The organism is Xenorhabdus santafensis, assembly GCF_033949405.1.
Lineage (GTDB): Bacteria > Pseudomonadota > Gammaproteobacteria > Enterobacterales > Enterobacteriaceae > Xenorhabdus > Xenorhabdus santafensis.
This window is the reverse complement of sequence record NZ_VCDN01000012.1, coordinates 57,672-115,342: the sequence shown is the minus strand read 5'-3', so window position 1 is coordinate 115,342 and position 57,671 is coordinate 57,672. Positions and strand designations below refer to the sequence as shown.

Genomic DNA, 57,671 nt, shown 5'->3' with positions numbered 1-57,671 from the left:
ATGTATAAGGTTGGTTCATAGAGCACCCCATAATAATACATCCCGCATCAAATTAAATTCTGTGGGCATATTTTAATAATATCCCCACAGCTTAATCATTTAGGACAAAAAGCATATAACCTATTGTAATGAATTATGTTTAACCCAAAAGATGCATTATTCAGAATGTCATTAAACGATCGGTGGGGATAACTCCCCACCATTATGCAAAAATCACCAACTGCCTGAAGCGCCGCCACCCTCACTTTTGCCGCCGCCTCCGATAAAGCGATCGTTATCATCATCGCTGTCATCGTCATTTTTTATTTTTATACTGTCAGTCGGAGCAATCGGAGCTTGAGTTTGGGAATTTGAACCACCAAACAGGCCACCAAAAAGTTTTTTGACCATTCCTCCCACCAGCGACAATAGTGAGAAAATAACCAAAAGGGCCAAAATGACCGGCAGCAGAAAAATGAGCAGGTAATACCAAAGAGACAAAGGAGGAAAGACACCAACAAGGCTTAATACAAATGTAACAACAGCGACAGTCAGGGTGCTTTTGAGGAAACGCTTAGCCCAATGTCCTTCGCGGAAAACCACCAATGGCAGGGATATCATACCCAGCAAATAAAGCACTAATGGAGCGGTGAGATCTTTTCCGGATAAGCTGCCAGATGATGCATTATCTTCTTCAACAGCCGGAATGTTTTTTGAAATCTCACTCGGTGTTTCCATTTGTCCCGGCTGTTTCAGCAATGTTTCGATGGAATCAATCGAATTGCTGAGCCCTTCGAAATAAGCGTCTTCTTTAAATGCTGGTTTAACATCCTGACGCAAAATGCGTGCAATTTTACCATCGGTTAATTTACGCTCTAAACCAGAACCCACGGAAATACGCATTTGATGGTCAGCAGATGCAACCAAAAATAAGATGCCATCATTGTGTTCTTTACTGCCCAGCTTCCATTTGTCGAAGACACGGGAAGAGAAAGCTTCAACCGTCTCGCCACCAAGTGTCGGGATAATCAAAACAGCCATCTGCACCTTTTCTTCTAACTGCAATTTTTTCAGCTTACGGGTCAGGCGCTGTTTCTCTTCTTTGGTCAGAGCATTGGCGGTGTCTACTACGTGTTTGCTTAAGGTGGGGATCTCAACAGGGGTTGTTTCTTGGTTTAGTTCTTTGGCGGATACATTTCCTATTCCGATAAGCAGTAAAAACAGGATAGCAACGTGTTTAATCATAGAAATATAACGACTTATCGGCTGTATCATGCTGGTACTACAACCATCCTTTGGTATATGGGCAATTACTGACATCAAATATCCTTGGTTATTTCTTCTCACTATCAATTGCCAATATTATAGGGATATATCCCATTACGTCTAATAAAGCGGCATTCTTTTTACGTAATGCCGCTGCTGATAGACTTATTTCCCTTCTTTGATTTTTGCTGATTGGATTGCTGTCAACAATGCCAGTATTGGCGTAATCGCTAAGATCAGAATCAACCAGTGGGAAGAAGTGGATGCACCTTCGGCTCCTCCCGGCTGATAAAATCCGAATAAATTGACTATCATACCGCCCAGTGCCGAGCCAAATGCAGTGGCGAATAACTGCACGGTAGTGATGGATGAACCGGCAATATTCTTATCAGCGTCACTGGAAACCTGCAAAATGCGAGTCAAAAGATGAGGCCAGCCAAAGCCGATGCCGAATCCAAATATTCCCAAGCCTAAAACGATCGACAGTATAATTTGCCACTCGCCGGCCGATGGGTAAGGCAATAATGCAAGCAATAGCAACATGCCAAAAAACATGAAAACGGGGCCACTTATTATGGCAAATCTCATTTTAGCACCTTGCCAACTGGCACTGAGCATCTCTCCTATTGTCCAGCCAAGCGCTGCGGTCGCAACCATATAACCGGAAACCAGAGGAGATAGCCCGTGCAAAATTTGCAGGAAATAAGGAACAAAAACATCACATGACAGGCCAACGACCAGCAGCAATATGGTGAGAAATAAAATCAGATGGGGAGAACGCAGGCTCAGGGCGTTTTCAGGCAATAATCTTGCTGAAGTGCGACGTTCATAGATAACCAGCAATGATACCAATATCACGGCCACAACAATGCCCAAAATATTCATTCGAACATCTTGGGACAAGCTCCCTGATGAAACCGACAGCACCGCAACCGACAGTAAGATCAGCTGCACAAGCGGTAATGGCGTATTGGTTTTATCCTGTTCCTGTTTTTTCGGCAAAATCAGATAGGTAAATATGGCGTACAACAAAAGAATGGGCACCATAATGCCAAACGCATAGCGCCATGCGTTCATTTCGGCAAAAATGCCGCCTATAGCCGGCCCGATTAGGGTTGCCACGCCCCACACGCCCGAAATCAAGGCCATCGCCCGCGTCCAGAGGGATTCTTCAAATACCAGATTTATCATCGCATAGGACAAAGCAAACAAAAATCCGCCACCAAGACCCTGAATAGTTCTTCCAATCAGCATCACCTCCATCGTCGGTGCGACTGTGCAAGCAAAACTACCAACGAGGAAAATAAGGGCCGCGATCAAATAAGCATTTCTTGCGCCTGATACACTCAGTAACTTCGCAGAAAGAATAGAGCCGATGATTGATGCCATGACAAACAGTGTCGTATTCCAGGCATAGAGATTCAAACCACCAATATCGTTTACTACAGAGGGCAGAATAGTAACCGCAATTAAGGTGTTCGTTGCCATTAAACAGACACCCAATGAAAGTGCTATCGCACTTGGCGCATTTTTACTGGAAAACAGGTCTTTCCAGCGGCCTTCCTCAGCTATTATCATGATTTTGTCCTGAACACAGGTTGAGTTATGAAAAGTCTTACGTTAAATTAAACAAGCTAAATCTTGGAATAAATTAATGTTGGGATCAGGAATATGTCAAGCTCAGACTTGGAATTTAATATAATCGCTGGGCACACAGTGAGTGATAAGTTATTAATGCTGCTAAAAACTCAAGGTGCCTTACAAGCCTCTGATGCCGGCAAATTATTGGGAACAACTGGAGAAGCAGCCCGTCAACAATTTGTAAAACTGGCTAAAGACGGGCTAGTCGAGGCGAAATCAGAAGCGAGAGGGGTCGGCCGCCCAATACAACTTTGGCATCTTACGGAGAAAGGCCATGCTAGATTCCCTGATGCCCATGCTGAATTAACAACCCAATTAATTGCGATTATTCGCAACCAATTGGGCGAAACAGCTATTGATACAATTGTCAGCGCCCGTGAAAAAGAAACGTTTGCCAATTACCAAACAGCGATGGCTGGCATTACAGACCTACAGAAAAAGGTAGAACGTCTGGTTGCGATCCGTTGCCAGGAAGGTTATATGGCTCACTATTCTGTTGAAGATAACGGGGATATTCTGTTTTATGAAAATCACTGCCCAATTTGTAGTGCAGCAAAAACATGTCAGGGCTTCTGCCGGGCAGAATTAAAGATTTTTAATGAGATTTTGCAGGCTGATGTGAAAAGAATCGAATACATCCTCAGTGGTGGCAGGCGCTGTGTCTACCGCATCACACCACTTGATAGTGAATAAACGCTTTATTGCCCATACAAATGCTGCCCGATTGAAATCGTCACGAACACCTCTGCTGCCAGACTGAATTACTGGCAGCAGAGGTGTGAAAGTGATTATCTACCCGCTACACCCAGCCGCTGATAAATATAGTGTTTATAGCTCTCGACCAGCGCACCATCCGGGCAATCATTCAAGGCTCCGTCACACAAATGACGCATGGCGATGTTAGCCTGATAAAATGGTGGAGCATCCAAACGGGCACGTTCGAGAATCATTCCGCCGAGGAACGAAATATCGGTCAGTTTGCCTGTTGTGATGGGAGCGCCCTGTTGCAAGTTATCCCGCATGGTAAATTGGGTAATATGAGCGGGATCAGAGAGGGCCGTGTGATAATGCTCAAAGTGAATACTCGGCTGATGATCACCAAAATAGAGGAAAACCGTCGGCTTATCACGTTTGGCAACAAACTCGCTGAAATCCTTGATTGCGGGATCAGAAGCGCGGATTTTTTCCATATAGTGGCTAAATTTACCGACTGCCGTTGAACGTTCAACGTTACCCGCCAAACCATAATCGTCATGGTGGCTTTCTTCATAAGGGCCATGTTCATACATTGTCAGGGAAAAAATAAAAATTGGCTTGTCTGTCTCTTTCGTCAGAATAGCTTTCACGTAAGACAGCATATCCTGTGTCGGGATCGTCCACAGATTTTCATCCACGCTGGCGGGATACCCCAACTCCTGCGGCTGGATAATCCTATCAACCCCCAATGCCTTGTAAGCATATCCTGCGTGGTAAGCTGATTTATTAAATGGTGTCAGCACAACGGTGTAATAACCGTTCTCTTTCATCGCACGGAATAAGCTGTTTTGCAGATGATCAACGACAAAGTAAAACACCCCGTTTTTACGGGAACCAAAATCATCGGTATTCAATCCGGTCAAAACAGAAAATTCAGATAACCAAGTACCGCCGCCAAAGGTTTGTACCCTGAGAGGGCTTTGGGCGCTGACTCCCGCATCACGCTGGAACATATAAAACGGCGGCAATTTCACATTCGCGGGCAATTGGTACAGTTCGGGGTTAACCGTGGATTCTTGCAATAACACAACGATGTCAGGCTTCACATCAGCTTGCACGGCTGGCAAAGTAATTTGTTGCGCCTGTTGCAAGAAATAGTCAGCAGATGTACCAAATGTCGGTGGCTGATATTTTGCATCCATCGCTGACATAACCATGTTGGTCATCGTTCCCCGCCCTTTCGGCAACTCTCCCTGCCACTGGGCATGATACGCATTGACGGTCAGATTAATGCCCCAAAAACTGGCTGCCACCAGAACAATGCTGGCAATGCGCCACTTGATACCACGCGCAGAAGACGCGTGTTTCCAACCCAATACCATGTTGAATATCAACCAGACAACCATCCCGGCTACCGCAATGCCCGCCAACCAATAATGGCGCAAGGTTTCCTGATTTGAAGGATCTAACATGACATTCAAATCGGAAAACAGCAGTTGCTCTTTGTAGTAATGGACTTTTATTTGATTGAGAAATTTGAGGATAATAAACAGAGTTCCGGTCAATACCGCTGAAAATAACCAACGTGCTGAAATCAGGAAAACCAGCCCAAAGATGATGCCAAACACACCAACAGATATTAATGCAGGATAAATATCACTGCCCTTTTCAAATACCAATATCAAGGAAGCAACCAACAGCAATCCAAGATAAATCCCAGAGATTATCTTTTTCTTCATACTTTATTGAGTCCACACATGGGTTCATGTTTGACATCCCCGATGAAAATCGCTGGATTGCCAAATAAATAGCCAATAAAATTCAGCACGTTTGCTCAATGAAGACACCTTGGTTCTAAAGGAGTTCAATGGCTTGATTTAAAAAACGTCCTCATCCCGCAAAACATGTAAATCGGCCTTTCTACGGGTAAACCCTGCCCGGTCGAAAAATTCCAGGATTTGGATAGCCAATTTTCGGCCGATACCTAATTCATTTCTAAAGTCGATAGCCGTTATTCCTCCTTTATCCTGATCATATTGACGGATGCAGTCAGCAAATTGCAGTATGCGCTGACGATGGTAATAACGATCTGACACAATGGCGATAATTAACCCCAATTGGGCAGCTTTTCGCAGAAGAACACGCATGGCCTCTTCATCTTCTCCCATTTCCGTTGCCAAATCGCGCACCCACCATGCTTCATTTTCAAGGTGCAATTTATTTTTAAAATACGGTTCAGCTTTTGCCCAAAGAACAACCTGATCGGAGGTAAACGCCAAACCATGTTCAGGCAGGTGCAACAAGCCGTGGGTTTGCTTCAAGCCGTTACGTTCAAGCAATCGACTGATTAAGGTATAAACAAGAGTTTCATCCAATGAAGGTAATGCCATCCGTTTCAGGCGGGCTTTACTCACTCCCAGCTGATCTGCATGTTTTTCGTGATAATCCGCCAAAACCTGCACGATTTTTTGTTCTGCCAGCGCCGCATGATGCCGTGATAATGCCCAACCTCCCGCAATCACCATGTCCATTTCTGCCAGCAAACCGTTTAGCTGGCTTTCTGTCAATTGACGCGCCCAGGCAAAATGACTGAGAGATAACGCCCCGCGCGGCAAATATACAGAGAGACTATCCGCGTGGCTGCCCGCCCGAGCCAATTGAGACAACCAGTGCAAAAATTCCGCTTGCCGCTTGCCCCTGCGCGGGGGAGCCAAATGAATGACCCGAGCCCCCGCCAGCGTTCTCTTGGCGCTGATATCACGCAATATCAAACGGTCATTCTCCACCAGCCACAAAGGCTTATCCAACACCAACTCAGCCAATATCGTGCTATCGGTCAGTGAATTGCCCGTCAATGAATCGAGTAATGACACCCGTCCGGTGATATGGCTGGCAGCATGATGAATATGCAAGGATTGCCAATTTTGCAGCGGCACATCAGTTTCAATTTCAACCAGAACTCTGGTCACCGCGAGCGTTGATTGGAGCGGCAACGGTTTTTGCAACAATGGTTTTTGCAACAATGGTTTTTGCAACAACAGCCAATCACCACGGGAAATCTGCTCCTTGCTGATATTACCGGCGATATTCAATGCAATGCGTTGCCCAGCCTGTGCATGTTCAGTGGATTGATTCTGGGCATGCAAACCCCGAACCCTGACCGTTTGATCACACCCGCTCAGCCACAAAGTATCACCAACGCTGACACACCCTGCCAGCGCCGTTCCCGTGACCACAATCCCCGCGCCTTTAACGGTAAAAACCCGATCGATAGCCAGACGAAAACGGTGATGAACTTTTGCATGCTGTGGATTTTCAAGAAGAGAAGCATGTTGATGTGCAGGGCTTGATGAAGTTACGAGATCGGAATGGTGGATGAAACTGGATTGATGAATGGACAGTAAATGCTCTCTCAGTGGGATGATGCCTTCACCAGTAGCAGCCGTGACAAACAACGGTGCAGCAGGCCAACTTTGTGAATCCAGCAACTGTGTCACCTCTTGCCGAACCTCTTCAACCCGCGACTGTTCTACACAATCCGCTTTGGTCAGCACAACCGTGATATCAGGCCGCCCGAGTAAGCGTAAAATCGCCAGATGTTCCCGCGTTTGGGCCATCACACCATCATCACAAGCCACAACCAGCAGGATATGCTCAATTCCTCCCATTCCCGCCAGCATATTGGACAAGAATTTTTCATGCCCCGGGACATCAACAAAGCCCACTGAAGAACCATCCGGCTGCGGCCAGTAGGCGTAGCCGAGATCGATGGTCATACCCCGCTTTTTCTCTTCCGGCAAATGGGTTGTATCAACACCTGTAATAGCTTGAATTAATGTCGTTTTACCGTGATCGACATGTCCCGCAGTGGCAAAAATCATAGTCATTGCGCCTATTTTTATAGCGACGTTTTTTGATGGTGATGCTTATGATGATGACAACAATAACCGCAATAGTGCGTTCCCATCTTCAAGGCAACGTAAATCCAGCCATAACCGCCCATCATACAGTCGCCCAATCACGGGATTATGCAAATTGCGCCATTGATGGGCCAATTTTTCCAATGTGCTGCCACGCCCATCAATGGCAGTAAAAGTCAGCGCCCAACTGGGCAAACGGTCAACGGGCAAAGATCCACTGCCAATCTGGGAATGGCAAGGTTCATCACGAACAATAAATTTTTCACCATAATATGCCCGAACTTGGGGAAGCAGCTGTTGCGCCATATCATGGATTTCACTTTGCGAACGAGTCAACAAGCGGAGGGTCGGTAATTTTTGATGGAGTTGTTCTGGATGTTGATAGAGGCGCAATGTTGCCTCCAGTGCTGCCAGCGTCATTTTATCCGCCCGTAGCGCACGTTTCAGCGGATGGCGCTGGATAGCCTCAATCCACTTTTTTCTGCCGACAATGATGCCGGCTTGCGGGCCGCCCAACAGTTTATCGCCCGAGAAAGTGACTAAATCGATACCTTGTCTCAGATAATCCCCGGGCATCGGTTCAGCCGGCAAGCCGTATTGCGTCATATCAATCATGGAGCCACTGCCAAGATCAATGACTGTTGGGATTTGCGCTCCCAACCCCAGCTTAGCCAACTCCTCTCCCGAAACTTCAGCCGTAAAGCCCTCAATGCTGTAATTGCTGGTATGCACTTTCATCAGCAACCCAGTTTCCGGATTGATTGCCTGCTGATAATCTTTCAAATGCGTTCGATTGGTCGTTCCGACTTCCACCAGACGGCAGCCTGCTTGCACCATCACATCAGGAACACGGAACGCACCACCAATTTCCACCAGCTCGCCACGGGAAACAACCACCTGCTTGCCCTGCGCAACCGTTGCCAATACCAACAGCACCGCAGCCGCATTATTGTTGACGATGCAGGCATCTTCTGCACCGGTCAGAGTACACAGCAGATCCGCCAAGGCCCGGTCACGGTGCCCCCGGCCTGCACCATCAAGGGAATATTCCAGTGTAACTGGCGAACGCATCACTTGTGTCACGGCCTCAATCGCGGATTCAGCCAGCAATGCACGCCCCAGATTGGTATGAAGCACCGTCCCGCTCAGGTTCAATACCGGTTTCAAGGCTGGTGTTTGCTCTTGTCTGATCCGGTCATTCAGTGATGCAGCCCAGTTATCACTCCATTCAGGCAGGGTTTGATGATTTCGGATATTGAACCGCGCTTGCTCCTGCATTTCCCGCAACATATCCACTACCCGCGTCTGCCCATGCGTCTCAACCAGCGGGATTATCCCGGGCTCCTGCAATAATTTGTCGATGGAGGGCAACAGGCGATACAGCGAGTTTATTGCATGTGTCATCATTTTTCCCTTAGCCACTTATTCGTTGGGAAACAAAAAAGGATTCAGGCTGCTACGGGCAAAACCTTCCTCTTCCATTTTTGCATCCAGAACCAGTGACGCCAGATCATCAGCCACGGCATCCACATTTGGATCTTTTTCCTGATAAAAAATCTTCAGATAACTACCGCAATCACCGCAACTTTCTGCTTTAGTGGCTGCTTGCTCACTATCCAGTGACCAATAGTTCAGATCACCCGTTTGCTCACAATTACTGCATTTTACCCGTACAACATGCCACTCACTTTCACACAAATGACAATGCAGGTAACGCAGCCCCTGACTCGTGCCAATTTGCACGATGCTGGCCACAGGCATACTGCCGCAAACCGGGCAAAACTGGCGATGCTCGCCATATTCAGCCCGTGCTTTTCCGGGGATTAAACTGGCCATTTGCGCCCAATAGACAGACAAGGCTGCCCAGATAAAAACCGCCTGATCGGCACTGACCTTGCCAAATTCGCTATTGAGCAATGCGCTGGCCATCTCTTCCAGCTCCTGCTCTGAGTTTTTCGCCAGATTTTCCAGAGCAGGTTTCACGTGTTCAGGCATCGTTGGCAACAGTTCAGCCACCAAAGACTGTAAAATATTGTGCCAGTGGAGGGTACGGGGTAAAGTTTTGCAATCCAGAGGGATACCATTTTTTGGCGGGTAATCGCCGAGGATCTCATCCAATTCGCGATTCAGGGGATTATCATACAAAGCCTTCTGCTGAGCCTGCACAATTTCAGCAACAAAATTCAGGTAGCTTGAAAGTGGATTATCTTTCGCTGCCAACGTTTTTAAACGCTCCGCACGATGTTGATACAGGTTTTTCAGGTTGGCAAACAACAAAGGAGGGATAAAACCCGCTCCTCTTTCATTAACGCGCTCTTTGCCTAACTGCTCTTTTGGCACAATGCGAATACTCATTACCTTATCCCTCCCACTATGTTGATATCTAAATAGCAACCAATCTTACCCTGCCAAACCACAGAATGGCATGACCGTTAAGTTCAACACAAGTTTACTGACATCACATTTATCCGGATACCGGAAAAAATGCGTCAACGAACGCAGAAGAAAAAGGAGAAAACGGTCAAAGTCTGGTTAAGTTTTTATTATCTTCGATTAGGGAGGGGGAGTTTAACAGCATAATCATCAACACCTTTCTTGATTGAGTTATCCATATCTGAAGAGAATTCAAATAAAGCTCACGTTAAAAAGACCACTATTCCAGACCAATATAATGTTGGATTTAAAAAACATTCTGAATCTTGATTCAGAGTTCACCATTACTAAGTTTATCAGTCAGTTAGAAACGCAAGTTGGCTTTACCTCATTTCTCCGGCGTGGCGGGGGAAATTTTGCCAAGGATACTGCCAACCGCCTTTTGGATGGAGATGACCACAATATTTTTCATTAAAATCAATTAATTGTAACCATTCCCATTAATTATTCTAATTCCAGCGAAGCCGAAAACCATTGGTTTTTAGACACAATAGTTTTAAAATGAAACAATTACGTTAAAGTAGGATATTAAGATGTCGAACATGGTTTATTGCCGTGGTTGTGGAAAAGAAATCCACATTTCTGCTATTTCTTGCCCTGGTTGTGGTGCTGTTCAACAAGAAGAAATTAAAGGCGAAAAAAGCAGAATAACTGCGGCTCTGTTAGCCTTCTTCCTTGGTTGCATCGGAGCACATAAATTTTATCTAGGAAAAATAGGAATGGGGCTCTTGTACCTTATTTTTTGCTGGACGTTCATTCCTTATATTGTTTCTTTTATTGAATTTATTATCTACTTATGTATGTCAGATAAAGATTTCGCTAAGAAGTATGGCTAATACCCCCTTTCTAAGCTAGACAGACGGGCTAATTAGCCCGTTCATTCCATTTAAAACGCAGTGACGGCTCCCCCGCCATAAATGACACTAGCCATTAATAGCAAGCAACACAAATTAATCAAAGCACCCTGCTCAAAAATCACTCTTTCTCATTTTGTTGTTCTTGCTTCACGATTCCACGATACCAGCTCGGATGATATTTTTAATCAACTGGTTGAATAAATCCGCATGGCATGGCCGTTAAATTCAACACAAGTTTACTGGCATCACATTTATCCGAACACAGCAAAAAAACATACCTCAGAAGATGTAGTAAAATGGAAGATAAATGTTAAATTCGGGTTGAGCTGTTAGTCTTTATGTTATGACTGAAGAAGGGTGGGTTTAACAGCACCATCATCAGCACTCTTCTTAATTGAATTATCCGCATAAGAAGAGGGTTGAAATGAAACTAACATCTGAAAAATTACTTACCGCGATAGAAGAATATGATCACCTGCCGGAAAAACAGCGGATATTATCCTCAAATCAAGTACAGTGGTTTTCTGAACCAGAGAATGTATTTCTATTGATCTCTTCAGTGTTAACGCTGCCTGATGAGATGATGGACAAAATAGGGGACAGCGTTGACACTTGGGTCGATGTTGCGGTGTCAGAGCTTGCATTAACAGCAAACAAGTTGCCGCCAGAAATCAAACGGCAATTTGAAGAAGCCATTGGGTTTATTCTGAATGATGCCCAAGAAAAATCCTGGCTCAATACTGAATGCGTGCTGTTATGCCTATCAATATTAAAGAGGCATCAGTTTAATATCAGAATAGATACGGCTAAGCTGTTAGACAAACCCAAACATGCCAATGATTCCAATATCAAGCACTTTCCCAAACATCAACCCACTCTGGGCCAACTGATTGATGAATTCGGCATTAAATCCGGTATCGAATTCATTGAATTTTTCGAACACAGTTTTTCTATCGCCCCTCCCGAAACCATTCCCTATTTGCTGTCAGAAGTTACTCATTATTCATGGGGCATAGATGCATTGCTTCTGCTGACTCAATATTTTGAAGAGCCGATTGCGCTTGCCAGTGCGCAAGTAATAGACAGTTGCCCATCCTCCGTATGGAAGAATTTATCTTATCTTCAACTTTTCAATCTGTGTGTACGGTTCAACCGCCATCCGGCCATTAAACCTTGTTTTAAGCGCTGGAAAAAACACGCGATGGCACACAATAAAGTCCGGGCGACAGCGGAAATACATGAATTGTACGCCTCTCATGTCGATGGCAATGATTGCGCCAGCATGATGCTGAAAATCACGCTGGAAGAGCAGCTATACCAAATAAACATGATGTTGGATTTTAAATCCGGCATCCGGGAAAGCATGCTGAACCTTAATCCTGAGCTTTCCATTCCTGAGCTGATCGGGCATTTAGATACGGAAATTGATTTTTATTCAGTATCTCCGGCATGGCTGGGGCAAGTTTTGCCGTGGATACTGTCAGTACAACAAGAGAAAAATACACCGCTCGATCTCTATTCCCTTTATTGGTTATCCCATTTGCCTTTTGAGTGGACACAACCAGAGGCATTTGAACTTGAACACTGGAGCCAGAAATTGGGTTATCAGGAAGATCTAAAACGACGGGAGCGGAATCGTCTGGAACTTGCGATGGGATCGCAATTAATCCTGAGTTGGTTGGCACCGGAAGAATGTTTATTAAAAGCGAAAAAACCCAGGGACTTATTGAAGCTTTATTATTATGCAAACCGGGAATTGTTTGCCGAGCGCCTGACTTATTCTGCTGCCGTAGAGCGGTATAAACAGTCACCCAACTCACAGTGTTTCACCAATGATTATTTAGATTTGGCTCATACGCTCAGTGACCCTTCGTTAAATCGCAAGAAATTTGCGTTATTCGATACATTGGCAGAAGCCAGTTTTGAATTATTTAACGCAGAACTTGATTCCACTTCTGTGGACATGCCAGAGCAAGGGTTGGTGATTAAAGTCAGTTTATTAGAAGCCAGCCCTCCGGTATGGCGCCGGATACGGCTCAGCAACCAGATAACCTTGTCAGGCTTGCATTATGTGATACAAGGCGCGATGGGTTGGGAAAGTGCTCACTTGTTCCGTTTTGAAATCAATGGGATGGATATTCCGGAAGAGCATTATGATCAATTGCCTATCGGCATATTTTTGCGTGAGACCGAAGATGAACTCAACTACCAATATGATTTTGGTGATAATTGGTTTCATCAAATAACCGTAGAAAAAGTGCTTGAGAAAGATATTAACCAGCCTGAAATTATCGCCGGCAATGGCATGTGCCCGGTTGAAGATTCCGGCGGTGTCTGGAGTTGGAACAATTTACTCAAGCTGCGAAAAAATAAATCCCTGACGGAAGAGGAAGCCGAAATGCTCGAATGGGCTGGCTTGTCCCCGGATAAACAGCTGGAACCTTTTGATAAACAGCAGGCTAATGATAGGCTCAAAATGTTGTTTGGTGATTAATCACATTTTGAAAGACCGGAGGAAAATAAGCCTCCGGTTTTATCCAAAGAGGTGCAACTCGCGTGATAACGACTGTAGGAAATGATCGGACAATAAACCTTATTCGCGGTTGATACGATTAAAATCTGCCAATCACTCTTTATTATCACGTTTCCACTGCTCAAAAATCACTCTTTCTCTTTTTGTTGCTCTTGCTTCACGATTTCACGATACCAGCGCGGATGGTGCTTCTTCGCCCAGCCGCGTGTAACCCAGCCTTCAACCATTGCCCGTACAGAACCTTTCACCCAGAAAGCGGCATAAGCGTGCACGATAATGGTCAGGATCAAACCAATCGCTGCCAATGAATGAACCAGCAAGGCGAGCCGGATTAACGGGATAGGAAAGTATTCCGCAAAATAGGGACGCCAAATGATAATGCCGCTGGCCAATAGCAGGAGCAGGCAAACACTGACCGACCAGTAAATACCTTTCTGGCCGAGGTTATACTGCCCGATATCGCCCGCTTCTTCATTACGCAACACTTTGTGAACATTCTTCGCCCACTCAATGTCATCCTTATCTATCATGTTATGTTTGAAGTATCTGAAAAACATGAAGACAAACAGAAAGAACATCACCGAACCCGCAAAGGGATGCAATATTCGAGAAAACTGTGGCGTACCAAAGATATTCATCATCCAGTTCAGGGATGGGAAGAAAAAACCTAATCCGCTGATGGCAGTGAACAGAAAACAGATCACAACCGCCCAATGATTGACCCGTTCAACGGGAGAATGGCGAATAATGACATCGTTACGTTTTTTCATTTTTTCACCTCCCCGTTATTGTCATTGTTCGCATCAATATCCTTGAGGGCACTCTCTTCCTCTTCTTTAGAAACCCGGTTCGGGCCGATGCCCACATAATGGAAAATGGAAGCGGCAAAAGTCGCAGCAAAACCAATTGCGGCCAATGGCTTCCAAACACCTTTCCAGAACGTGACTGTCGGGCTGATGGTGGGATTGTCCGGCAAGCCGTGATAAAGCTGCGGCTTGTTGGCGTGGTGCAGCACATACATAACATGGGTGCCGCCGACACCTTCGGGATCATACAGGCCGGCATTGTCATAGCCGCGCCCTTTCAGCTCTTGCACCCGCTCAGCCGCCAGTGTTTGCATATCCTGCTTGCTGCCGAAATGAATCGCCCCGGTCGGGCAGGTTTTCACGCAGGCAGGCTCCTGCCCCACACCGACACGATCAACACACAACGTACATTTATAAGCCCGGTTGTCTTCTTTATTGATGCGCGGCACATCGAACGGGCAACCCGCAATGCAATAACCACAGCCAATGCAGTGCTCTGACTGAAAATCAACAATGCCATTGGCATACTGAATAATTGCACCTTCTGCCGGACAGGCTTTCAGGCAACCCGGATCAGCACAGTGCATGCAGCCATCTTTACGGATCAGCCACTCCAGCTTGCCGTTTTCTTCCACTTCGGAAAACCGCATTACTGTCCATGACTTTGCTGTTAAATCGGCCGGGTTGTCATACACGCCAACGTTGTGCCCGATTTCATCACGGATATCGTTCCATTCTGAACAGGCCACCTGACACGCTTTACAGCCGATACAGGTGGTTACGTCGATCAATTTTGCCACTTCTTGCTGGTGATCCCGCACCTGTGGTGCGGGAGTCAACGAATTGGTGGCTGAGCGACGAATAATGTCTTGAGATTGCAATGACATAAATTTGCTCCCCTACACCTTTTCGATATTAACCAGAAATGCTTTGAATTCTGGCGTCTGGGTATTGGCATCACCAACAAACGGCGTCAGGGTATTCGCAAGAAAACCTTTTTTCGCCGCGCCTTCAAATCCCCAGTGAATAGGAATACCAATGGTATCCACCTCTTGACCGTGGACATTCAAAGTACGGATACGCTTTGTCACCACAGCTTTGGCCTTGATATAACCACGATTGGAGCTGACTTTAACCGTATCGCCCTGCTTGATGCCTTTCTCCGCCGCTAACCGTTCACCAATTTCCACAAACTGCTCTGGCTGGGCAATGGCGTTCAGCAACGCGTGTTTTGTCCAGAAATGGAAGTGTTCAGTCAAGCGGTAAGTCGTACCCACATAAGGGAATTTATTTGCCTTGCCCATCGCTTCAAAATCGCTCTTGAACACACGGGCGGCCGGATTGGAAACCACATTAGGATGCAAGGGATTCGTTCCCAGCGGCGTTTCAAATGGCTCATAATGTTCAGGGAATGGCCCTTCTGCCATTTTATCGATGGCAAACAGTCGGCCCATCCCTTCCGGCTGCATGATAAATGGCCCGACATCCGTGCCCGGAGCCGCATTGCTGTAGTCAGGAATATCCACTCCCGCCCATTTATCGCCATCCCATTCGATTAACCGACGTTTGGGATCCCACGGATTACCTTGTGGATCAGCCGATGCACGGTTATACAGAATCCGTCGATTCAAAGGCCATGCCCAAGCCCAGCCCAATGTATTGCCGATACCGGAAGGATCAGCATTATCACGGCGTGCCATTTGGTTGCCTTCCGGCGTCCAGCTGCCGGCAAAAATCCAGCAGCCGCTGGCTGTGGTTCCATCATCACGCAATTGTGCAAAGGATGACAATTGTTGACCTTTTTTCACCAGCACATTGCCGTTGGTATCCAACAAATCCGCCAACGCACGGCCATTGTTTTCCTGCGCCACTTCTTCCGCCGTCGGGGCATCGGGGTCAAAGTAATCCCAGGTCATATTCAAGACTTGCTCTGGTACTGCGCCCCCTTCTTCACGGTACAAATCACGCAACCGCTTGAAAATACCTGACAGGATTTCACCATCACCAATAGCTTCACCCGGAGCATCAGCCCCTTTCCAGTGCCATTGCAACCAGCGGGCTGAATTGACTATCGAGCCATTTTCTTCCGCAAAGCAGCAGCAAGGGAGCCGGAACACTTCGGTTTGAATGGAGGCAGGATCAACATCATTGAATTCGCCGTGGTTCTGCCAGAACGAGGCGGTTTCCGTACTGAGTGGATCAACCGTAATCAAGAATTTCAGTTTCGACAAAGCAGCAACGACTTTATTCTTGTTCGGGAAGGACGCGATTGGGTTGAAGCCCTGGCAAATATAGCCATTCACTTCCCCTTTCGACATCATGTCGAAATATTGCAGAACATCGTAAGGTTTATCCCATTTAGGCAGCAGATCAAAACCCCAGTCATTCTCTTTACGGGCATTATCTCCATAAAAACTCTTCATCAGACTGACAAAGAACTTCGGATAATTTCCCCAATAATTCACCTGCCCCGGTACCGTGGATTTTGGCGTATTCGCCTGCAAATAGGTCTGCAAATCAGGCTGTTTTTCTGATGGCAGTGTGAGATAACCCGGCAGACTCTGGGACAACAATCCTAAATCCGTCAATCCCTGAATATTGGAGTGACCACGCAGGGCGTTAATACCTCCTCCTGCCATGCCCATATTGCCAAGCAACAATTGGATCATCGCCATGGTGCGGATATTTTGTGCGCCAACGGAGTGCTGCGTCCAGCCCAATGCATACAAGAACGAGGCCGTTCTATCTTTCGCGCTGGTCTCGGCGAGATATTCACACACCTTGAGGAAATCTTCCTTCGGTGTACCACAAATATCCGCGACAACTTCCGGCGTATAGCGACTGACGTGAGTTTTCAGCAAATTCCAGACACAACGGGGATGGGTCAGCGTTTTATCGCGTTTGGCAAAACCATCCTCATCCAGTTCATAATTCCATGAGGTTTTATCGTACTTGCGGTTTTCCGCATCATAACCACTGAACAAACCATCATCGAACGAGAAATCTTCCCGTACAATCAAGCTGGCGTTGGTATAAGCCTCAACGTATTCACGGTTAATCTTTTCATGGGTCAGCAGGTAGAGGATCACACCTGACAGGAAAGTAATATCCGTACCGGAACGAATAGGCGTGTAAAAGTCCGCCACGGCGGCCGTACGGGTAAAGCGTGGGTCAATAACGATAAGTCTGGCATTGTTGTGAATTTTGGCTTCCATCGCCCAGCGAAAGCCAACCGGATGTGCCTCAGCAGCATTTCCGCCCATCACGACGATCAGATCCGCGTTCTTAATATCCACCCAGTGGTTGGTCATCGCACCGCGACCAAATGTTGGAGCAAGACTTGCTACCGTTGGTCCGTGTCAGACACGCGCCTGGTTGTCTACGGCAAGCATGCCGAGAGCGCGACTAAATTTTTGCGATAAGAAACCGGTTTCATTACTGGCGGCGGAGGCACACAACATCCCCGTAGTCAGCCAGCGGTTGACCGTAACACCATCTTGGTTGGTTTCAATGAAATTGGCATCGCGGTCTTGTTTCATCAACCTTGCGATACGCTCAAAGGCTTCATTCCAGCTTATGCGCTGCCACTGATTGGAGCCTGGGGCGCGATATTCTGGATAATGCAGGCGATTTTTGCTGTGAACAAAATCAACTAAACCTGCTCCCTTAGGACATAAGGCACCCCGGTTTACAGGATGATCCGGATCACCTTCAATGTGGAAAATAGTGGATTTGGCATTTTTGGCGCCATCGCCAAGGCTGTACATCAACAATCCACAGCCGACAGAGCAGTACGTACAGGTATTTCTGGTTTCACGCGCACGCAGCAATTTGTAATTACGTGTTTGTGCGATTGCGGCAGCTGGGGCAAACCCCAGAGCAGCAGCCGTCGTACCCGCCATACCGCCAGCGCAGATCTTAAAGAACTGCCTTCTGCTGACTTGCATGGGGAAACTCCTCACTCACATTGCTCATTTCACACCCTCCAATAGAGAACCCGCAGAGGTGTTCGTTTTTTATCCCTGCATCGCCTGATAGTCATTTGATGAAGGTTTTTTTGATTTTCAACGCCATCTGTTATAAACATTGTCCATTGTGTGGTTCCAGAATCGTTGCGTGGGTTGATACCCTAATAGACCGATGGATTTCGAATTGCATCAAGGCGGCAAAGGAGTGGTCTCCGGGAGCATAGATAACCGTCTATTTATACTGATAAAAACGGTGACCGGGGTAAACAAGTGCGGCCAACAACAAAAATGCAGCTTGAAAAACATCAGGTATATCCACACAAACGGTATTATGAATTAATCCGCCGGAGAATTCACTAATGGATGATACAAAGCCAGGCAATGAATTAACCATTGAAGGAACCAATGGCGCTTTCCGTTTCAATGTGAAACAAAAAAATCACCTTAACAGCTCCAAATTGGATTGGGTAGCAGAAGAAGTTCCCATCGCATTGGTATATAACGGAATTTCTCATGTGGTCATGATGGCCAGCCCCAAAGATCTGGAGCATTTCGCCATCGGATTTTCCTTATCAGAAGGGATAATCACATCTTTGCAGGAGATCCGGGGCATTGATTCAGTCATCGGTTGTCACGGCGGAATTGAACTGCATATTGAACTATCCAGCCGTCGTTTTGTTGCCCTGAAAGAGCGCCGCCGCAGTATGGCTGGCAGAACCGGCTGCGGCATCTGCGGTACAGAACAACTGGCCGAAGTCTTTCAGCCACTTTCGCCCCTGCCTTTCACCCAGACATTCTCACTCTCTTATCTTGACACTGCACTGTCTCAATTGTCCCGCGTGCAGGAAATCGGAACACTCACCGGCTGCACACATGCCGCAGGCTGGGTTGATCCAGAAGGAAAAATGTTGGGCGGTTGCGAAGATATAGGCCGCCATGTTGCGCTGGACAAACTGCTGGGAATGCGGGCAAAAACAGGATGGCAACAAGGAGCTGTGTTAGTATCCAGCCGTGCCAGTTACGAAATGGTGCAAAAATCAGCCCATTGTGGTGTGGAAATTTTGTTTGCCGTTTCTGCCGCCACCTCACTTGCCATTGAAGTTGCTCAGAAATGCAATCTGACGTTGGTTGGATTTTGTAAACCTGGGCGGGCAACAGTGTATACCTATCCTCAAAGATTAGTAGACTGATTAAGGCGATACAGCACTTTTTCATCCTCAACAATCAAAAATAACCGCATATTTGCCGACCACTTCATCTCCCTCAAGCAGCAAGCAATAAACAAAATAGCAACAAGATTTAACATTTAATTTACACAAACATTTACTGGGTGTACTTTCCCAACATGGACTGAATGCGCTGTTTCGATATCGGAAATTAAAGATTGAAGTTAAGGACTATGAAAATTTAGGGCATTTTTATAAAGGACAATAATAAATTCCTTATGTTTTATATTTTAGTGAGGAAGATAATGAAAAAGATCAATATATTCATTGTGATATTAGGCACGCTAGGGTTAATAACCCAAGCCCAAGCAAAGTTCGGATATGGTATAAACCAACAAGAATCGACTCCACATCTACTAATCGGAGAAGCGGATGGTGAACCCGGCCTTGGGTTAAGTTCTCTGGGAGATGATATTTACCCTGCCTCTACCCTGAAATCATTCGCAACAAGAGATAATAATGACATTTATCGTTACGACAACGGTGATGGCAACATTATCGACATCGATCAGATTCCCGGAACAGATATTTATTTCGGAGAATGGTCCCAAAATAAACCCAATAAATCAGACCCCACCCATACTGTTTTTTATGAAGGTGAAAACGTTACAACCAATATGCCAAGTAATGGCTCTGCCACTTATTCGGTAATAGGTCTTAACCAATATGACCATACCAATCTCCTCTCCGGCGAATTCAATGCAAACTTTGATACCAGAAAAATGGATGGTTCACTGAAAAACCAGTCATTAAGTATAAATATTGATGCCAATATCAATGATGATGCTGGATTCTCAGGCACAGCCACCGCCAACGGTAATATCAATGGAGTCACCGACGGAAAATTCTTCGGCGACTCGGCTGACAATTTGGCTGGATATACCAAATTTGATAGTGACAGATCCAAGGATACTGCTTTCGGCGGAACTAAAAAATAAACAGCCATGACCACTTTTCCAGAAGGCAGTGTTGCGCTTAACACTGTCTTCTTCGTTCATCTTATTTTCCCTGTTTGTTCGCGTTTTCTATCGCAATTCATCTCCAATTATGTGAACTTGGTAAGTAGGTTTTTCTATGATTAGCCAAAAAATAACTGAGAAAAAAATTCAGGGATTATTCATCACACTATTAACTTTTCTCTGTTTAGCAACAGCTTATGCCAATGAAAATATTGACGATAAAATTTGGCAACCCGCCCATGTCAATCAACAAAAAAACCATCTCAAAAACATCGCCCAAGCACTGTTTCTTGCCATTAATCATCAACAATGGGGGGAAGTCAGTCGCCTTCTGGCGGTTTATCAAAACATACCTGGATACAACCCATTACTCGCCAATTTTGCTCAAGGTGGATTAGCTCGCTTTGAAGGAAATCTGACGCTGGCTGCTTTTTATTACCAAAAAATTCTGCGGCAAAAACCGCAATCCACACGTATCAGACTAGAGCTGGCTCGCGTTTATTTTGAAGATCAAAAAAACCGGGAAGCCAAGCAACTCTTCGATAAATTAAGTAAACAACGTCCATTACCCGAAATAGTTTTGCAAAACATCCACCGCTACCAAACAGCAATCGCCCGAAGAAGTGGCTGGCACACTTCACTCTCACTCGGTTATACCTATAACGATAATATCAATACATCTTCAGGGCAGAGCACCTGCTTGTTTGCCATAAAAGAAGATCAGTGCTTGAAGAAAGTGACCGCGCAAAAAAAGATCAAAGATTGGGAGAATACATATAACGTTACCTTAAACCGACGTAATCAATTAGTCGGCCATCACGGTATTTTTGGGAAGGGTTCGATTTATGGTGAGAATTATCTCCATTACCATGATAAAAATGAAAACTCACTCCTGCTGGCTGGAGGATATTATTATAGAAACAGAACCCATGATTTATCCTTCGGCCCTCTGTTTGAATATCATTATGACTCAGACAATCAAAGTTATTATGCCATCGGCGCTAACATGAAATGGAAATGGGATATTTCCGCTCAAGACTCTCTCTACGTTGAACTTGAACATAAAAAGCTAAACTATAAGCAAGCATTACATTTTAAAAACAGTGAACTGTCCTCATCCTATTTCAGCCTGTCCCATGCCATCAATGACAAATTTATTCTGTTTGGCGGGGGACTTTGGGTCTATCGCAACAATCCATCTCCTCCAGAACGCTATCAGCAATGGGGAGTCAATGCGGGAATAGCCGGGCAACTCTATCCGGGCATCACAGCTTCACTGTTCGTCACTCTAAATCAATTACGCTTCGGATCCGACTCTACGTCATTGCAAATCAGTCGCCAAGATAATGAACAAATTTATACTGCTTGTATTAAATTTCCTGCCGCTCAGATAGCGGGAATAACACCTTCCCTTACTTTCCGCCATCAACGCAACCGCAGCAATGTAGGCTGGTTGCACAGCTATGATAAAAACGAAGTACAGATACAATTGGAAAAACATTTTTAGCCAATGCCCTATGGGCTTCAAGTTGCAGCCAACGAGACTACAACCTGAAAGGCGGAGAATTGATTTGCTTATACAGAACATTGAACAAATTAATCAAGGCTATGATACATCCACAAATTAGGTTCAATGTAATAAGCCATCTGTTTCTCAACATCCACCACCAGCGGAACCAAACCGCCCGGAATAACGTATTCCCCGCTTTGTGGAAACTGCATGCCAGTCCACTCCTGCCACTGCTCCACTGTGCCATAAATATCCATCGAACGAAGCGCAGGCTTGATGATTTTTGCGCCTAAACGCCAATGAGTACGGATCCACGGATCAAATGGCTCACCTTTTTCATTCTTCCAGCCGCAGTATTCAACAAAATCTTGCAAAGGATATTTGCTTTTCAAACTCGGCCTGACCGGAACCACCAGCCCTTCCAATCCCGCATCACGGGCTGTTTTCTTTACACTGCTGATTAATAAAGCAGGGACATTTTTCCCGCGAAATTCAGGGTCAACCGTCACGGATAATGCTGACAACATGTTGGCTTTCTGCTTGCCTTTCGCTTCCCCTCCCGCATGCAATACTGCGTCCCATCCCTCATCAGGCAATTGATCCCATGAATGATTCCCCCAGGGAAAGGGGATCGAATTAAGTAGTCCAATCAGACGTTCCTCACCACCTTGTTGCAAGATAGCGAACTTCTGAAACTGGCGGAATTCAGGTTCATAGAGCTTATCCCAGTGCTGTTCTGCCATCGAATCGTAATTCATAAATAGCGGCCAATGGCTGCCGATAAGATTGCCGATAGCCCCATCAAGATCGGGTCTTTCTTCTGCTGATTGAATGATGATCTTTGCTTCCACAGTATTTCTCCCCCTTTTATCCTTACTTGTTCAGCTAAATTTTTAGTTAAGCCAATGAATTAAAATGACTAATAATTTATACGCAATGGATTTCAAATTGCATCGCGGCGGCAAGAGAGAGCATCCCCGAGAGCATAGATAACCGTATATTTATAAAAACGGTGACCGGGATGAGCGAGCACAGCCAACAAAGAGGCAGTTTGAAAGACGAAGTGTATAGCAAATAAATGACACTCCTCATCCACCCTATTTTTGCGTTATTTCGGAAAAGAGAAAATAGATATTAAATATAATTATAAAAATTGATTAGTTATATAAAAGCAGAAACAAAGGCTTTTAATTAAAATTGTTAAATTATTTTTTATAAATTCATTTAATGAATAATAGAGTGAATTATCACCTTAATTAACGAAGATATTTTAATTACTAAACTACGTTATTAATAGCACAATAACATTAGGTCATTAAATCTACTTGCATCACATTTCTTGCAAAAAAGTAGATTATTTATCTATTTTAGAAAAAACAAAAAATAATTATAAATCAATCTATTATAAATAAATTTTCATTCCTCACCGACAAATAAATCCTCAAATAGTAATAATTATCATTTACATTATCATTTAAACAATGTACTTTTTTTCCGCGCAATAAATCAGGCCGTTTTTAAGACTGGGTAATAAGGGATCCCCCATTCCAAACGAGGATAATGATGAAAAAGTTAAACGTATTAGTCGCCGCTTTAGGGGCGTTGGGATTTATGGCACAAGCTCAGGCAGAAGTTGGATTTGGTCAGAGCCAAATAAGCTCTCCGTCATATATTAAGGTTGGCGCAACCCAACCGGGTTCAGGCCCACATGGTGGCAAAGGCGGCGAACCCGGTATTGGTATCAGCTCGGTTTACGGCGGTAAAATCACTGGCTTTGCTGGCTTGACGCGCATGGCACCTGCTGACAGCAATGGTGTCCATAATATCTCAATGGCAGGAGCACCCGGAACTCACGGCGGAATGGGCGTATTCCATTTCAGCAAAGTTGCCAATGCAGATGTGTATTTTGGTGAGTGGTCTCAGACAGGTCAGGCATCGGATAGCACCCATACTGTTTATTATGCAGGCAAGGATGTTACCACCAATATCCCAACCGACGGTACAGCGACTTACGCAGTAAAGGGTATCAACCAATATAGCGGTGACAATGCCCTGTCCGGTACATTTACCGCAGATTTTGGTGACAAAACTCTGATAGGTTCTCTGGAAAATACCGCGATGTCGATAGATGTTAGCGCGAAAATCGGTGCTGATGCCAGCTTCGACGGTGCTGCCATAACTGATAATTTAGTCGGGAAAACCAATGGTCATTTCTTTGGCGACAGTGCTGCCAGCCTGGCTGGCTATGTCAAATTTGAAGATGACAGCTCCAAGGATACCGCTTTCGGTGGTTCTAAACAGTAATCACTGATTTTTCAGAGAAGAGAACAGTGCCATTTTTGGCGCTGTTCTCTGTTTTTATTTCTAATAACGTGAGCTTTGTAAGTTGGTTTTCCGATGTCTGACAACAGAATAACGCCAAAATTATTAGCGGCATTGATAACCCTGTGCCTTTCCCTGCCCGTTGATGCCGATGAAGATACCCCACGCAAAATCTGGCAGGAGGCTCAACATAACCAACAGGAAAATGAATCCAATCTCATCACACCAGACCCCATTTTTATTGAAAACAATCCATCATTTATTGTAATTAACGGGCAAACTTTTCAGGTCGAAAACAATATCAATGACATCGGCCAAGCGCTATTCCTCGCCATTAATCACCAACAATGGTCAGACGTCAGGCGCTTTCTTGCTGCTTATCAAAAATTACCGGAACATGATGCCATGCTGGTAAATTTCGCCCAAGGAGGATTGGCACGCCTTGACGGAGACTTAGATCTTGCCGCCTATCACTACCAACAAATCCTGCAACAACAACCCGATTTTCCCCGTATCGAGCTGGATTTGGCCCGTATCTATTTTGAAGATCAAAAGAACCGGGAAGCTGAACAACTATTTACGAAACTGAATGTTGCTGGATCAAATGAGAAACAACCGCTACCCGCTGCTGTCTTGAAAAATATTAACAGCTATCTGGAAGCAATAGACCTGAGAACTGGCTGGCGCGGTTCTTTTTCAGCAGGCTATGCCTATAACGATAACGTCAATATGTCTTCTGATTATGGTCCCACTTACTTTATGGGCAGGTATATGCAAGCTCCCAAGGCCGTGAAAGCGTGGGGCATGTCTTACGATGCCACCTTAAGTCGACGTTACCAGCTTTCTGGCCATCACGGTATTTTTGGCCGGGGCCTGATTTATGGCGAAAACTACCGTAATTACCACGATGAAAACGAGAACACTTTCCAGCTGGTCAGTGGATATAGCTTTAAAAACAGAAATCACGATTTCTCCTTCGGCCCGCTGTTTGAATATAAACAGCGCACGGATGACATCAGCTATCGAGCCATCGGCGCAAAAACAGAATGGCGATGGGCATTGACCAATAAGACAGCCATAAATCTTGAGCTGGAACATAAACAACTGCGACATCAAAAACAGCGTTACCGCAGAAAAGATGGTGAATTATCGTCAACCTATCTCACGTTATCCCATGCCATTAATAGAAATTTTGTCCTGTTTGGGGGCGGTGACTGGCTATACCGGCACAACGATCATGATTCTGTAGATAGCTACCAACAATGGGGTATTCGAGCAGGGATCGCCGGAGAGCTTTATTCCGGTATCAATGGCTCACTGTCTGCCGCCCTGAAAGAACGCCGCTTCGGCGCGTTTCACCCCATGCTAAACACCACACGGCAGGATACTGAACAGATTTATACAGCGGTTATCAAGGTGCCCGCTGCTGAAATACTGGGCATGACGCCTTCCCTTACTTTCCGCCACCGACGCAATCACAGCAATGTGAATTGGCTATACGGCTATAACAAGAATGAAGTGCTGATACGGTTGGAAAAGTATTTTTAATCAAAAACTTATTATTTTTTATTTGCGTGATGATAACGAAAATCGAGGCAGGGATAACAATGGCATACCACGTTAAAACACAACTCACTCCCATCACAATGGCATTGTCACTGGCACTTTCGCTGACGGCATCTCCCGCATTTGCCGAATCCAAATCGGCCGCCGCATCCTCAAACGGAAAAACCGATTTAGGCAAAATTAGTATCACCGATACCAGCGATAAAGATGAGGCTGGGTATGATGCCGTCTATGACAAAGATATTTCCAATATTTATATCGGCAAAAAAGAGATCGAACGCTACAAAGGCTCCTCTCCCGCCGATTTAATTAAAGGGGCCGTTGGCGTATACAGCGGTGACGCCCGCAATAGTGGCGCGTTGGATATCAATATCCGTGGTGTTCAGGGACAAGGGCGCATTCCTGTCACCATTGATGGCACGGAACAAGCGATTACCGTAGGGCGTGGTTACAATGGTGCCAATAACCGCAACTACATTGACCCCAACTTAATCAGTAGTATTGAAATTGAAAAGGGGCCTTCCCTTAACCGCAACATCAAAGGTTCCGTCGGCGGTGCTGTCGCCATCAAAACGTTGGGGATCGATGATGTGGTACCAAAAGGAGAAACCTTCGGCATTAACACCAAACTGGAAACCAGCAGCAATTCAGTGAGGGAGCGTACGCCTTCCCTGTCATTGGGACAGGACTACCGTGATATTCCGAACTTTACCCAAAATGGCATCGAAACTGATCCGGCTTTACAGGTCACTCCTCATTCATCAAAAGACAATAAACTGTTTGGCTTCAAAGATAATGCTTTCCGCTTTGCTGTGGGCACACGACAGGAATATTTTGATTTGATGGTGGCTTATGCTTACCGCCGCCAGGGTAACTATTTTGCTGGAAAAGGGGGAGCCCATCGTTATGAAGAATCCATCACAGAAGCCGACAGAGAATTGATGAAAGGCGTAAAAACAACGCTGGATCCGTACCTGCCATTTGCTGCCCGTATCTATCGCCCCGGCAATGAAGTACCGAATACCTCCAATGAAATGCGTTCCTTGCTAATCAAAAACAGCTGGCGTTTTACCGATGATCAGGCATTGTTGCTAGGCTTCCGCAATACCCATATGGATTTCGGCGATATTATGCCATCACGCTTAGGGTCGGTTGATCCTGCCAGCAATAAAGTTCTCCAATGGCCGCTGGCGAATGTCCACCAGCAAGCCGCCAATCTGCATTATAAATGGCAACCTGCCGATAACCCTTATGCTGATTTAGACATGAATCTGTGGACAACCCGCACCACCAGCAATACCAATACTGCCGGAGGATACCCACGCACGCCCGTTGATAGGGATTGGTCTTGGGAAAATGGCGTCAAAGACAGAAACCCTTATATCGATGGTACATTGATCAATTCTTCCGTGACCAATTCCCAAAACAACCGCTGGGGTGTCGATATCTCCAACAAATTTACCCTGCATCACCGCTTGGACCTGACTTTGATAGGCAATTTCCAACGGGAACGTCTTGATTCCAATGATGACTATAGCTCCACCAATATGTATTTCTTCCAGTCACCCTCACGAAAAGGACAACGTCAGGAAATCAATCTCGCTTTTAATTTTGACTGGCGGCCAACTTCGTGGCTGGAACTGAAAGCCGGAGCCAAACGTGTTTCCTACTGGTCTCAGGATGATGTGCTGAATGAAAGACGTGCAGCAAAAGATTGGCGCTATCAAAAACAGCGGGAAACTATCGGGCATCAAATGAGTTATTTGCGGACATTGACCGAGAAAGAAGCTGAGATGATACAAAAAAGGGCAGAGTTTATAAAATCCAGTAATATTTCAAAAATGCGCGGCGCAGAAAGGCTAGTGTTTATGAAAAGACTCAATGCTGAATATCCAACTATCAGCACAACAAGTATTTCTTCACGTGACGGCCAAAAGCGCCAGATGATTAGTGAAGAATTCGAATGGCGTTACAATTCTAAAACTGGCCTACTCAATGAACGCAATAACCCTTATTTCAACGGCCAATTGGATATGAATGAAAAGGTTATCGATCCAATAAGTGGCAAGGAAGGCTATAAATATGAATACGGATCAGGCTCCAGTGTTGATGCAAACGGCATACCCGGCCCTGAAGTTGATGACCCTTGGGAACCGGCTGCCAGACGTAAAGATCATGCTTGGGCCCCTTCATTCTCGGCAACGGCTTATGTGACCGATGACCTCCGGCTCTATGCCCGTTATGTCAAAGCGATAAGAATGCCCAGCCTTTTTGCTGACACCGTCGGCTTTTCCGGCTCTTTAGGTAACCACTCAGGGCAGCAATTCAAACCTGAACGGGCAAAAAACGCAGAAGTCGGCTTTGTTTATGACTTTAGCCAATTAGTGGGTGCTGAACGTCATGCCGATATCAAATTTTCTTACTACAACACCGTAATTGAAAATGTATTCGATCGGGATAACACTTATAAGTTCGCTCAATTGGATAAACAGAAGCTGGCCGGTCTGGAATTACAGGCGCGTTATGACAACGGCAGTTTCTTTACCGATATGGGGTTAACCTACAACATGAAAAACAAGGTGTGTGACAAGAACTCCACCTTAAGAATGGATTCCCAAAATCGTTATGCTATCCCTGAATGTATTGATGGCGGTTTTCCGGGCGGTTATTTGCGCACAGCAATCCAGCCTCAATATTCTGCCAACCTGACTGTCGGCGGACGTCTGCTTGATGAAAAACTGGAGTTGGGCAGCCGCATGCTTTACCACAGCAAAGCAGAAAACCAAGATGAGAAATGGCTGATGAATGCCTTGCCGGATGTTTATAAAGGCCAGTCCAACAACCCAATGCGCTGGAACCCGGTATTTACGGTTGATGCCTATATCAGCTACCAAATCACCCCAGCGATATCGATGGAGTTAGTCGGCACAAACTTAACCAACCGCTACTATCTTGACCCCCTGACACGTTCGATGATGCCGGCGCCGGGCAGAACCTTTAAGCTCAGTTTGACGAGTCAGTTTTAAGGGATAACGATGATCAACGCAGCCATATCAGACAATCCGTCAATCCATTTTCCGGGCATGCCAAAAAAAGGCATGCTGGTAAGTATTCTGATTGCCGTTTTATTGCATATCAGCCTGATATGGCTGTTTAACCGACATGCTTCATACGATGACTCCGCCCATCATATCAACAACAGCACCCATGCGACGGGGCTATCGATTACCATGGTTTCAGCTTCATCATGGGCAAGTGAGCCAGAGCCTATCCCTCCGCCTTCAACACTTTTGTCTGTTCCTGAATCACCGACAAAACCTGAAATTGCATTAAATAAAGCCGTTCCTTCTGAAACGAAAGTGGAAAAACAGCAAGAATCCAATAAACCCAAAAAACGCAGAAAGCCGCAGGAAATGGCAGAAAAGAAACTCGCGCCATCACAACAGAGACAAAAAAACAATCACACAGAGCAAGAGGCCAACGGCAGTGATCAGGTTAATTCACAAGGCAGCATGAGCCGGGCAACAACGTCACAGCCTTTGGTTGGGCAAGGGAATAGCGAGGTGGATAATTATAATGCAAGATTACGGCAAGAAATCGAGCGGCATAAGAAATACCCCCGCAAAGCAAAAAGGATGAAACAGCAGGGTATCGTCACCGTCACGTTTACCCTACTCAACGACGGCACATTAGCCGCCGCCAGAATCGTCAACTCCTCCGGCAACAGCGCATTAGATAGTGCCGCACTTGATGCTATCAATAATGCCAATTCAGTTGGCGCCAAACCTGCGGATATGGCACCAGAAGTGACTCTATTGCTTGAGTTTATGTTGAATAAAGCGGATTAAAATGTCTCAGAGAAATGCGCAAACACCGGATAAAAAGGGTACGAGTGTTTCATTGCGGGCAGCAACTCTAAACTTCAAGCTACTGCTAATAAGGCAGCAACTTGAAAGATGAGGAATGGAATAGTGGGATTCGACGGTAAATTACTTCCCGATACAGAATGTAAAATTTATTTTATTTTCAATTAGTTACTATTTTTAGGGGCAAATAGGGATCAAAAACGATTGATGCCACCCTCGTAACCCATTGATTTATCAATATCCCTCATTCTAACCCCGTCTCTCGATCCACCCAAACGAAATCTTTCAGCCCTTCCTGAGCGGCGTTCGCGTGTCCAGAAAACCACCGTTTGATAAACACATTAATTGGTTGATGAAATCTCGAGCTAACAACCTGATGTTGTGTAAAAATACCCGTCTATTTATCTACGTCTGGTCAAGGTATGGGAAAGCGGCTTGGATACGCCCGTGTATCTACGGATGACCAGCGACTAGACCTACAGCGAGATGCTTTAAGCAGAGCTGGTTGTGTTGATATTTACGAAGAAAAGGTTAGCGGGAAGTCTGCGGATCGTACTGTTCTGGAGTACTGCCTTCGGGCGCTGGGGCAAGGAGATACCCTAATCGTTTGGCGGCTCGACCGTTTGGGTAGGTCATTATCAGATTTGGTAAGGATTGTTGGTGAATTGGAGCAGCTCGGTATAGGTTTCGAGAGCCTTACGGAGCGTATAGACACAGGCAGTGCAACAGGTAAATTAACTTTTCACCTATTCTCTGCTTTAGCCGAATTTGAGCGGAACCTTATCCGAGAGTGGACGCACGCTGGATTAGCTGCTGCTCGTGCACGTGGTCGTAAAGGAGGAAGGAAACCTTCCCTGGATGAAAAGCAAGTAAAGGAAATTAAGACACTTCTGCGTGACCCTGATATACAAGTTACTGATGTTGCTAAGCGTTATGGTGTGTCTCGGGCAACCATTTATAAGTATGCAGGTGCAGCTCGCCCAAGTCGTATCACTGAGAATAGAGCGAAGCCACTACAATAATTGAAGGGAAACAAAATATGGCTGATATAAAAACTCAAAAGTGACTTTATCACCTTACAAGCTTGAACAATGTCAGCTCTATATTTAAGGATGGGTTAAAGCCTAGGGCAACATTGAGAGAATTTCATGATGTTGCTGATCAGGAAATAATCGGCAGTCGTAAGGGACATGAGCTCGAAAACTACGTGCCTTTTCATTGGTTTTCAAGAAACCCTTTTGATGGCCGTGTTCAAAAAGATAGACCGGATGAAGACTTTGTTTTAATTACAGTCAGACGAGAAATAGCTAAAACAGGAAACTGGAAGGTGATTCCTAGGCATCCGCTAGCTAACGCTGCTGTTAGACTTTATGACTATAATGAAGGTTTCGGGTTAATTGATTGGGACGCAATGAATAAGCGTGATTACCACGATCCAGATTGTAAGAGCATTTGTATGGCGGAGTGCTTGTCCCCTAATATTGTCGATATATCAAAGTTCTTTATGATCTATGTTCCTACAACGACTATTGAGAGAGCTGTTGTGAGAAAACTGAATGGAAAATCAGTTGACGTTAATGTCAACAGAGGAATGTTCAGTTAATGGCATATACGAATCTTAATCCGGAAAAAGCACTCATTTGGCGAATTACACATCGCCAAAATATTCCTTGGATTCTAGCCAATGGATTACATGCTGGAAACGGTGCAGTGCGTTCTCAAAATTGGATGACTATTGGGAATGAGGATTTAATAAATCGTCGTGGTCATCGAACTGTACCTCTTCCGCCGCAAGGTGTACTTAATGATTATGTTCCTTTTTATTTCACTCCATTTTCTCCCATGATGTACAATATTTATACGGGGCGCGGTGGGGTAAAAAAGGTATCTAATACCGATATAGTTATTCTGGTTTCTAGCATGTATCGAGTTGCAGAAATCGGATTGCCGTTTGTATTTACCGACCGCCATGCGTACCCAGTAACTACAAATTATTACAACAATCTAGCTGATTTAACGGCTATTGATTGGGCACTGTTGCAACAGCGCAATTTTCAGCGCGATCCGGACGCCCCTGAAAAGGTGGAACGTTATCAAGCAGAAGCTTTAATCCATAGGCATATGCCAATTAATGCATTGCTGGGTGCAGTATGCTACACACAGAATGTGCAACAGGAATTACAAGAACAAGCCAATGGGCTAGGAGTCAAACTGGATATACATTGTATACCCGGTTGGTACTTTTAAGGAGGCTGACGATGATAAAATTTACACAAGGTAACCTGTTGGAAGCTAACGTAGAAGCTCTGGTTAACACAGTTAATACAGTTGGAGTTATGGGTAAAGGAATTGCGTTGATGTTTAAAGAACGTTTTCCAGCCAATATGGCTGCTTATGCCAAAGCATGTAAAGAAAAAGAAGTTAAGACTGGAAAGATGTTTGTTACCGATACTGGTGAACTAATGGGGCCTCGTTGGATTGTTAACTTCCCTACAAAACAACATTGGCGGGCTAAGTCACAAATGCAATGGGTTATAGATGGATTGGTAGATCTTCGCTCTTTTATTGAGAAAAATAACGTACATTCCATCGCTATACCTCCATTGGGAGCCGGTAATGGTGGTCTTAACTGGGATGAGGTAAAACCACATATCACCCAAATACTAGGCGATCTTGAAAATGTAGAAATCATTGTTTATGAGCCGACAGCAAAATATCAGAATGTGGCTAAACCAAAAGGCATGGAAAAGCTAACCCCTGCACGCGCTTTGATTGCAGAGCTGGTGCGTCGTTACTGGGTGTTGGGAATGGAATGTAGCTTATTAGAAATTCAGAAACTTGCATGGTTCCTAGAACGCGTGATTGAGACTGAGGGGCTAAAAAATCCATTGAATCTTAAATTCGTAGCTAATAACTATGGCCCTTACGCAGATAGGCTACGTCATTTATTAGATGGATTGGATGGAAGCTATCTAAAGAGTGAAAAACGCATTAGCGATTGCGGCCCTCTAGATGTGATTTGGTTTAATGATACCAAGCGCGACAAGATTGCTTTGTACTTAAAGTCTGAAGCGAAAGCCTACCTCCCCGCGTTGGAAAAAACTGCTGAGTTAATTGACGGTTTTGAGTCTCCTTACGGGATAGAACTACTGTCTACTGTAGATTGGCTACTATTTCAGGAGCATGTATCTCCCGATGCAGAATCCTTACTCGATGGTATACGCCATTGGCCTGCTGGAGATAAATGGGCTCAACGCAAGCTAAAATTGTTTGATCTACCGAAGCTAGAGTTGGCGCTAAGTCGCCTGAAACAAGTACCTTTGCAAGCGGCGGGTTAATTCTTTTGAAACTGTCCATGGGTACTCCCAAGGACTTTTCCAATCTTATAGAACACATCCATCGCGATCGACCTATGTATAAATATCACTAAGGGAACGCGCTGGTTTTACACAAGGAGGCCCTGGATGAGGACGCCCAGCCGCTTAATACCTGGGGTACTATCGCCGCGGCGTTGGGCAACGCCGGAATTTCCATCAAAAACAAAAAATTACTTTGATATGTTTTGAAGGGTTTTACCACGTTTCTCTGATTAATGAGCCATTTCACTTCCCGATACAAAAACTCGAGAAAATCCGCCCAAGCAAATCATCTGAGGTAAATTCCCCCGTGATTTCGCTCAATACTTGCTGAGCAAGACGCAGCTCTTCTGCCAGCAATTCTCCTGAACGGGCAAAGACCAATTGCTGGTGGCCTTCCTGCAAATGTTCTGCTGCCGTATTCAGCGCCTGCAAATGACGGCGGCGCGCCAGAAAACCACCTTCAGTATTGCTGTTGAAACCCATAGCTTCTTTTAGATGATCGCGCAGCAAATCAACGCCTTTCCCGTCACGGGCGGAGAGGCGAATTAATGTGTGCCCGCTGATTTCTGAAACGCCCGTGTCTTCGCCGGTCATATCAGTTTTATTGCGGATAACCGTCACCGGCAGGGATTCCGGCAACTTCGCCATAAATTCAGGCCAGATTTGTGCAGGTTCAGTCGCATCAGTTGTCGTACTGTCTACCATAAACAGAACCCGATCCGCTTGTTCAATTTCCTGCCATGCCCGCTCAATACCGATGCGTTCCACTTCGTCGCTGGCCTCGCGCAAACCCGCCGTATCAATCACATGCAACGGCATGCCATCGATATGGATGTGTTCACGCAAAACATCGCGCGTTGTGCCGGCGATATCAGTGACAATTGCAGCTTCACGGCCTGCCAATGCATTGAGCAGGCTGGATTTGCCGGCATTCGGACGTCCGGCAATCACGACTTTCATTCCTTCACGCAGCAAGCTGCCCTGACGTGCCTGTGAACGCACCTGTTCCAGCTCAGCAATCACTTCATCCAGTTTGGCTTCTATCTTGCCGTCGGAAAGAAAATCAATTTCTTCATCGGGAAAATCAATCGCAGCTTCAACGTAAATACGTAAGTTAGTCAGCTCTTCCACCATCTGATGAACCTGATGGGAAAATGCGCCTTGCAAGGAATTCATTGCAGAACGGGCCGCCTGTTCAGAGCTGGCGTCAATCAAATCCGCAATGGCTTCTGCTTGTGCCAAATCGAGTTTATCGTTCAGAAATGCACGTTCCGAAAACTCCCCCGGATTGGCGATGCGAACACCGGAAATTGCCAAAATGCGCTTCAGTAGCAAATCAAGAATGACTGGCCCGCCGTGCCCTTGAAGTTCCAGAACATCTTCCCCCGTAAAAGAGTTGGGGCCAGGGAAGTACAGTGCGATACCTTGATCAAGTACAGAGCCATACATATCCCGGAAAGGCAGATAATCCGCATAACGGGGTTTTGGAAGTTTTCCCAATACCACCTCAGCGACTTCCGCCGCCTTGCGGCCAGAAATACGCAGAATGCCTACACCGCCTCGTCCCGGAGGGGTGGCCTGAGCGACTATCGTATCGGTGGTATTCATGAAATTCTCTCTTTTGATCTATGAACTGAAATTTTACCAATGCATTAAAATAACAAAGGCGGCCAATGACCGCCTTCGTTATTTATGATTTTGAAAGACTTACTTTTTATTAAGATCGACTTTCTTTTCACGCTTTTCGCGGGTATGCAAGCCACGTTTTTCCAGACTGCGGAAAATAACCTGCTGCTGGATAATAGTCACCAAGTTACTCACGATGTAGTACAGAACCAGACCAGACGGGAACCACAGGAAGAAAACGGTGAACACAACCGGCATGTAGGTCATGATCTTCTGCTGCATCGGATCAGTCACGGTAGTCGGTGACAGTTTCTGGATAACAAACATGGTCACACCCATCAGCAATGGCAGGATGTAGTAAGGATCCTGTGCAGACAAGTCTTTAATCCAACCAATGAATGGTGCATGGCGCAGCTCAACAGAGCCCATCAACATGTAATACAGAGCAAGGAAGATTGGCATCTGGATAATCAGAGGTAAACAGCCGCCCAGCGGGTTTACTTTCTCTGTTTTGTACAACGCCATCATTTCCTGACTCATACGTTGACGGTCATCACCAAAACGCTCACGCATTGCCGTGATTTTTGGTTGCAACAGACGCATTTTCGCCATTGAAGTGTATTGCGCCTTAGTCAGCGGGTACATGATACCGCGCACGATAAAGGTGATCGCAATGATGGAGAAGCCCCAGTTACCGATGAATTCATGCAGGAATTTCAGCAGCTTGAACAGTGGCTGGGAAATAAACCACAACCAACCGTAATCTACAGTCAGATCCAAGTGTGGCGCAATTGCAGCCATTTCATCCTGAATCTCAGGGCCAACCCACAGCGTTGAAGAGATATTCTGCTGGCTGTTTGGTGCGATATTGATACTTTCACCCTTGTACCCAATAATCGCCATTTTTTGATTTTTCAGGTCAATGGTGTAGAAATTGCTGTTTTTGCTTTCTCCCGGAACCCAGGCAGTAGCAAAATATTGCTGGAGCATCGCAACCCAGCCGCCTTTTGTGGCAACGGAAAGTGGCTTGCTTTCAATTTCGTCAAATTTGTATTTTTCGTATTTTGCTTCATCGGAAGAATAAGCAGCACCACGATAAGTATGCAGGGCAAAGTTGCTGCTGCCTGTATCACGGTGTTTCGGTAATTCAACGCTTTGTTTCAACTGACCAAAGAACGCCATCTGCAATGGTTTGTCAGTAACGTTATTGATGCTGTAGTCAACAGAAACCGCATAAGAACCCCGTTTCAGAACAAAAGTCTTAACATAGACAACACCATCCGGCGCAGTGTAAGTCATCGGAATGCGCAATTCATCCTGACCATCAGCCAACACGAAATCATGCTGAGTGGTTTGATAAAGTGGACGTACCGCTTGGTTATCCGGGCCATTAAGACCAGTTAACCCACTTTGGGCCTGATAAGTGAATTCTGGGGTTGTTTCCAGAAGTTTGAACGGAGTTTTAGAACCTAGGGTATCAGGATAGGCCAGCAGATCAGCCTCCTCGATATCACCGCCACGGGTATTGATATGCAATGACAGCACATCAGTTTTCACGGTGATCAGTTTACTTTGCTCACTGCTACTTACTTCGTTATTCAGCGTATTGACTTGCTGAGTGATCTGGGTTGCTGGTTGTGGGTTCTTATCACTCTCCCACGCTTGCCAGACCAAGAACGAAACAAACAGCAAAGCGATGAGAAGAAGATTGCGTTGCGAATCCATCGTTAGTGTTCTCTGTTATCGTCGTTTTTAGGTGGGACAGGATCATCACCACCTTTGTGTAAAGGGTGGCATTTTAATATGCGTTTCACTGTTAACCAACTGCCTTTTATCATTCCAAACCTACGTAATGCCTCAATTCCGTAGTAGGAACAGGTAGGATTGAAACGACAACGAGGCCCCAGCAGTGGACTAATCACTAGCTGGTAGCCCCTGATTAACATAATCAGGAGGCGCGAGCCAAGCGACAGTGACGACGCCATAATTTGCCCAAAGCTTCCGTTAGCTCACGGTTATCAAGCTCAGCGACCCCTTTCCTCACCAAAATCACAAAATCCATTGACGGCAAATTATGTTGATTTAAACGAAAACTTTCACGAGCCAGTCGCTTGATACGATTACGCTCATGGGCGCGTTTAACGTTTTTTTTGGCGATGGTTAGACCGATGCGGGGATGCCCCAGCTCATTCAAGCGTCCAAGAATAGTTATCTCTGCGGAGCTTGCCCGTTGTGGCTGCTGGAAAACATAAGTGAAATGCTCGGGAGTTAACAAACGTAACTCCCTCGGAAAAGCGAGCTTAACCATATGGTATGGTTAGCTTTATTACTTAGAAACGGTCAAACGAGCACGGCCTTTTGCACGACGGCGAGCCAGAACCTGACGACCATTTTTAGTGGCCATACGAGAGCGGAAACCGTGAGTACGGTTACGCTTCAGTACGGATGGTTGAAAAGTGCGTTTCATAGCGATTTCTACCTAGCTTAAAATTTGTTACTGATTCAGCAAATGCGTTGGCGACCAGTGAGAAATAAGTAGACACCGATGCCTCAATCGCAACATCAATATATAGAAAGAGGCCGGATTGTAATAAAATGTACTACCCTTAGTCAATCCAAGATGACGCGAGTCTGACCGTCTTCTACCAGATTTTTAGTTCTCCTGACATGGCCAGACTTTTTGCTACCTAAGTTTCCTACCTAAAAAGTGTTTCCCCAAAATCCTCACCAGACATAACCGGAAAAAATCGTTGGCTTCACACGCAGGGTGCAAGATTATACGGACTGTACAATAAATCGCAAGGATCATGCACAGATCGTTTCACATGAATATACGATCATGTAATGTCGGGCCTACTTTGAATCCTAAACAATAGTTAAATGAAATTTGCTATATGCCATGATTACACTAAAGTATCTACTGTGAGTCTTTATATTCTGCAAGTGCCAAAGCGTGGTGACCTCCCTGTGGATAAAAAGCATCAAAGCTGTGTAAAAGAATGAGGATTTCTGTCGTCTTTTGCGTTATGATCGTCGGCCACGATCCCAACCTATCTATAAGCGGATCGTTGGGGAGCGATGGTATTCAAAATCGCCACAAGGTACATGCTGACTTCCTCACCACCGAGGGTATTGCCTTGTACCCAGTATAACTATCTATTATTCCGGTTTCTTTTATTGGTCTCGTTTTAGGGGAGTTCGCCGTGTCACTTTCGCTTTGGCAGCAATGTCTTGCCCGATTGCAGGATGAGTTACCTGCCACAGAATTCAGTATGTGGATACGACCCCTTCAGGCAGAACTGAGTGATAACACTTTGGCTCTCTATGCCCCCAACCGTTTCGTGCTTGATTGGGTAAGAGAGAAATATATTAATAATATCAATTTGTTATTAAATGATTTCTGTGGTCCTGAAGTACCGTTGTTACGTTTCGAAGTAGGGAATAAGCCTATTTCACCAAACCAAACTGCATCTCAGAAAATCATTACCGATATGCCGGTGGCTACGGTGCCGTCCAGTTCGTCTATCCGCCCGAGTTGGGACACCGCAAAGGCCCAGCCTGAGTTATCATATCGCTCTAATGTGAATCCCAAGCACACATTCGATAACTTTGTTGAGGGTAAATCCAACCAACTGGCCAGAGCGGCCGCCAGACAAGTTGCCGATAATCCAGGTGGGGCATACAATCCTTTGTTCCTCTATGGCGGAACCGGTCTGGGTAAAACCCACCTTTTGCATGCGGTCGGCAATAGCATCATGGCCCGCAAAGCCAATGCCAAAGTCGTGTACATGCATTCTGAACGTTTTGTTCAGGATATGGTCAAAGCATTGCAAAACAATGCGATAGAAGAGTTTAAACGTTATTATCGTTCCGTAGATGCTCTATTGATCGATGATATTCAGTTTTTTGCAAATAAAGAGCGATCCCAAGAAGAATTCTTTCACACGTTCAATGCCCTGCTGGAAGGTAATCAACAGATTATTCTGACATCAGATCGCTATCCGAAAGAGATCAATGGCGTCGAAGATCGGTTAAAATCCCGTTTTGGTTGGGGCTTGACCGTTGCCATCGAACCACCGGAGCTGGAAACCCGCGTTGCCATCTTGATGAAGAAGGCTGACGAGAACCAAATCCAGTTGCCGGGTGAAGTGGCTTTCTTTATTGCCAAACGCCTGCGATCTAACGTTCGTGAACTCGAAGGCGCTTTAAATCGAGTTATCGCCAATGCTAACTTTACTGGTCGGGCGATTACCATTGATTTTGTACGCGAAGCATTACGTGACTTATTGGCTCTACAGGAAAAGCTGGTAACCATTGACAATATTCAGAAAACTGTAGCTGAATATTACAAAATCAAGGTTGCGGACCTGCTTTCCAAACGCCGTTCTCGCTCCGTTGCCCGTCCGAGACAAATGGCAATGGCGCTGGCAAAAGAGCTGACAAATCACAGCTTGCCTGAAATCGGGGATGCCTTTGGTGGACGTGATCATACAACTGTACTTCATGCTTGTCGTAAAATAGAACAACTGCGTGAAGAGAGTCATGACATCAAAGAAGATTTTTCCAACTTAATCAGAACATTATCTTCCTAGCGCTATGAAATTCATCATTGAACGTGAGCAATTATTAAAACCTTTGCAGCAGGTGAGCAGCCCCTTGGGAGGCCGCCCTACCCTGCCTATTTTAGGCAACTTATTATTGCAGGTCACAGAAGGCTCTCTGCTGTTAACCGGCACCGATTTAGAAATGGAAATGAAGGCACGGGTTACACTTGCCCAGCCGCATGAAAACGGTGCAACCACTGTCCCCGCCCGCAAATTCTTTGATATTTGGCGCGGGTTGCCGGACGGCGCAGAAATTAGCGTAGAGCTGGATGGCGATCGTATCCTCGTCCGTTCCGGACGCAGCCGCTTTTCACTTTCCACCCTGCCCGCGACAGATTTTCCCAATCTGGATGACTGGCAAAGCGAAGTTGAATTTTCGTTGCCACAGGCCACATTGAAGCGCCTGATCGAATCAACCCAATTTTCCATGGCACATCAGGACGTTCGCTACTATTTGAACGGCATGCTCTTTGAAACCGAAGGCGAAGAGTTGCGCACTGTTGCAACCGACGGCCATCGTCTGGCTGTCTGCTCAATGAATATCGGGCAAACATTGCCCTCCCATTCGGTGATCGTACCTCGTAAAGGTGTCATTGAATTGATGCGCCTGCTGGATGGTGGGGATAACCCACTGCAATTACAAATTGGCAGCAACAACATTCGCGCTCACGTCGGTGATTTTATTTTCACCTCCAAATTGGTTGATGGGCGTTTCCCGGATTACCGCCGCGTACTGCCGAAGAATCCAGATAAGACGCTGGTAGCGAATTGTGACATGATCAAGCAGGCCTTTTCACGGGCTGCGATTTTATCCAACGAAAAATTCCGCGGTGTTCGCATTTATTTAAGCGAAAACCAACTCAGGATCACCGCAAACAACCCTGAACAAGAAGAAGCGGAAGAAATCGTTGATGTCAGCTACCAAGGCACTGAGATGGAAATTGGTTTCAATGTCAGCTACGTACTGGATGTTCTGAACGCATTGAAATGCGAACAGGTGAGCCTCCTTCTGACAGATGCGACATCCAGTGTGAAAATCGAGAATTCAGCCAGTCAGGCTGCGACTTATGTCGTCATGCCGATGCGCCTGTAAAAATTCTCCTGTAGACAACACTGACTCATAGATATGATTCTTTCGCGTTTGCTGATCCGCGATTTTCGTAATATCGCGAATGCTGACCTGCCGTTGGCAACGGGGTTTAATTTTCTGGTTGGGCCAAACGGCAGCGGTAAAACAAGTATACTGGAAGCCATTTATACATTAGGCCATGGCCGTGCTTTTCGCAGCATCATGGCGGGAAGAGTGATCCGCCATGATTGTGAAGAATTCATTCTTCATGGGCGGCTTGAACAACAACTTTATGAACGCACGTTGGCGGTGGGCTTAAGCAAGAATCGCCACGGTGATAGTAAAGTCAGAATTGATGGCAGTGACGGGCATAAAATTGCAGAGCTGGCAAAAATGCTGCCTATGCAACTTATCACGCCGGAAGGTTTCACATTACTGAATGGTGGCCCGAAATACCGTCGGGCATTTATTGATTGGGGTTGCTTTCACAATGAACCACGCTTTTTTACTGCCTGGGCCAACCTGAAAAGGCTGCTCAAACAGCGAAATGCGGCATTGCGGCAAGTCACCCGATACAGCCAGATCCAACATTGGGATCGCGAACTTGCCCCGCTGGCGACGGAAATAAGCCAATGGCGGGCTGAATACATCGCAGGAATTTCCGAAGATATCGAGAAAACCTGTAAACAATTTTTACCTGAATTCACTCTCAGTATCAGCTTTCAACAAGGTTGGGACAAAGAGAGCGAATATGCAGAACTGCTCGCGCGGCAATTTGAGCGCGACAAAGCGCTAACCTACACCGCTTCCGGCCCCCATAAAGCAGATCTGCGGATCAGGGCGGACGGCACCCCGGTGGAAGATATGCTTTCCCGTGGTCAGTTGAAATTACTGATGTGTGCGTTGAGGTTAGCGCAGGGTGAATATTTCACCCGACAGAGCGGGCAAAAATGCCTGTATCTGCTTGATGATTTTGCTTCAGAACTGGATGCTGGCCGTCGTCAGCTATTAGCCGAGCGTCTGAAATCTACGCAAGCCCAAGTGTTTGTCAGTGCAATCACAACTGGGCAAGTTACTGACATGATTGATGTTAATAGCAGGATGTTTCGCGTAGAACATGGCAAAATAGAGGTTCAACCACAGGATTAAGATGAGCGAGAAACGTTGATGTCGAATACATATGACTCCTCAAGTATCAAGGTATTAAAAGGGCTGGATGCCGTCCGTAAACGTCCAGGCATGTATATCGGTGATACCGATGATGGTACCGGTCTGCACCACATGGTCTTCGAGGTTGTTGACAACGCTATCGACGAAGCCCTCGCAGGTCATTGTGACAAGATAGTTGTCACCATTCATGCAGATAACTCAGTTTCTGTACAGGATGACGGCCGCGGTATTCCTACCGGGATACACGAAGAAGAAGGTGTTTCAGCAGCAGAAGTTATCATGACCGTGCTGCATGCGGGGGGTAAATTCGATGACAATTCCTATAAAGTTTCCGGTGGCCTGCATGGCGTAGGGGTTTCTGTTGTAAATGCCTTATCGGAAAAACTGGAACTGACTATCCGTCGTGACAACAAAGTCCACGAACAGACCTACATGCATGGGGTCCCACAATCTCCGCTGAAAATCGTCGGAGATACCGAGCAGACAGGAACCACAGTTCGTTTCTGGCCTAGCATGGATACGTTCAAACTTAACACTGAGTTCGAATATGATATTCTGGCAAAACGCCTGCGTGAATTGTCATTCCTGAATTCCGGCGTTTCCATTCGGTTAGTTGATAAACGCACCAATGCCGAAGATCTCTTCCACTATGAAGGCGGAATTAAAGCGTTTGTTGAATACCTAAGCCGTAACAAAAACCCAATTCACCCTAATGTCTTCTATTTCTCCACAGAAAAAGATGGCATTGGCGTTGAAATTTCCATGCAATGGAATGATGGTTTTCAAGAAAACATCTACTGCTTTACCAACAATATTCCTCAGCGCGATGGCGGAACCCACCTCGTTGGTTTCCGTACCGCGATGACCCGTACCCTCAATAGTTATATGGATAAAGAGGGTTACAATAAAAAATCCAAAGTCAGCGCCACAGGTGACGATGCCCGTGAAGGCTTGATTGCGGTTATTTCCGTTAAAGTTCCTGATCCTAAATTCTCTTCCCAGACTAAAGACAAGCTGGTTTCTTCAGAAGTGAAAACCGCTGTCGAAACGCTGATGAATGAAAAACTGGTCGAGTATCTGCTGGAAAACCCGAACGACGCCAAAACGGTTGTCGGCAAAATCATTGATGCGGCCCGCGCCCGTGAAGCGGCACGTAAAGCCCGTGAAATGACCCGCCGCAAGGGCGCACTGGATCTGGCCGGGCTGCCGGGCAAACTGGCTGACTGTCAGGAGCGTGACCCTGCGCTATCCGAACTCTACTTGGTGGAGGGTGATTCTGCGGGTGGTTCAGCAAAACAGGGACGCAACCGTAAAAATCAGGCTATTTTGCCTTTGAAAGGTAAGATCCTGAACGTTGAAAAAGCGCGTTTTGATAAAATGCTCTCTTCACAAGAAGTGGCAACATTGATCACCGCGCTGGGCTGTGGAATTGGCCGTGATGAATACAACCCGGACAAACTGCGTTATCACAGCATTATCATCATGACCGATGCCGACGTGGATGGTTCTCACATCCGCACCTTGTTGCTGACATTCTTCTATCGTCAGATGCCGGAAATCATTGAGCGCGGCTATGTCTATATTGCCCAGCCACCACTGTATAAAGTGAAGAAAGGCAAGCAAGAGCAGTACATCAAAGATGACGATGCAATGGAAGCATACCAGATGTCCATCGCATTGGATGGCGCATCCCTGTATACCAATCCGCATGCTCCGGCATTGAAAGGCGAAGCGCTGGAATCACTTGTGACTGAGTTTAATGCTACCCAGAAACTCATCCGCCGCATGGAACGCCTGTATCCACTGTCTCTGCTGAACAGCCTGATTTACCATCCGAAACTGGCTGAAGATGAATTAAGCTCTCAAGCAAAAGTGGAAGAATGGGCAAGCACGCTGACTGCCAGCCTGAATGACAAAGAACAGCAAGGTAGTACTTATAGCTATCGAATCCATGAAAACCGTGAACGCCAAGTTTTCGAGCCTATCTTGTGCATCCGTACACACGGTGTTGATACTAACTACAATCTGGATTTTGATTTCATTCACGGTGGCGAATACCGTCGTATCACCAAACTGGGTGAATCTATCGGGCATCTGATTGAAGAAGGCGCATATATTGAACGTGGCGAACGCCACCAAGCAATAAGCAGCTTTGAGCAGGCGCTGGAGTGGTTGGCCAAAGAATCACGTCGTGGTCTTTCCGTACAACGTTATAAAGGTCTGGGCGAAATGAACCCGGAGCAGCTGTGGGAAACCACCATGAACCCAGAAACTCGTCGTATGATGCGCGTAACAGTGAAAGATGCGATTGCAACTGATCAACTGTTCACAACCCTGATGGGTGACGCGGTTGAACCTCGCCGTGCATTTATTGAAGAGAATGCCCTGAAAGCAGCGAATATTGATATCTAATATTTTTGCTTATACACCGGCCCAGATAGCACCATGCTATCTGGGCCGTGCTTATCAGGCTTGATAAGTTTTTCCCTGCCCTCAGTTACCCTTCAGAAATTCTGCTGAACAGTCATTGCCTTCCAAGGCAGCAATGAGTTTATTGATCTGAATGCGCTGGTTAACGAACTGAAACTGAGATGAAACTGAGATAACAGAAATTTTGGCGGTTCCGGCTTACAATCCCCTATAGCGAAATAATATCGAGGGCAAAGAAGCTATTCACGCAGCAACGATTCATTGGGCTGCGCGAATAAAATCAAGCCTTGTTATTCAATCCGAATTTTCAAGGATTGCGTTGCTGTTAACAGCGTTTCAGCGACATACTCACTGCTTGGGCCATGCGCCATCACTGAGGCCACACGTTGAGTGGTAAAACTTTCTGGCGGTAACGCGACCTGACTGCCAACAGGGAGCTCAGTGAGTACATGATCTAATCCCGGTGTTTCGAGGACGACATCATCATATCCTTCCAAGCCTTGATATTGGCCTTTCCGATCGGTGAATAAAAACCGAATCCCAGCATACGACATGCTCTTCGGGGTACTTAAATCGGGTAGTTGCCCCATCGCCACCTTGAGGATATTAACTACATGATCAATACCCGTGCTACGCGGAATTAAGTGAGTGGTAATATAATCGCCGCCAGGACGCCCATTGATTTCGATAAGACTAAACTTATCGTCTTTGATTTTCCCTTCAATATGCAATGTACAGTTGTTGCATCCTAATATTTTCACCATCTGAACAACTTTACTTTGTACGTCCAAAGTTGCGTTTTGGCTGACGGTTGCCGGGAAGATATGTTGCGACTCAAAATGGAAAGGTTCTGTGGTTTGTTTATCGGTGATGCCAACCACTTCGACTTTGCCCTGATAAACCAGCACTTCTATGCTGACTTCATTACCATCAATAAACTGCTCAACGATGAATTCGTTTTTATGTCCATCAAAGATTGGATCTTTGCTGGTTGCAATCAATGTGGTCAATTTATCAATAACGTCATCGAGATCGCTACGATCCTGAAGAATAAATATCCCTTTAGATCCATTACCCCCGGTAGGTTTAATAACAGCCGGATAACCAACAACTTCCATCGCGTGCTTCAAGTCATCCAGTGTAGAAACTTGGCAGAATTTTGGACACAATCCGGTGATAGCGGAAACAGCTTGGCGTGCACGATATTTATTCCTTACCGTCTGTACTGTTTCTAATGACATTCCAGGAAGAGAAAGGGTTTCATTGATACGTGCGACAAAGCCCAGATCAAGATCCGTCCAGCTGACGGCTCCCACGACTTTGTGTCGGGATGCCACTTCCTCGACAACTTTCAATGCTTCGGCATAATTTGAAGTATCACAAACGTGCCATTCCGCTACATGCTGTTTGGCCATCTCAGGAACCGCACGGGCAATCAATACAACAGACAATCCTAACCGCTTTGCTGCGGCCAAAACTTCAAAACGTTCCCCGTTAGTACGTCTTAATCCGGCATAAATAATTACTGGGTTACTCATTTTGACTCCTTGCATTTGTAGAATATCTCAACATGCTTTCCCACCAGGTATAGTGAAAACCTTATGCTCCAGCGTCCCGTACAGCTTGATCAAAAACCGGCAACCGGTCTGGATTAGGAAACGTCACTGGCTTGAGTTGATCGAACCATACCGCGTTGCTGTCGTACGCCGCCAAGAAAGGGCGGCGACATAAATGAGGTTCTCGTGCTTGCAAATACTGTAGAGAAAAGTATTTTTTCCCATCAAATTCAAGGATCCCATCAACCATAACTTTGCCACTTGTTGCTGACATGATCGGCCCTCGCACTGAACGCGCTAAACCTGAAATCTGGGAATAAGCGGCCTGGAATATCTCATATCCCTTAGATAAGGGAACTTCAAAATACTGTTTAGGCCCAGTATCCCTTTCAACAAACATATAATAGGGAATACACCCCAATCGAACCTGTTTGGTCCATAGGTCAATCCAATTTTGAACATTATCATTAATATGCCGCAGCAAAGGTGCTTGCGTACGGATAATTGCGCCGGTTGCTAATATTCTGCCAATTGCCTTTTGTGTTTCCTTTGGCTCAAGTTCGCGTGGATGATTAAAATGTGCCATAAAGGCTACATGCCGCCCGCTTTTCACGATCTTTTCAAAGAGCAGCAGCAGCTCATCGGCATCATTATCAGTGGTGAAGCGATAAGGCCAATAGGTCAAAGCCTTAGAACCAAATCGAATAGTGCTGACCGCTGTTTTCTCCAACAGCGGCAAAATATAACGTTCCAACACTTTGGTACGCATGATCATGGGATCTCCTCCCGTAATCAATATGTCCGTCACTTCAGGGTGGTGCTGAAGATATTGCACCAACTGGTCAACATCGCGCGACTGGAAACGATCTTCGCTTTCGCCAACAAACTGCGCCCAACGAAAACAAAAGCTGCAATATGCATGACAGGACTGCCCCGCACTGGGGAAAAACAGCACCGTCTCTCTGTATTTATGCTGTATCCCACCTAATTTAATTTCGTCTAAAACGGGGATATTTAGCGCTTGGCCAGAAGGATGGGGATTTAATTCACTGCGAACCTGTCTTATCTCCGAGACTAAATCAGTACGCTCGCGGCTACGCGCCTGATCAATACGATTGAATTGTGATTCCGTTAGCATCCCATGCTGGGGGAATACCAACTGAAACAAAGGGTCACTCACACCAGCATCCCAATCAATAAGATTATCAAGAACAAATTCATTTACGCGAAAAGGCAATACCAGCGAAGTGACATCGAAGGTATTACGATATGATTCCGGCAGCTTTGCCCAATATTTGGTATCACGAAATTTATTCGCCGACATAGGAGAAAATGATTTTATCTCGCTAAGCATCTTAATACCTCTAATTGCAGTCACCCGTTAAAAACGTGCGCAAACACAGCTGTGTTAGTCACAGACAAAATAACTTATAAAAAATATTACCCAACGGTAATTGGCTATATTTAATGTTGAACGTTTTTTAGCTCGTAATTCATCCAATCAACGTTCAATAAAGTAAAGTCAGGGTGATCCAGCCCCAACGACGTAATAAGATTTCGGGAAAAGTTTGGCGTAATGGGATAAAGTGCTACAGAAAGGCTAATTAGCGCTTTTGCTACCAATCTTGCCCGCGTTCTATTAAGAGCTGAATTCACAAAGAATGGCTTCTGCACCAAGCTGATGTCTTCTATAAATGTTCGAATCTCATCAATAAAAGATGTAATGCCTCTCACCAACAAACGTACATTTGGCATCACAGGGGAATAACAAAGGCGGATTTGCTCGTCAAACCAGGTACAGTGACTAAAAAACGCAACACAATCGGCTGACCATTGGCCGGGGCCCGGCAGTTCACCATTTTGGGCTATTTTGGCGACTAACGCCTGCGCCATTGCCACACAAGCTTTCAATTGCCCATGCCAAAATTCGACGTTAAAAGCTTCAAATTCCTCTACGCGGAAATCGACTGTGATTCTGTTCGCCCTGAATTTACACAAGTAAAACCGCAAAGGCTCGGCATTTTCTGCCGTAACATATTCATCAACCCAAATGGCATGATTGCGTGACGTAGAGAACTTATCACTATTCAAGGTCACCATCTGATTTGGCATCACATGACGAGGGACGAATCCCGGTAGACCAATGGCCGCCAATACAGCAGGAATAACCAACAATCGTCCAAATGAATTATCCACACCGAATAAAATAGCCAGTTCAGGGAAATCCTCCTTGGCGACTTCATTCCAGCGGAGCTGCGTTCCCTTGAGTTCACCGATTTTCTCGACTGCCAGCAAATGGCGGGGCACATACTCCATAGGTACAGTAAATTTTAAGTGCTCAAATCCATCAATATCTACTGGGATCCCCGCCGAGTTTGGATTAGTCAGGCACACCTCAGGCAATTCCCGAGAAAGCCAGCTCTCCACATAAAGTTTAGCTTGTGTCGGCATCAACTCATTGGAGATAAAAGCTTCAATTTCTTTCCTCATGCCTTCCAGACGAAGGAATAACCGCTTCAGAGGCTTATGCGTCAGGGGCTCACCCGCCAGATTAACCGGATTCTTTAAGTCCGCATCCAGAACCAATGCTCCGCATCCTTCACATTCTGTCCCTGACGATTCCCCACCACAGTGTGGACAATCACCATGTACAAAAGCATCAACGCAAAACTGTCCTGTCCGCACATCAAAGGGGACATTATGCACCCGCTCGACGATCAATCCCTGAGCCATTAGGCGAGACAACACTTCATGCACGATTTCCGTGCCACGCTTACAGGGGCGCGTTTCCAGAAAAATATCTTCATTAACACCTAATAATCTAAGCGATTTTTTTAGGCGCTCCGTATTTCTTTCTGCCAGGCTATAGTAATCTACCCCAGCGGCATTCGCTGCAATCTGTATATGTTCCAAATGGCCGTGGGTTCCCTGAACCAAGTAAGTCTCCCTGCCACTCATTCTCGATATTCTTGCTACAACATCAGCAAACATAAAAGGCCCACCCGCATGCCCTACATGCATACCGCCATTTGGTGTCAACATAGCAGGCACAATCAGCAACGGTTTTTGTGGATCTTCATCAATTTGATTTCGCTCAATCAAATTGTTGTCAAAAATTTCTTGATTATGCCACCAGACCGTTTGCATCACGGCCCCTTGCTCTAAAGCTTCAATTCGATGACGTTGCAGGGGTTCCACACGTATGCTGTCGCCCTGTTGCAATATAAAACTCGAACCGTCCATATGGATCCGCACAGAGCCACTGATTATCGTCCAAAATTCAACTTCAGTATGATTATGCCTTTCGGTACTGCTACCAGGTTTCATATTCATGAGCCGAATGGAAACCGCTGAATCTTCCGGTATGGGATTAATGCGAAAAATATCGCCATCCCATTTTTCACCCGACATGTTTTGAGAGCTCATCACATTAAAAACATCAGAACGTTTCATTCATTCACCTCAAGCTAATGGCTTAAATCACGATAATCAGCGTTACGCAATGAAACTGTTTTTCTTGGCTATCGGCTTCACATTGAAAAATTCGACATATTTTTTATGATGGCATCACCAACAACCTTTCCGCGCTCGGACATTCCAGCAAGCGTATGCTCGGTAGGGCCGTGTTGCTCCATTGCATGATTCATGACAAAAATTGAAGCATCTATTTTATCTTTTAGTTTCACCATGAAATTTTCATTGACCACAACTTCATTTCCCTGAACGACAGGGTTAAGCGGTGCAAGCAAAGAAGTATGTCGAGTGTTTTCAAAACCAGTGGCGCAAATCAAATAATCGAAGGAAACATTTTGATCTGGCATGTGCCCATAAACATCTTTAAGCACAACGGATACGCCTTTATCACCAATCTCAGCGTGTTTTATTTCTTTATAGGGGAGTAAAAATAATCGCTCCTTTTTAGCGATGCGATCATTGAACGTTTGCTTATAAATTGCAGATAAGACATCTTCTGTTACTGTAGAAAAATTAGTATTCCTAAGCCCCTGCAACGTATCCACGCGAGCTTCATGACTGAGTTGGTAGAAACTTCTCGCCTGTGGGAATGTATACATATCATTCACAAATGGATTAGTATCTGTTCCTTTAAACGTGAAGTTGCGCGAAATAACACTCACCTTGCCAGCCCCGGTTTCCTCCAGCAGGAAACGCACTATTTCACCCGCACTTTGCCCACGGCCAATAACCCCAATGTGGCTTTCTGAATTCAAATGTTTTAAATCAATGCATTGCAATAGATGATTAGAATGGCATATTGGCGCTTTATCAATTCTTAGCTCTGGCGGAATAAAAGGCTCGTGCCCTTGAGACAGGATTAATTGATTAGTAAGGATTTTTTCGATCTCTCCTTTTCCATTAGAGAGTTCCACTTCCAGCAAAATCTTACCACTGGCTGTGTCAGTTACCTTATTCACACTGCGTACTTCATGATTAAACAGTATGTGATTCTTTAACTTCTCACCAACCCAAATAAGATAATCTGAAAATAGATTTCTTGACGGGTAATATGTATTTAGATGTACAAATTGGTGCAATGCGCCGATTTCATTCAGGTAATTGAAAAAGGTATATTTACTGGAAGGATCACGTAAGAAAGCTAAGTCTTTTAGCAAAGACACTTGTAAAGTTGAGGTCGGCAATGCAAGTCCCGGGTGCCAGGCATTATTTGGTCTTCGCTCAACTAATGCAATTTCGTGGCTACCTGACAGAATGCCTATATCGTCAAGATAGCTCAACGTAGACAAATTACCCGGGCCTGCGCCAACAAATAAAACATCAATAGACCTTGCCATCAAAATCCCCTTTCAGTATTTCCTTAAATATTCCGGTCGTAACGATAACGGCGTTACCGTCATGTCGCAGGTCGCGTAAAAAGTTTAATGTGCAGGTTTGCATCATTGGATGATGAGGATAAATGAGTCCGGGCTGTGGCTCGGTCAATGCGGTTACAGCCGCTGCAAGTGCGAAGGCTGCCGTGATATAAGCCATTGCGGTTGAAGTTGCCGGTGCTGCCATGTGCAACGTTACGCTGCCATGCTGCCCGTCAGAATTTTCGACTACCCAGCGACAAAGAACAAAATCATTGTCGAGTGTTGTTTCAACCGTGGCCTCTGTATCGGTACGCGTCAACAACTTCTCTGCGATATCGCGAATAGGCAGCTTTTCCTCGCCGATGGTGACGCAATCATCGGATAATAAACCAAGTTGCGAGCAAGCCTGTGCTGCTCGCGCGAATCCCGGCCAGCGCAGTGTGCGCTGAGAAAAGTGATCAACCTGCTGTGAAAATATAGAAGCGGTTGTCGCCATCATCGCGTCATCAAACGCTTCCAAAAGGCCAATATGTTCGAAGTGTACGTGTTCTACCTGCGAGAAACGTGGCGCACTTAGCACAGTGCCATCGCGAATCGACAACGATATTCGGGGATCAATGGGCAAACGCCGTCCAAATACCTGCTTATAGCCGAAAATTCCAGAGGGATGCTGCGGAAGCCCTCCACAGTAGGTGGTTAAACTAGTCATTTTCGGCACTCGCGACATCATACTGGCTGCAAGCCCCTCAATTAAACCCGGTTCAAGCCCGGTTCCCATCAAGATGGGATTATTGGTAGATTGCAGTTCAATTTCGCTAATAAGGGGATCATTAATATCAGGCCGTCCCAGCATGAGCATTGGCACTTTATACTGTTCTGCCAATTGTTTGAGCAGGTAACGACCATCCTGCCATGACGTTGCCAGAATCACACAATGAAAAGCGGCCAGCCGGTTCAACTCTGCAAAAATAGATTCACTGCCCAGCACTGTTAACGTTTCATCTTGAATAAAGGAGCGCCCCACTTTTCTCATCAACTCAAGCCTACCTTGATCGCGATCGAACAGAGTCACCTTTGCGCTTTTTTCAATCGCTTGCCAAACAACCGCTTGGCCAATACTGCCACCGCCAATCACTACAATATGCAGACCTGACATGGTCATGAAACGTCCCCCTATGTTGCCTCGCGTTACCCCAGCCTCTTACAAACCACATACACTTTTAACGATGAAAATTTCATCAGTAACCGTAAAATCGATAGTTAACTAACTAATGAAAAAATAAAATGTTATTTTTTGTTTGAATCAAAGGAAAAATAATGTTAACAACACCAAGTGACTTCATTACATTGTCAAATATAGGGATGTTATTGAGACAACGCTTCTTTGAAATGTCGAGGGAATGTCTGGCAACATCTTGAGGAAAAAACTATCCATTTGTTTTTAGATAAAAAAACAAAAAAACATAATAGTGAATAATCCGTATCAGCACTCACATGTACGTCTGACAAAGTTAAAATTCTCGCCTGACTACTTGTATTAATCGATTGGTTACGTCAACTTCAAGAATTATATTTACAATAAATTAACATTATTGACTCCTTGTCAGCACATGATTAAGTCATTTTAATGCTTTTGAAGTGTTATCTCTTATCGTGATTACTTTAATCAGTTGCTTTTCTATCTCGGAGAACATGATTTATGAATAGTGAGACGGTTCTACTGGTAGGTTGCCCGATCAATCAGGCATCACGCTGTATTTCCCAGGCAAAATCCCGAGGCCTGCAAGTCGTGGTGTTAGAAACAGCGGAATTAATTGAGAAAGGGTTAACTGTGCTATCGGCAGCGGATCAGATCATAGCTATGCCCAGTAAAGCTGTTGTTCACGTCAAGAAATGGCTAGAGGGACAGCCTGAATTCCCTAAAATTGATCATATTCTCACTTTCTCCGAGTACGCCGTAGAAGCCACCGCGCTTATTGCCCAACATCTCAATATTCCCTGGAATACGCCAGACAACATACGCGTAATCAAAGATAAATTCCTCCTCCGTAACAAACTAAAAGAAAAGGGAATTAACCAGCCAGATATAGCCGCTTGTTCAACAATCCAAGAGGCGATACATTTCCTCGAACAATCTGGCAGTCAGGGGCCGTGGATAGTAAAGCCTCGCATCGGTTTAGGGAGTGAAGGCGTCTCTATAGTGCGTCAGAAAAGCGATTTACAGGCTGCATTTGAAAATCTAAGCCAAGAGGACAGGCAGGCCTTTCTCATTGAGGAATATGTCGTTGGCCAAGAATATAGCGTTGAAGGTGTACTAATCTCTGGCGAGGCTCAATTTTTCGGCATTACTAAGAAGATACTGATCGATAACGATACATTTATCGAGTGCGGCCACATTATCCCAGCGCCGATATCTAAAAACTTAGCCCAAAAAATTTACGCTGAAGTCCGTAAAGCCATTGATGCCGTGGAATTACGCTACGGGTTATTCCACGTCGAATTTTGGGTAAATGAAAATGCAATCACCTTGGGAGAAATTCATGCCCGCCCGGGTGGCGGATTTATCAACTGGATGACCGAACTTGTCACCGACATAGAAACTTATGGTATTGCACTGGACGATCTCCGAGGCCAAGTTACCCCCCCTCCAGCCACGTGGCCAAGCAATGCCTATGTGTTTTCAAAGTCAGCCGGAATAAATTACCTTCAGCCTGCCCCTGGCATCATTGAACAAATGGGTGATTTGGAAAGCATTCGTCAGCACCCGCATTGTGTCCGTTTACACTGTACACTCCGCGCAGGAGATACCGTGCCGGAAGTCACTTCGTGGAAAGATTTGGAATCTATTGGTTACTTAATAGTTACAGGTGAAAACTCAGCACAAGTTGAACAACTGCTGCGCCATTTTCAAAAAGAGGCCGCGATTATTACAAAGCCAAACCCCAAATGAAATCAGTATAAAACGATAACTTCCCTTATCATCACTAGGCAATTTGATAATTTAAAATGATATTTATAATTTGTGAATACACAATATTTTCATTCAGTTATCTAGCCGCCACGGCTATTATCTCTGTATATTTAGCTGAGTTTCTGCATTTTAATGCGGGAGTTATAGGTGCCATCCTCATGGTGGCGGCCGTTACTTCCCGATCTTCCAGAATATTGGCAGCCCCTATCATCAACGCAATCCCTTCACGCCAAGTCATGCCTATCATGTGTTTTGCGACGGCTCTCGGCTATTTTCTCCTGTCCAGCGCCAGCAACATTTGGCTTATCGGTTTCAGCTTATTCTTAATTGGTTTCGGCTACGCCAGTAATAGCATGTATGTCAAAGCGCTAGTCGCTGAATATCAATCTTCAAAAAATAGCTTATTATTGCGTTATGCAGGGCTTAATGTTTGCTTTAACATTGCTGCTGCGCTGGCTCCTTTATTCAGTACTTATGTTTTCACTCATATAGGCCCGCAGTCCCCGTTCTTTATTTCAAGTCTCATTCTGTTTGGCGCTACGCCGCTGGCATACTTTTTTCATTCATCAAGCACCGTGCTCACACCACAGGTGGGCCTGTGGTATTCGTTTAAGAAACACCTTGCTAATAAACGGCTGAACTCATTATTTTTGTTAACTATCCTCACATGGATGGTCTATGCTCAGTTAGGCTCGGCGCTTCCTCTTTATGTCACCGTCGTTCTAAACCAATTTGATCGGCTTGGCCCTTTACTTTTCATGAATGCGATCATTGTGATAGTTCTGTCTTATCCGCTAGCCATGTTCCTCTCCCGCTATAGCGTGAGTTCAAATACATTATTGCTCTGGGGATTTTTTCTCTATTTTTTCGGCTTTGGCATGATAATTATCGGCGGCGGTTTTATCTATGTTACTGGTGCAGTAATTCTCTGGACGCTGGGAGAAATACTCATGATACCCGCCTTATCGACCTTCCTAGCTGAAGCATCACCGCCAGAAATGCGTACCAACACTATTGGGTTGAATTCGATTGCTGTCGGAGTTGGTGAAGGCATTGGGGGATTTATCGGCGCGACTACCGTTCTATTCCATAATAAACTTCATCAAGGAAACTTGGCCTTCATTTATATTGCAGGTATAGCTTTCCTTGGAATGCTTCTTGCTTTTTATGTAAGAAAATCATGTAAGACCTTAGATGCAGACGCCATTAGCAACACAGAAGAACATTGATATTTAATCTTGTTTCTTATAAATATGCCACAGATAACAGTATATTATCTGAAACATATTATCCGGAGCTATTAATCAAAATTTTCCTACCAAACAGCCGCTTAATTTTCCCTTCACAAATTCTGCTAGACAAAAGAAATATTCTATTTATTCTATAGAAAAACAATTTATAAAATAAATTATTCACATAAACACATCAGAATAAATAATCAGATTTCAGATTACTTTCAACTTATAAAAAATCATTTTTTATAATTCAGAGAGGCGTATCATGTTAAAAAAATCAAATTCTCTTAACTTTATTCAGCCAAAAAAAGACAAAACACAAACTCGGTACGAGTCAAAATCTTTCGAATCTATCCCGCAAAGTTCTTTATCTTTCTTTAACAATCCTAACTGTATGTCATCATATAGCGTATATAATATGAGAGTGAAAGAAGTTTCATATCAAGAAGCTAAGCAAGCTATTTTCATAATTGAAGAATCCATTATGAAACAGGGATGGTTTAGTCATATTAAAGATTTCAAGAATGGAAAAGACGATATTGAAGATAAAGAAGAGAAAACATCACAAGATTTATGGAATCTGAGATGTTATCTGACAAAAGATATTTTAAACGACATTAAACAATCACTTCCTGAAGGAAATCAAAACTATAACGCACCAAATGTCGCTTACGTCATTTGTTATATGGGGGTATCCCCTATCGGGATTATGGTAGTGACATTGGAGGAAGAAGAGGAGGATGGTTATTTAGTATATCCTGAAGTCAATTACATTGTTACTCATCCCGGAGTTAAAAATTGCGCTTACTTATTGATGGAAAAAGCAGTAAAAATATCCTATGAATGGGGATGTTATGGCAAGTTAAAGCTAATCCCAGCAACAGATGAACTATCAGGAACTTATCAAAGAATGGGATTTAAACCTTATGATAACGGCCGTGATTTAATGGTATTAAACCCCAAAGATAGCCCAGTTTGGACGAAAATTAATACTTATGAATCTTTCCCTCCGCGTAAGATAAAGAAATATAAAATGACTTGCTAAAAATATAAAAAAATCACCAAAAATAAATAAAAACAAGGGGGAATAAGAAATACTACAACATTAAACAATGCTAATCAAAGGTACTTCATTATGTTAAAGCGAAACAACTCCTTTAATAGCTATACACCAAAAACTTTATCTGAGCCTTCATCTTTAACCCGTTCAAAGTCATTCAATGTCTTACCATCTTATCATGAATTAAAACTAAACATTAATTACAATAACCCAGGATTGATTAATGGATATATTCCAACAGTCAAAGAAGTCTCCATTACAGAGGGAATTGCTGCAGCTAATAGAATTTACCAATCAATATTGGAAGACCAATGGGTATCTCATATTGAAAGTATAAATGAAATGGAAAGAGAAACGGATAAGAAAAGGAAAAAAGAAATGGAATTAAAAATGGCAATAGAACTACATAAAGATAGGCTAGAAACACATGAAGAATTGTGGAACATGAGATGCAAGACAACATATAACTATTTGATAAAATTACGGAGAATTTCAGATTTGAACCAAAGACACGGTTACTCACAAAAAAATAATTATTTTGTGTGTGATATTAATACAGTACCTATCGGAATTATGTTACTTAACAAAGATTTTGACAAGAAAGTACTTAAGGAAGACAAAAACAATATATCACTATGCTGCCCTATAATTCATTTTATCATCACTCATCCAGGCATCCAGAATTGCGCTTATTTATTGATAGAAAAAGCAGTTAACATTTCCTATCAAATGGGTTATCACGGAAAAGTAAAACTCGTAATTGCAACAAAAGAACTTTCTCCAAAAGTTTATGAAAAAATGGGCTTTATTAGGGTTCAAGAAGCGGATAATACGATAATGTTATTAAATCCAAATGGAAACAGTGCGTGGTCTTTCTTATCTAATGAAGATGGTTATCGGTTTACAAAAATACGTTCAATTTCATGATAATGAAAATTATACAGTGCAAAATAACAAAAAACTGACCGCCAATTCATCGATCCAATTGGCGGTTTTATCAACAATTTAATCACAAATAACCCATGACGGTAATTAATGATTTTAGATATTTATTCCAATTTATAAAACTCACTAATTTATGATCTGAAGAGGTTTATCATGCTAAAAAGAACAAACTCTCTGAATAGCTATATACATAAGACACCATTTAAAAAACTATCACGTTCAAATTCGTTTAATTCTTTACCGCCAAATGACATTAAAGAAATAAATATTAATTATATGAACCCTCAGTTAACAAAAAAATATATACCATCAATAGTTAAGGAGGTTAACTTACATGATATGATAAATATTTCGAATAAATTTTACTTTTCAATCGGAAATGACGGATGGTTTGATCAGATCTTAAATATCATTGAAAATGAAGATGATTTAGAAGATCACATAGGTGAAATTAGTGGAAAAATAGGAAAAACAACAGATGAGGTTTGGGATTTAAAATGTAGCATCACACTTAAGCAATTAATTTATATTAAAGATGAACTTTATGATAGATCCCAAACTGGAGAAGATAAAAATTTTGTTTATTTTACTTGTTACATCAGAAACATACCCGTAGGAATCATGATAGTCAGATGTTACGAAGAAGTCATGCTATACCGATATGATCCTGATTTACGTTATTATCCTGAAATCACTCATCTTGTCATGCATCCAGGATTAAATAATTCTGCTTACTTATTAATAGAAAAAGCGGTTAATCTGTCCTATGAAAAAGGCTGTCATGGAAAATTAAAATTAGCCATTGCAACCCCTGAACTATCAAACACTTATAGAAGAATGGGATTTATCCATTACACACAGGAAGAGATGTCTTTAGATCCAAATGAAAATAATGCTTGGATCTTCTCCCCTAATCACGGTGGTTATCGATTTATCGGTACTTGTGGAGGTTGAAAATAAAAAATGGTTCGAATAAGTATTAATCACCGCCAATATTTAAGGTTTACTATCCAATTGGCGGTTTATTTCCACAAACTCAATAACGATTAAGTTTTTCTTACAATAATACCCTCAACATGCGACGCAACGGCTCTGCAGCTCCCCACAGCAACTGATCACCAACCGTAAATGCAGAGATGTATTCCGGCCCCATATTCAATTTACGCAAACGGCCAACTGGTGTATTCAACGTTCCAGTCACTGCAGCCGGTGTTAACTCCCGCATCGTCAATTCACGATCATTCGGAATGACACGCACCCAATCATTAT

General features: G+C 44.7%; 45 protein-coding genes and 1 pseudogene (2 of these 46 cut by a window edge). 24 read left to right on the top strand and 22 right to left on the bottom strand.

The features are described from left to right. From FE392_RS03325 to FE392_RS03315, 3 genes are all read right to left on the bottom strand, one after another. On the bottom strand, positions 1 to 19 hold the 5' portion of the coding sequence (locus FE392_RS03325; protein WP_319928810.1) for a glutathione S-transferase family protein. It extends 635 nt beyond the left edge of the window; only the first 19 of its 654 coding nucleotides appear in the window; it begins with the start codon at positions 17 to 19; the stop codon falls past the left edge of the window. 194 nt (positions 20 to 213) lie between these two features. Beyond that, complete coding sequence (locus FE392_RS03320; RefSeq protein WP_319928809.1) at positions 214 to 1,299, bottom strand: TPM domain-containing protein; 1,086 nt, start codon at positions 1,297 to 1,299, stop codon at positions 214 to 216. A 111-nt stretch (positions 1,300 to 1,410) separates the two neighbouring features. Next, a complete protein-coding gene (locus tag FE392_RS03315) occupies positions 1,411 to 2,823 on the bottom strand; it encodes an MFS transporter (protein ID WP_319928808.1) in 1,413 nt (470 codons plus the stop codon). Between the two features lie 93 nt (positions 2,824 to 2,916). Here FE392_RS03315 and FE392_RS03310 point away from each other — a divergent pair, with 93 nt between their 5' ends. Next, positions 2,917 to 3,579: a helix-turn-helix transcriptional regulator gene (locus tag FE392_RS03310; protein ID WP_319928807.1), complete on the top strand. Its 663-nt coding sequence runs from the start codon at positions 2,917 to 2,919 to the stop codon at positions 3,577 to 3,579. A 95-nt stretch (positions 3,580 to 3,674) separates the two neighbouring features. Here FE392_RS03310 and FE392_RS03305 read toward each other — a convergent pair whose 3' ends face one another. From FE392_RS03305 to fdhE, 4 genes are all read right to left on the bottom strand, one after another. Next, positions 3,675 to 5,321 (bottom strand): LTA synthase family protein, encoded by a 1,647-nt coding sequence (locus FE392_RS03305; protein WP_319928806.1) that lies wholly within the window; start codon positions 5,319 to 5,321, stop codon positions 3,675 to 3,677. 138 nt (positions 5,322 to 5,459) lie between these two features. After that, entirely contained in the window at positions 5,460 to 7,463 is a 2,004-nt protein-coding gene (gene selB / locus FE392_RS03300) for a selenocysteine-specific translation elongation factor (RefSeq protein WP_319928805.1), read from the bottom strand. A gap of 45 nt (positions 7,464 to 7,508) precedes the next feature. Next, positions 7,509 to 8,906 (bottom strand): L-seryl-tRNA(Sec) selenium transferase, encoded by a 1,398-nt coding sequence (gene selA / locus FE392_RS03295; RefSeq protein WP_319928804.1) that lies wholly within the window; start codon positions 8,904 to 8,906, stop codon positions 7,509 to 7,511. 18 nt (positions 8,907 to 8,924) lie between these two features. Continuing rightward, positions 8,925 to 9,857 (bottom strand): formate dehydrogenase accessory protein FdhE, encoded by a 933-nt coding sequence (gene fdhE, locus FE392_RS03290; protein ID WP_319928803.1) that lies wholly within the window; start codon positions 9,855 to 9,857, stop codon positions 8,925 to 8,927. Positions 9,858 to 10,173: 316 nt separating this feature from the next. Between fdhE and FE392_RS03285 the strand changes: the two genes are divergently transcribed. From FE392_RS03285 to FE392_RS03275, 3 genes are all read left to right on the top strand, one after another. After that, positions 10,174 to 10,350, top strand: coding sequence for a hypothetical protein (locus tag FE392_RS03285; RefSeq protein WP_319928802.1), 177 nt, complete (start codon positions 10,174 to 10,176; stop codon positions 10,348 to 10,350). A 118-nt stretch (positions 10,351 to 10,468) separates the two neighbouring features. Next, on the top strand, positions 10,469 to 10,771 hold the full coding sequence (locus FE392_RS03280) for a TM2 domain-containing protein (RefSeq protein WP_319928801.1): 303 nt from the start codon (positions 10,469 to 10,471) through the stop codon (positions 10,769 to 10,771). Positions 10,772 to 11,216: 445 nt separating this feature from the next. Next, positions 11,217 to 13,286: a plasmid pRiA4b ORF-3 family protein gene (locus FE392_RS03275; protein WP_319928800.1), complete on the top strand. Its 2,070-nt coding sequence runs from the start codon at positions 11,217 to 11,219 to the stop codon at positions 13,284 to 13,286. Positions 13,287 to 13,453: 167 nt separating this feature from the next. On the opposite strand, the gene fdoI is transcribed toward FE392_RS03275, so the two are convergent. The 3 genes from fdoI to fdnG are packed head-to-tail and all read right to left on the bottom strand — an operon-like array spanning position 13,454 to position 18,078. Further along, positions 13,454 to 14,095, bottom strand: coding sequence for a formate dehydrogenase cytochrome b556 subunit (gene fdoI / locus FE392_RS03270; protein ID WP_319928799.1), 642 nt, complete (start codon positions 14,093 to 14,095; stop codon positions 13,454 to 13,456). After that, the gene (gene fdxH, locus FE392_RS03265) at positions 14,092 to 15,018 is read right to left on the bottom strand and encodes a formate dehydrogenase subunit beta (RefSeq protein ID WP_319928798.1); all 927 of its coding nucleotides are present in this window, start codon (positions 15,016 to 15,018) and stop codon (positions 14,092 to 14,094) included. The genes fdoI and fdxH overlap by 4 nt, the downstream gene beginning before the upstream one ends. Before the next feature lie 12 nt (positions 15,019 to 15,030). Continuing rightward, the gene (gene fdnG, locus FE392_RS03260) at positions 15,031 to 18,078 is read right to left on the bottom strand and encodes a formate dehydrogenase-N subunit alpha (RefSeq protein ID WP_319928797.1); all 3,048 of its coding nucleotides are present in this window, start codon (positions 18,076 to 18,078) and stop codon (positions 15,031 to 15,033) included. A gap of 380 nt (positions 18,079 to 18,458) precedes the next feature. On the opposite strand from fdnG, the gene fdhD reads away from it, so the two are divergent. The 3 genes from fdhD to FE392_RS03245 all read left to right on the top strand — a co-directional run bounded on the left by fdhD (position 18,459) and on the right by FE392_RS03245 (position 21,791). Next, on the top strand, positions 18,459 to 19,289 hold the full coding sequence (gene fdhD, locus FE392_RS03255) for a formate dehydrogenase accessory sulfurtransferase FdhD (protein ID WP_319928796.1): 831 nt from the start codon (positions 18,459 to 18,461) through the stop codon (positions 19,287 to 19,289). Positions 19,290 to 19,570: 281 nt separating this feature from the next. Beyond that, positions 19,571 to 20,263, top strand: a complete 693-nt coding sequence (locus FE392_RS03250; protein ID WP_319928795.1) for a Slam-dependent surface lipoprotein — start codon at positions 19,571 to 19,573, stop codon at positions 20,261 to 20,263. Between the two features lie 136 nt (positions 20,264 to 20,399). Further along, on the top strand, positions 20,400 to 21,791 hold the full coding sequence (locus FE392_RS03245) for a surface lipoprotein assembly modifier (protein WP_319928794.1): 1,392 nt from the start codon (positions 20,400 to 20,402) through the stop codon (positions 21,789 to 21,791). Between the two features lie 89 nt (positions 21,792 to 21,880). Here the strand turns inward: FE392_RS03245 and FE392_RS03240 are convergent, their stop codons facing one another. Further along, entirely contained in the window at positions 21,881 to 22,645 is a 765-nt protein-coding gene (locus FE392_RS03240) for a transferase (protein ID WP_319928793.1), read from the bottom strand. A 709-nt stretch (positions 22,646 to 23,354) separates the two neighbouring features. Here FE392_RS03240 and FE392_RS03235 point away from each other — a divergent pair. The 8 genes and pseudogenes from FE392_RS03235 (at position 23,355) to darG (ending at position 32,886) form a co-directional block, all read left to right on the top strand. After that, positions 23,355 to 24,098, top strand: coding sequence for a Slam-dependent surface lipoprotein (locus FE392_RS03235; RefSeq protein WP_319928792.1), 744 nt, complete (start codon positions 23,355 to 23,357; stop codon positions 24,096 to 24,098). A gap of 93 nt (positions 24,099 to 24,191) precedes the next feature. After that, positions 24,192 to 25,664 carry a porin family protein gene (locus FE392_RS03230; protein ID WP_319928791.1) on the top strand — a complete coding sequence of 491 codons (1,473 nt, stop codon included), beginning with the start codon at positions 24,192 to 24,194 and terminating at the stop codon, positions 25,662 to 25,664. Between the two features lie 59 nt (positions 25,665 to 25,723). After that, the gene (locus FE392_RS03225) at positions 25,724 to 28,708 is read left to right on the top strand and encodes a TonB-dependent receptor domain-containing protein (protein ID WP_319928790.1); all 2,985 of its coding nucleotides are present in this window, start codon (positions 25,724 to 25,726) and stop codon (positions 28,706 to 28,708) included. 9 nt (positions 28,709 to 28,717) lie between these two features. Continuing rightward, positions 28,718 to 29,530, top strand: a complete 813-nt coding sequence (locus FE392_RS03220) for a TonB family protein (protein ID WP_319928789.1) — start codon at positions 28,718 to 28,720, stop codon at positions 29,528 to 29,530. A 440-nt stretch (positions 29,531 to 29,970) separates the two neighbouring features. After that, positions 29,971 to 30,570 carry a recombinase family protein gene (locus FE392_RS03215; protein WP_319928788.1) on the top strand — a complete coding sequence of 200 codons (600 nt, stop codon included), beginning with the start codon at positions 29,971 to 29,973 and terminating at the stop codon, positions 30,568 to 30,570. Positions 30,571 to 30,629: 59 nt separating this feature from the next. Continuing rightward, positions 30,630 to 31,151: pseudogene (locus FE392_RS03210) on the top strand (DarT ssDNA thymidine ADP-ribosyltransferase family protein); the annotation flags it as partial. After that, on the top strand, positions 31,151 to 31,795 hold the full coding sequence (gene darT, locus FE392_RS03205) for a type II toxin-antitoxin system toxin DNA ADP-ribosyl transferase DarT (RefSeq protein WP_319928787.1): 645 nt from the start codon (positions 31,151 to 31,153) through the stop codon (positions 31,793 to 31,795). The pseudogene FE392_RS03210 and the gene darT, both read left to right, overlap by 1 nt. An 11-nt stretch (positions 31,796 to 31,806) precedes the next feature. After that, complete coding sequence (darG, locus tag FE392_RS03200; protein ID WP_319928786.1) at positions 31,807 to 32,886, top strand: type II toxin-antitoxin system antitoxin DNA ADP-ribosyl glycohydrolase DarG; 1,080 nt, start codon at positions 31,807 to 31,809, stop codon at positions 32,884 to 32,886. Between the two features lie 264 nt (positions 32,887 to 33,150). On the opposite strand, the gene mnmE is transcribed toward darG, so the two are convergent. From mnmE to rpmH, 5 genes are all read right to left on the bottom strand, one after another. Beyond that, the gene (gene mnmE / locus FE392_RS03195) at positions 33,151 to 34,515 is read right to left on the bottom strand and encodes a tRNA uridine-5-carboxymethylaminomethyl(34) synthesis GTPase MnmE (protein WP_319928785.1); all 1,365 of its coding nucleotides are present in this window, start codon (positions 34,513 to 34,515) and stop codon (positions 33,151 to 33,153) included. A 99-nt stretch (positions 34,516 to 34,614) separates the two neighbouring features. Further along, positions 34,615 to 36,258, bottom strand: coding sequence for a membrane protein insertase YidC (gene yidC / locus FE392_RS03190; RefSeq protein ID WP_319928784.1), 1,644 nt, complete (start codon positions 36,256 to 36,258; stop codon positions 34,615 to 34,617). Between the two features lie 2 nt (positions 36,259 to 36,260). Beyond that, a complete protein-coding gene (gene yidD / locus FE392_RS03185; RefSeq protein ID WP_319928783.1) occupies positions 36,261 to 36,518 on the bottom strand; it encodes a membrane protein insertion efficiency factor YidD in 258 nt (85 codons plus the stop codon). Beyond that, positions 36,482 to 36,841: a ribonuclease P protein component gene (gene rnpA / locus FE392_RS03180; RefSeq protein WP_319928782.1), complete on the bottom strand. Its 360-nt coding sequence runs from the start codon at positions 36,839 to 36,841 to the stop codon at positions 36,482 to 36,484. The genes yidD and rnpA overlap by 37 nt, the downstream gene beginning before the upstream one ends. A gap of 18 nt (positions 36,842 to 36,859) precedes the next feature. After that, positions 36,860 to 37,000, bottom strand: coding sequence for a 50S ribosomal protein L34 (gene rpmH / locus FE392_RS03175; protein ID WP_015836465.1), 141 nt, complete (start codon positions 36,998 to 37,000; stop codon positions 36,860 to 36,862). 736 nt (positions 37,001 to 37,736) lie between these two features. Here rpmH and dnaA point away from each other — a divergent pair. Genes dnaA through gyrB form a run of 4 tightly spaced genes read left to right on the top strand, consistent with a single transcriptional unit; the run spans position 37,737 to position 43,788 of the window. After that, a complete protein-coding gene (dnaA, locus tag FE392_RS03170; RefSeq protein WP_319928780.1) occupies positions 37,737 to 39,125 on the top strand; it encodes a chromosomal replication initiator protein DnaA in 1,389 nt (462 codons plus the stop codon). 4 nt (positions 39,126 to 39,129) lie between these two features. Further along, positions 39,130 to 40,230 carry a DNA polymerase III subunit beta gene (gene dnaN / locus FE392_RS03165; protein WP_092512507.1) on the top strand — a complete coding sequence of 367 codons (1,101 nt, stop codon included), beginning with the start codon at positions 39,130 to 39,132 and terminating at the stop codon, positions 40,228 to 40,230. 33 nt (positions 40,231 to 40,263) lie between these two features. Further along, entirely contained in the window at positions 40,264 to 41,355 is a 1,092-nt protein-coding gene (gene recF / locus FE392_RS03160) for a DNA replication/repair protein RecF (RefSeq protein ID WP_092512505.1), read from the top strand. Between the two features lie 18 nt (positions 41,356 to 41,373). After that, positions 41,374 to 43,788, top strand: coding sequence for a DNA topoisomerase (ATP-hydrolyzing) subunit B (gene gyrB / locus FE392_RS03155; RefSeq protein WP_319928779.1), 2,415 nt, complete (start codon positions 41,374 to 41,376; stop codon positions 43,786 to 43,788). Between the two features lie 308 nt (positions 43,789 to 44,096). Here gyrB and FE392_RS03150 read toward each other — a convergent pair whose 3' ends face one another. From FE392_RS03150 to FE392_RS03130, 5 genes are all read right to left on the bottom strand, one after another. Next, on the bottom strand, positions 44,097 to 45,344 hold the full coding sequence (locus tag FE392_RS03150) for an ATP-grasp domain-containing protein (protein ID WP_319928778.1): 1,248 nt from the start codon (positions 45,342 to 45,344) through the stop codon (positions 44,097 to 44,099). 61 nt (positions 45,345 to 45,405) lie between these two features. Beyond that, positions 45,406 to 46,716 (bottom strand): KamA family radical SAM protein, encoded by a 1,311-nt coding sequence (locus FE392_RS03145; protein WP_319928777.1) that lies wholly within the window; start codon positions 46,714 to 46,716, stop codon positions 45,406 to 45,408. A 110-nt stretch (positions 46,717 to 46,826) separates the two neighbouring features. Further along, complete coding sequence (locus FE392_RS03140) at positions 46,827 to 48,815, bottom strand: class I tRNA ligase family protein (protein ID WP_319928776.1); 1,989 nt, start codon at positions 48,813 to 48,815, stop codon at positions 46,827 to 46,829. Positions 48,816 to 48,892: 77 nt separating this feature from the next. Further along, positions 48,893 to 50,173 carry a SidA/IucD/PvdA family monooxygenase gene (locus tag FE392_RS03135; protein ID WP_319928775.1) on the bottom strand — a complete coding sequence of 427 codons (1,281 nt, stop codon included), beginning with the start codon at positions 50,171 to 50,173 and terminating at the stop codon, positions 48,893 to 48,895. Next, the gene (locus FE392_RS03130) at positions 50,157 to 51,353 is read right to left on the bottom strand and encodes a saccharopine dehydrogenase C-terminal domain-containing protein (RefSeq protein WP_319928774.1); all 1,197 of its coding nucleotides are present in this window, start codon (positions 51,351 to 51,353) and stop codon (positions 50,157 to 50,159) included. The genes FE392_RS03135 and FE392_RS03130 overlap by 17 nt, the downstream gene beginning before the upstream one ends. Before the next feature lie 537 nt (positions 51,354 to 51,890). On the opposite strand from FE392_RS03130, the gene FE392_RS03125 reads away from it, so the two are divergent. The 5 genes from FE392_RS03125 to FE392_RS03105 all read left to right on the top strand — a co-directional run bounded on the left by FE392_RS03125 (position 51,891) and on the right by FE392_RS03105 (position 57,356). Beyond that, entirely contained in the window at positions 51,891 to 53,141 is a 1,251-nt protein-coding gene (locus FE392_RS03125) for an ATP-grasp domain-containing protein (RefSeq protein ID WP_319928773.1), read from the top strand. A gap of 56 nt (positions 53,142 to 53,197) precedes the next feature. After that, entirely contained in the window at positions 53,198 to 54,391 is a 1,194-nt protein-coding gene (locus FE392_RS03120; protein WP_319928772.1) for an MFS transporter, read from the top strand. Between the two features lie 271 nt (positions 54,392 to 54,662). Further along, positions 54,663 to 55,442, top strand: a complete 780-nt coding sequence (locus tag FE392_RS03115) for a hypothetical protein (RefSeq protein WP_319928771.1) — start codon at positions 54,663 to 54,665, stop codon at positions 55,440 to 55,442. 90 nt (positions 55,443 to 55,532) lie between these two features. Then, positions 55,533 to 56,384 (top strand): hypothetical protein, encoded by an 852-nt coding sequence (locus tag FE392_RS03110; protein ID WP_319928770.1) that lies wholly within the window; start codon positions 55,533 to 55,535, stop codon positions 56,382 to 56,384. Positions 56,385 to 56,555: 171 nt separating this feature from the next. After that, positions 56,556 to 57,356: a hypothetical protein gene (locus FE392_RS03105; RefSeq protein ID WP_319928769.1), complete on the top strand. Its 801-nt coding sequence runs from the start codon at positions 56,556 to 56,558 to the stop codon at positions 57,354 to 57,356. A gap of 103 nt (positions 57,357 to 57,459) precedes the next feature. On the opposite strand, the gene asd is transcribed toward FE392_RS03105, so the two are convergent. Then, positions 57,460 to 57,671: the 3' end of an aspartate-semialdehyde dehydrogenase gene (asd, locus tag FE392_RS03100; RefSeq protein ID WP_319928906.1), read on the bottom strand. The gene runs 907 nt beyond the window's last position; the window shows 212 of its 1,119 coding nt (coding positions 908-1,119); the start codon falls outside the window, past its right edge — the gene reads right to left on this strand; its stop codon occupies positions 57,460 to 57,462.

Excerpts from the sequence above, each read along its gene's own strand:
- FE392_RS03320 (WP_319928809.1), bottom strand. The coding sequence starts at position 1,299 with ATGTCAGTAATTGCCCATATACCAAAGGATGGTTGTAGTACCAGCATG.
- FE392_RS03315 (WP_319928808.1), bottom strand. The coding sequence starts at position 2,823 with ATGATAATAGCTGAGGAAGGCCGCTGGAAAGACCTGTTTTCCAGTAAA.
- FE392_RS03310 (WP_319928807.1), top strand. The coding sequence starts at position 2,917 with ATGTCAAGCTCAGACTTGGAATTTAATATAATCGCTGGGCACACAGTG.
- FE392_RS03305 (WP_319928806.1), bottom strand. The coding sequence starts at position 5,321 with ATGAAGAAAAAGATAATCTCTGGGATTTATCTTGGATTGCTGTTGGTT.
- selB (WP_319928805.1), bottom strand. The coding sequence starts at position 7,463 with ATGATTTTTGCCACTGCGGGACATGTCGATCACGGTAAAACGACATTA.
- selA (WP_319928804.1), bottom strand. The coding sequence starts at position 8,906 with ATGACACATGCAATAAACTCGCTGTATCGCCTGTTGCCCTCCATCGAC.
- fdhE (WP_319928803.1), bottom strand. The coding sequence starts at position 9,857 with ATGAGTATTCGCATTGTGCCAAAAGAGCAGTTAGGCAAAGAGCGCGTT.
- FE392_RS03285 (WP_319928802.1), top strand. The coding sequence starts at position 10,174 with ATGTTGGATTTAAAAAACATTCTGAATCTTGATTCAGAGTTCACCATT.
- FE392_RS03280 (WP_319928801.1), top strand. The coding sequence starts at position 10,469 with ATGTCGAACATGGTTTATTGCCGTGGTTGTGGAAAAGAAATCCACATT.
- FE392_RS03275 (WP_319928800.1), top strand. The coding sequence starts at position 11,217 with ATGAAACTAACATCTGAAAAATTACTTACCGCGATAGAAGAATATGAT.
- fdoI (WP_319928799.1), bottom strand. The coding sequence starts at position 14,095 with ATGAAAAAACGTAACGATGTCATTATTCGCCATTCTCCCGTTGAACGG.
- fdxH (WP_319928798.1), bottom strand. The coding sequence starts at position 15,018 with ATGTCATTGCAATCTCAAGACATTATTCGTCGCTCAGCCACCAATTCG.
- fdhD (WP_319928796.1), top strand. The coding sequence starts at position 18,459 with ATGGATGATACAAAGCCAGGCAATGAATTAACCATTGAAGGAACCAAT.
- FE392_RS03250 (WP_319928795.1), top strand. The coding sequence starts at position 19,571 with ATGAAAAAGATCAATATATTCATTGTGATATTAGGCACGCTAGGGTTA.
- FE392_RS03245 (WP_319928794.1), top strand. The coding sequence starts at position 20,400 with ATGATTAGCCAAAAAATAACTGAGAAAAAAATTCAGGGATTATTCATC.
- FE392_RS03235 (WP_319928792.1), top strand. The coding sequence starts at position 23,355 with ATGATGAAAAAGTTAAACGTATTAGTCGCCGCTTTAGGGGCGTTGGGA.
- FE392_RS03230 (WP_319928791.1), top strand. The coding sequence starts at position 24,192 with ATGTCTGACAACAGAATAACGCCAAAATTATTAGCGGCATTGATAACC.
- FE392_RS03225 (WP_319928790.1), top strand. The coding sequence starts at position 25,724 with ATGGCATACCACGTTAAAACACAACTCACTCCCATCACAATGGCATTG.
- FE392_RS03220 (WP_319928789.1), top strand. The coding sequence starts at position 28,718 with ATGATCAACGCAGCCATATCAGACAATCCGTCAATCCATTTTCCGGGC.
- FE392_RS03215 (WP_319928788.1), top strand. The coding sequence starts at position 29,971 with ATGGGAAAGCGGCTTGGATACGCCCGTGTATCTACGGATGACCAGCGA.
- darT (WP_319928787.1), top strand. The coding sequence starts at position 31,151 with ATGGCATATACGAATCTTAATCCGGAAAAAGCACTCATTTGGCGAATT.
- darG (WP_319928786.1), top strand. The coding sequence starts at position 31,807 with ATGATAAAATTTACACAAGGTAACCTGTTGGAAGCTAACGTAGAAGCT.
- mnmE (WP_319928785.1), bottom strand. The coding sequence starts at position 34,515 with ATGAATACCACCGATACGATAGTCGCTCAGGCCACCCCTCCGGGACGA.
- yidC (WP_319928784.1), bottom strand. The coding sequence starts at position 36,258 with ATGGATTCGCAACGCAATCTTCTTCTCATCGCTTTGCTGTTTGTTTCG.
- yidD (WP_319928783.1), bottom strand. The coding sequence starts at position 36,518 with ATGGCGTCGTCACTGTCGCTTGGCTCGCGCCTCCTGATTATGTTAATC.
- rnpA (WP_319928782.1), bottom strand. The coding sequence starts at position 36,841 with ATGGTTAAGCTCGCTTTTCCGAGGGAGTTACGTTTGTTAACTCCCGAG.
- rpmH (WP_015836465.1), bottom strand. The coding sequence starts at position 37,000 with ATGAAACGCACTTTTCAACCATCCGTACTGAAGCGTAACCGTACTCAC.
- dnaN (WP_092512507.1), top strand. The coding sequence starts at position 39,130 with ATGAAATTCATCATTGAACGTGAGCAATTATTAAAACCTTTGCAGCAG.
- recF (WP_092512505.1), top strand. The coding sequence starts at position 40,264 with ATGATTCTTTCGCGTTTGCTGATCCGCGATTTTCGTAATATCGCGAAT.
- gyrB (WP_319928779.1), top strand. The coding sequence starts at position 41,374 with ATGTCGAATACATATGACTCCTCAAGTATCAAGGTATTAAAAGGGCTG.
- FE392_RS03150 (WP_319928778.1), bottom strand. The coding sequence starts at position 45,344 with ATGAGTAACCCAGTAATTATTTATGCCGGATTAAGACGTACTAACGGG.
- FE392_RS03145 (WP_319928777.1), bottom strand. The coding sequence starts at position 46,716 with ATGCTTAGCGAGATAAAATCATTTTCTCCTATGTCGGCGAATAAATTT.
- FE392_RS03140 (WP_319928776.1), bottom strand. The coding sequence starts at position 48,815 with ATGAAACGTTCTGATGTTTTTAATGTGATGAGCTCTCAAAACATGTCG.
- FE392_RS03135 (WP_319928775.1), bottom strand. The coding sequence starts at position 50,173 with ATGGCAAGGTCTATTGATGTTTTATTTGTTGGCGCAGGCCCGGGTAAT.
- FE392_RS03130 (WP_319928774.1), bottom strand. The coding sequence starts at position 51,353 with ATGACCATGTCAGGTCTGCATATTGTAGTGATTGGCGGTGGCAGTATT.
- FE392_RS03125 (WP_319928773.1), top strand. The coding sequence starts at position 51,891 with ATGAATAGTGAGACGGTTCTACTGGTAGGTTGCCCGATCAATCAGGCA.
- FE392_RS03120 (WP_319928772.1), top strand. The coding sequence starts at position 53,198 with ATGATATTTATAATTTGTGAATACACAATATTTTCATTCAGTTATCTA.
- FE392_RS03115 (WP_319928771.1), top strand. The coding sequence starts at position 54,663 with ATGTTAAAAAAATCAAATTCTCTTAACTTTATTCAGCCAAAAAAAGAC.
- FE392_RS03110 (WP_319928770.1), top strand. The coding sequence starts at position 55,533 with ATGTTAAAGCGAAACAACTCCTTTAATAGCTATACACCAAAAACTTTA.
- FE392_RS03105 (WP_319928769.1), top strand. The coding sequence starts at position 56,556 with ATGCTAAAAAGAACAAACTCTCTGAATAGCTATATACATAAGACACCA.